At 62.8% G+C, this 57,671-nt stretch carries 50 protein-coding genes, 1 tRNA gene and 2 pseudogenes (1 of these 53 running past the window's edge); 29 read left to right on the top strand and 24 right to left on the bottom strand.

Annotated elements, in window-relative coordinates:
• The 15 genes from JI664_RS07865 to JI664_RS07795 all read left to right on the top strand — a co-directional run.
• Positions 1 to 1,840, top strand: partial view of a phage tail tape measure protein gene (locus JI664_RS07865; RefSeq protein WP_207013175.1) — the 3' portion only. It extends 611 nt beyond the left edge of the window; the window shows 1,840 of its 2,451 coding nt (coding positions 612-2,451); the start codon falls outside the window, past its left edge; its stop codon occupies positions 1,838 to 1,840.
• The gene (locus JI664_RS07860; RefSeq protein WP_207013174.1) at positions 1,833 to 3,032 is read left to right on the top strand and encodes a hypothetical protein; all 1,200 of its coding nucleotides are present in this window, start codon (positions 1,833 to 1,835) and stop codon (positions 3,030 to 3,032) included. The genes JI664_RS07865 and JI664_RS07860 overlap by 8 nt, the downstream gene beginning before the upstream one ends.
• Positions 3,033 to 3,652: 620 nt before the next feature.
• The gene (locus JI664_RS07855) at positions 3,653 to 4,489 is read left to right on the top strand and encodes a DUF305 domain-containing protein (protein WP_127110249.1); all 837 of its coding nucleotides are present in this window, start codon (positions 3,653 to 3,655) and stop codon (positions 4,487 to 4,489) included.
• A gap of 231 nt (positions 4,490 to 4,720) precedes the next feature.
• Positions 4,721 to 5,581 (top strand): phage BR0599 family protein, encoded by an 861-nt coding sequence (locus JI664_RS07850; RefSeq protein WP_207013173.1) that lies wholly within the window; start codon positions 4,721 to 4,723, stop codon positions 5,579 to 5,581.
• 39 nt (positions 5,582 to 5,620) lie between these two features.
• A complete protein-coding gene (locus tag JI664_RS07845) occupies positions 5,621 to 5,869 on the top strand; it encodes a hypothetical protein (RefSeq protein WP_207013172.1) in 249 nt (82 codons plus the stop codon).
• Entirely contained in the window at positions 5,866 to 6,144 is a 279-nt protein-coding gene (locus tag JI664_RS07840) for a hypothetical protein (RefSeq protein WP_207013171.1), read from the top strand. The genes JI664_RS07845 and JI664_RS07840 overlap by 4 nt, the downstream gene beginning before the upstream one ends.
• Entirely contained in the window at positions 6,137 to 9,265 is a 3,129-nt protein-coding gene (locus JI664_RS07835; RefSeq protein WP_207013170.1) for a phage tail protein, read from the top strand. Before JI664_RS07840 ends, JI664_RS07835 begins: the two co-directional genes overlap by 8 nt.
• A 141-nt stretch (positions 9,266 to 9,406) precedes the next feature.
• Positions 9,407 to 10,066 carry a DUF2793 domain-containing protein gene (locus tag JI664_RS07830; protein ID WP_207013169.1) on the top strand — a complete coding sequence of 220 codons (660 nt, stop codon included), beginning with the start codon at positions 9,407 to 9,409 and terminating at the stop codon, positions 10,064 to 10,066.
• Positions 10,063 to 10,347: a hypothetical protein gene (locus JI664_RS07825; protein ID WP_207013168.1), complete on the top strand. Its 285-nt coding sequence runs from the start codon at positions 10,063 to 10,065 to the stop codon at positions 10,345 to 10,347. Before JI664_RS07830 ends, JI664_RS07825 begins: the two co-directional genes overlap by 4 nt.
• A 4-nt stretch (positions 10,348 to 10,351) precedes the next feature.
• The gene (locus JI664_RS07820) at positions 10,352 to 11,218 is read left to right on the top strand and encodes a hypothetical protein (RefSeq protein WP_207013167.1); all 867 of its coding nucleotides are present in this window, start codon (positions 10,352 to 10,354) and stop codon (positions 11,216 to 11,218) included.
• 61 nt (positions 11,219 to 11,279) lie between these two features.
• Entirely contained in the window at positions 11,280 to 11,570 is a 291-nt protein-coding gene (locus JI664_RS07815; protein WP_286173953.1) for a DUF6127 family protein, read from the top strand.
• A 75-nt stretch (positions 11,571 to 11,645) separates the two neighbouring features.
• A complete protein-coding gene (locus JI664_RS07810; protein ID WP_207013166.1) occupies positions 11,646 to 12,320 on the top strand; it encodes a YcbK family protein in 675 nt (224 codons plus the stop codon).
• 50 nt (positions 12,321 to 12,370) lie between these two features.
• Positions 12,371 to 12,577 carry a hypothetical protein gene (locus JI664_RS07805; RefSeq protein ID WP_286173951.1) on the top strand — a complete coding sequence of 69 codons (207 nt, stop codon included), beginning with the start codon at positions 12,371 to 12,373 and terminating at the stop codon, positions 12,575 to 12,577.
• Positions 12,578 to 13,530: 953 nt separating this feature from the next.
• Positions 13,531 to 13,986: a c-type cytochrome gene (locus JI664_RS07800; protein ID WP_127110304.1), complete on the top strand. Its 456-nt coding sequence runs from the start codon at positions 13,531 to 13,533 to the stop codon at positions 13,984 to 13,986.
• Positions 13,987 to 14,035: 49 nt separating this feature from the next.
• Positions 14,036 to 14,482, top strand: a complete 447-nt coding sequence (locus JI664_RS07795) for a c-type cytochrome (protein WP_127110272.1) — start codon at positions 14,036 to 14,038, stop codon at positions 14,480 to 14,482.
• A 6-nt stretch (positions 14,483 to 14,488) separates the two neighbouring features.
• Here JI664_RS07795 and JI664_RS07790 read toward each other — a convergent pair whose 3' ends face one another.
• The 7 genes from JI664_RS07790 to JI664_RS07760 form a co-directional block, all read right to left on the bottom strand.
• Entirely contained in the window at positions 14,489 to 14,686 is a 198-nt protein-coding gene (locus tag JI664_RS07790; RefSeq protein WP_127110274.1) for a heavy-metal-associated domain-containing protein, read from the bottom strand.
• 23 nt (positions 14,687 to 14,709) lie between these two features.
• Positions 14,710 to 17,043 carry a heavy metal translocating P-type ATPase gene (locus JI664_RS07785; RefSeq protein WP_207013164.1) on the bottom strand — a complete coding sequence of 778 codons (2,334 nt, stop codon included), beginning with the start codon at positions 17,041 to 17,043 and terminating at the stop codon, positions 14,710 to 14,712.
• Positions 17,044 to 17,109: 66 nt separating this feature from the next.
• Positions 17,110 to 18,417 carry an APC family permease gene (locus tag JI664_RS07780; RefSeq protein ID WP_127110306.1) on the bottom strand — a complete coding sequence of 436 codons (1,308 nt, stop codon included), beginning with the start codon at positions 18,415 to 18,417 and terminating at the stop codon, positions 17,110 to 17,112.
• 22 nt (positions 18,418 to 18,439) lie between these two features.
• On the bottom strand, positions 18,440 to 19,087 hold the full coding sequence (locus tag JI664_RS07775) for a hypothetical protein (RefSeq protein WP_207013163.1): 648 nt from the start codon (positions 19,085 to 19,087) through the stop codon (positions 18,440 to 18,442).
• A gap of 104 nt (positions 19,088 to 19,191) precedes the next feature.
• Positions 19,192 to 19,863, bottom strand: coding sequence for a TVP38/TMEM64 family protein (locus JI664_RS07770; protein WP_127110280.1), 672 nt, complete (start codon positions 19,861 to 19,863; stop codon positions 19,192 to 19,194).
• Position 19,864: 1 nt separating this feature from the next.
• A complete protein-coding gene (locus JI664_RS07765; RefSeq protein WP_127110282.1) occupies positions 19,865 to 20,251 on the bottom strand; it encodes a DUF302 domain-containing protein in 387 nt (128 codons plus the stop codon).
• Positions 20,252 to 20,447: 196 nt separating this feature from the next.
• Complete coding sequence (locus JI664_RS07760; RefSeq protein ID WP_207013162.1) at positions 20,448 to 20,972, bottom strand: calcium-binding protein; 525 nt, start codon at positions 20,970 to 20,972, stop codon at positions 20,448 to 20,450.
• 180 nt (positions 20,973 to 21,152) lie between these two features.
• Between JI664_RS07760 and JI664_RS07755 the strand changes: the two genes are divergently transcribed.
• The 8 genes from JI664_RS07755 (at position 21,153) to JI664_RS07725 (ending at position 29,294) form a co-directional block, all read left to right on the top strand.
• On the top strand, positions 21,153 to 21,875 hold the full coding sequence (locus tag JI664_RS07755) for a response regulator (protein WP_127110286.1): 723 nt from the start codon (positions 21,153 to 21,155) through the stop codon (positions 21,873 to 21,875).
• Positions 21,872 to 23,275, top strand: coding sequence for an ATP-binding protein (locus JI664_RS07750; RefSeq protein ID WP_127110288.1), 1,404 nt, complete (start codon positions 21,872 to 21,874; stop codon positions 23,273 to 23,275). The genes JI664_RS07755 and JI664_RS07750 overlap by 4 nt, the downstream gene beginning before the upstream one ends.
• A gap of 537 nt (positions 23,276 to 23,812) precedes the next feature.
• Positions 23,813 to 24,043, top strand: coding sequence for a hypothetical protein (locus JI664_RS07745; protein WP_127110290.1), 231 nt, complete (start codon positions 23,813 to 23,815; stop codon positions 24,041 to 24,043).
• Positions 24,043 to 25,503: a TolC family protein gene (locus tag JI664_RS07740; RefSeq protein ID WP_286173949.1), complete on the top strand. Its 1,461-nt coding sequence runs from the start codon at positions 24,043 to 24,045 to the stop codon at positions 25,501 to 25,503. The genes JI664_RS07745 and JI664_RS07740 overlap by 1 nt, the downstream gene beginning before the upstream one ends.
• Before the next feature lie 16 nt (positions 25,504 to 25,519).
• A complete protein-coding gene (locus JI664_RS07735; protein WP_207013370.1) occupies positions 25,520 to 26,872 on the top strand; it encodes a multicopper oxidase family protein in 1,353 nt (450 codons plus the stop codon).
• 19 nt (positions 26,873 to 26,891) lie between these two features.
• Positions 26,892 to 27,371 carry a cupredoxin domain-containing protein gene (locus JI664_RS23935; protein WP_286173948.1) on the top strand — a complete coding sequence of 160 codons (480 nt, stop codon included), beginning with the start codon at positions 26,892 to 26,894 and terminating at the stop codon, positions 27,369 to 27,371.
• Positions 27,372 to 27,388: 17 nt separating this feature from the next.
• Positions 27,389 to 27,676, top strand: a complete 288-nt coding sequence (locus tag JI664_RS23930; protein ID WP_286173947.1) for a copper-binding protein — start codon at positions 27,389 to 27,391, stop codon at positions 27,674 to 27,676.
• 211 nt (positions 27,677 to 27,887) lie between these two features.
• The gene (locus JI664_RS07725; RefSeq protein ID WP_207013161.1) at positions 27,888 to 29,294 is read left to right on the top strand and encodes a multicopper oxidase family protein; all 1,407 of its coding nucleotides are present in this window, start codon (positions 27,888 to 27,890) and stop codon (positions 29,292 to 29,294) included.
• A gap of 347 nt (positions 29,295 to 29,641) precedes the next feature.
• Here JI664_RS07725 and JI664_RS07720 read toward each other — a convergent pair.
• A pseudogene (locus JI664_RS07720) lies at positions 29,642 to 30,517 on the bottom strand (IS5 family transposase).
• A 227-nt stretch (positions 30,518 to 30,744) separates the two neighbouring features.
• The gene (locus tag JI664_RS07715; protein ID WP_349768700.1) at positions 30,745 to 31,221 is read right to left on the bottom strand and encodes a RidA family protein; all 477 of its coding nucleotides are present in this window, start codon (positions 31,219 to 31,221) and stop codon (positions 30,745 to 30,747) included.
• Between the two features lie 356 nt (positions 31,222 to 31,577).
• On the opposite strand from JI664_RS07715, the gene JI664_RS07710 reads away from it, so the two are divergent.
• Genes JI664_RS07710 through JI664_RS07690 form a run of 5 tightly spaced genes read left to right on the top strand, consistent with a single transcriptional unit; the run spans position 31,578 to position 36,420 of the window.
• Entirely contained in the window at positions 31,578 to 32,369 is a 792-nt protein-coding gene (locus JI664_RS07710) for a creatininase family protein (protein WP_207013160.1), read from the top strand.
• Complete coding sequence (locus JI664_RS07705; protein ID WP_207013159.1) at positions 32,366 to 33,595, top strand: amidohydrolase family protein; 1,230 nt, start codon at positions 32,366 to 32,368, stop codon at positions 33,593 to 33,595. Before JI664_RS07710 ends, JI664_RS07705 begins: the two co-directional genes overlap by 4 nt.
• Positions 33,592 to 35,010, top strand: a complete 1,419-nt coding sequence (locus JI664_RS07700) for an FAD-binding oxidoreductase (RefSeq protein ID WP_207013158.1) — start codon at positions 33,592 to 33,594, stop codon at positions 35,008 to 35,010. The genes JI664_RS07705 and JI664_RS07700 overlap by 4 nt, the downstream gene beginning before the upstream one ends.
• A gap of 1 nt (position 35,011) precedes the next feature.
• A complete protein-coding gene (locus tag JI664_RS07695) occupies positions 35,012 to 35,923 on the top strand; it encodes a TauD/TfdA dioxygenase family protein (RefSeq protein WP_286173945.1) in 912 nt (303 codons plus the stop codon).
• An 11-nt stretch (positions 35,924 to 35,934) separates the two neighbouring features.
• Positions 35,935 to 36,420: a DUF2165 family protein gene (locus tag JI664_RS07690; RefSeq protein ID WP_207013157.1), complete on the top strand. Its 486-nt coding sequence runs from the start codon at positions 35,935 to 35,937 to the stop codon at positions 36,418 to 36,420.
• Between the two features lie 79 nt (positions 36,421 to 36,499).
• On the opposite strand, the gene JI664_RS07685 is transcribed toward JI664_RS07690, so the two are convergent.
• The 3 genes from JI664_RS07685 to JI664_RS07675 form a co-directional block, all read right to left on the bottom strand.
• The gene (locus tag JI664_RS07685) at positions 36,500 to 38,158 is read right to left on the bottom strand and encodes an ABC transporter substrate-binding protein (RefSeq protein ID WP_207013156.1); all 1,659 of its coding nucleotides are present in this window, start codon (positions 38,156 to 38,158) and stop codon (positions 36,500 to 36,502) included.
• A 230-nt stretch (positions 38,159 to 38,388) separates the two neighbouring features.
• The gene (locus JI664_RS07680; RefSeq protein WP_207013155.1) at positions 38,389 to 39,210 is read right to left on the bottom strand and encodes an alpha/beta fold hydrolase; all 822 of its coding nucleotides are present in this window, start codon (positions 39,208 to 39,210) and stop codon (positions 38,389 to 38,391) included.
• Between the two features lie 44 nt (positions 39,211 to 39,254).
• The gene (locus JI664_RS07675) at positions 39,255 to 40,043 is read right to left on the bottom strand and encodes a class II aldolase/adducin family protein (RefSeq protein ID WP_207013154.1); all 789 of its coding nucleotides are present in this window, start codon (positions 40,041 to 40,043) and stop codon (positions 39,255 to 39,257) included.
• A gap of 137 nt (positions 40,044 to 40,180) precedes the next feature.
• On the opposite strand from JI664_RS07675, the gene JI664_RS07670 reads away from it, so the two are divergent.
• On the top strand, positions 40,181 to 41,122 hold the full coding sequence (locus JI664_RS07670) for a GlxA family transcriptional regulator (RefSeq protein WP_286173944.1): 942 nt from the start codon (positions 40,181 to 40,183) through the stop codon (positions 41,120 to 41,122).
• 208 nt (positions 41,123 to 41,330) lie between these two features.
• Here the strand turns inward: JI664_RS07670 and JI664_RS07665 are convergent.
• The 12 genes and pseudogenes from JI664_RS07665 to JI664_RS07610 all read right to left on the bottom strand — a co-directional run.
• Positions 41,331 to 42,164: pseudogene (locus JI664_RS07665) on the bottom strand (IS5 family transposase); the annotation flags it as partial.
• 361 nt (positions 42,165 to 42,525) lie between these two features.
• On the bottom strand, positions 42,526 to 44,268 hold the full coding sequence (locus JI664_RS07660; RefSeq protein ID WP_207013152.1) for a metallophosphoesterase family protein: 1,743 nt from the start codon (positions 44,266 to 44,268) through the stop codon (positions 42,526 to 42,528).
• Positions 44,265 to 45,251, bottom strand: coding sequence for an acryloyl-CoA reductase (locus tag JI664_RS07655; protein WP_207013151.1), 987 nt, complete (start codon positions 45,249 to 45,251; stop codon positions 44,265 to 44,267). Before JI664_RS07655 ends, JI664_RS07660 begins: the two co-directional genes overlap by 4 nt.
• Positions 45,248 to 46,750: a tripartite tricarboxylate transporter permease gene (locus tag JI664_RS07650; protein ID WP_207013150.1), complete on the bottom strand. Its 1,503-nt coding sequence runs from the start codon at positions 46,748 to 46,750 to the stop codon at positions 45,248 to 45,250. The genes JI664_RS07655 and JI664_RS07650 overlap by 4 nt, the downstream gene beginning before the upstream one ends.
• Positions 46,750 to 47,235, bottom strand: a complete 486-nt coding sequence (locus JI664_RS07645) for a tripartite tricarboxylate transporter TctB family protein (protein ID WP_286173942.1) — start codon at positions 47,233 to 47,235, stop codon at positions 46,750 to 46,752. Before JI664_RS07645 ends, JI664_RS07650 begins: the two co-directional genes overlap by 1 nt.
• Before the next feature lie 3 nt (positions 47,236 to 47,238).
• On the bottom strand, positions 47,239 to 48,189 hold the full coding sequence (locus JI664_RS07640; RefSeq protein WP_207013148.1) for a tripartite tricarboxylate transporter substrate binding protein: 951 nt from the start codon (positions 48,187 to 48,189) through the stop codon (positions 47,239 to 47,241).
• Positions 48,190 to 48,216: 27 nt separating this feature from the next.
• Complete coding sequence (locus tag JI664_RS07635; RefSeq protein WP_207013147.1) at positions 48,217 to 50,328, bottom strand: acetate--CoA ligase family protein; 2,112 nt, start codon at positions 50,326 to 50,328, stop codon at positions 48,217 to 48,219.
• A 17-nt stretch (positions 50,329 to 50,345) separates the two neighbouring features.
• On the bottom strand, positions 50,346 to 51,512 hold the full coding sequence (locus JI664_RS07630; protein WP_207013146.1) for an acyl-CoA dehydrogenase family protein: 1,167 nt from the start codon (positions 51,510 to 51,512) through the stop codon (positions 50,346 to 50,348).
• A complete protein-coding gene (locus tag JI664_RS07625; protein ID WP_207013145.1) occupies positions 51,509 to 52,501 on the bottom strand; it encodes an IclR family transcriptional regulator in 993 nt (330 codons plus the stop codon). Before JI664_RS07625 ends, JI664_RS07630 begins: the two co-directional genes overlap by 4 nt.
• A gap of 1,293 nt (positions 52,502 to 53,794) precedes the next feature.
• Positions 53,795 to 56,578 carry a PAS domain-containing hybrid sensor histidine kinase/response regulator gene (locus JI664_RS07620; RefSeq protein ID WP_207013144.1) on the bottom strand — a complete coding sequence of 928 codons (2,784 nt, stop codon included), beginning with the start codon at positions 56,576 to 56,578 and terminating at the stop codon, positions 53,795 to 53,797.
• A gap of 246 nt (positions 56,579 to 56,824) precedes the next feature.
• Complete coding sequence (locus JI664_RS24230) at positions 56,825 to 57,118, bottom strand: transposase (RefSeq protein ID WP_414707729.1); 294 nt, start codon at positions 57,116 to 57,118, stop codon at positions 56,825 to 56,827.
• 375 nt (positions 57,119 to 57,493) lie between these two features.
• Positions 57,494 to 57,570 (bottom strand) — tRNA-Met (locus tag JI664_RS07610).
• Positions 57,571 to 57,671 lie beyond the last annotated feature (101 nt).

The raw sequence follows: 57,671 nt of genomic DNA, 5'->3' as shown, positions 1-57,671 counted from the left end.
TGTGCGAGACTTCGGCGTCGTGGTCTCCGAGCAGGATGCCGAGCAGATCGAGCGGACCAATGACGCGATCTCACGGCTGGGGCTGATCTGGCGGGGTCTGTCGAACCAGCTGGCCGTCGCTGCCGCCCCCGCGCTGGAAGCTGTGGCCAATGCCATGGCAACAGTGGCGCGGACCACCGGGCCGTTGGGCATCGCGATCCGGGGGCTTTTTGAGAACCTCGGACGGCTGAGCGCCTATGCGACGGGGATCGCCACCCTGATGGCTGGGCGGTTTGTCGCGGCGAAACTGGCCGCGGCGGTTTCGGTGCGCGGGCTGGCCATGGCACTGGTCGTGTTGCGCGGCGCGCTGCTGCGCCTGCCGATTGTCGGGCTGATCGTTGCCGCGGGCGAGCTGATCCTCTGGTTCGGGCGGTTGGTGCGCGGAGCGGGCGGCTTTGGGAATGCGCTCACGCTTCTCGGCGATTTGGCCTGGGAAGTGTGGGAGCGGATACAGCTTGGCGCCACCGCCATGGGTCTGCAGGTCATGGCAAGCTGGGCTGGGATCAAGGCCGCGATTGCCGAGGCGTTGCAGGCGTCTCTGGAAGCCGTGGTGAACTTCGGCAATGGCGTCCTCAACACGTTCGAGGGGGCGATCAGCGCGGTTCAGGTACTCTGGGGCGCCCTGCCCGGCGTCATTGGAGACTTTGCCTTCCAGGCAGCGAACGCGCTGATCGCGGGTGTCGAGGCGATGCTCAACGGTGTCGGTGAGCGGATCAACGGGTTCCTGGAGGGGATCAACACTGGTCTCGAGGCGCTGGGCATCGAGCGGCGGATCTCGCTGATTGGCACTCTGGAGCTCGGCCGTGTTGAGAACCCGTTTGCGGGCTCTGCCGCGGAGGCTGGCGCGCAGGCGCGTGAGGCGTTTCAGGCGGCCTTCTCTGCCGACCCAATTGCGCTGCCGGATCTGGGGCTTGGCGCCTCGGCGGAGGAAGCGCGCGGTCAGGCACAGGCGCTACGCGAAACGCTGGCCGGTGTGGTTGAGGCCGCAACCGCGCCGCTGGAATCCATCGCAGCCCTGCGCGAGGCCGTTGCCGTCTCTGGCGTCGAGGCCGAGGCCGGACTGAACGCGGCGCAGGTGGCAGCGGCAGGGTTGGAGGAGACGCTTGATTCTGCGGGCGAAGCCGCGGGGCGCGCGGGCGGGGCTGGTCGTGGGGCTGGCCAAGCCCTGCGCGAGGCCGCCGATACAGCGCGCAACGCCTGGGAGGCTACCGCCGACGCGGTGGGGGCAGCACAAGAGCGATCGCGCGAGATCGCTCAAGGTCTCGCGCAAGATATCCTTGGGCCAATCAAGGACGCGCTGAAGTCGGGTGAGTTCACCTGGGAGACCTTCGCCAGTGCCATCTCGCGCATCGCCCAGAACCTCGCCGCCCGGCTGATCGAGCTGGCCTTCCAGCCGATCGAGAACGCGCTGATGCGGGCGTTGTCCGGGGGCGGTGGCGGGGGTGGGTTCTTTGCCAGCCTCTTCGGGTTCGCGAGGGGCGGCGTTTTTGCCGGCGGTCAGCAACTCACCGCCTTCGCCCGAGGCGGCGTGGTCAACCGGCCGACGGTGTTTCCCTTCGCGCGCGGCATCGGGCTGATGGGCGAGGCCGGGCCCGAGGCCATTCTGCCCCTGCGGCGCGGCCGCGGCGGGCGGCTCGGGGTTGAGATGAACGGCGATGCCACGGCTCCAGCGGCGGCCCCGTCGACCCGGATCATCAATGTGCTCGACCCCTCGGTGGTCGGGGACTATCTCGCCACGCCCTCAGGCGAGCGGGCGATCCTCAATGTGATCCGCCGCAACAGGGGTGCGCTCAATGCCTGACGATGGTGGTCAGCCGCTGCTCTGGCCCTTCCCTGCAGCGCAGGAAATCAGCGAGGTGCTCGAATGGCGCACCGACGTGCTGCAGGCGCGCGCGGGCGAGCAGCGGATTGCGCTGAGGGCCTTGCCCCGCGAGATTATCACCGTCCGGCATCGGCTGGATGCGCTGGGCATGGCGCGCGTCGCGGAACTGGCGCGGGCTGGGTTTGCCGGGGAATGCAACGTGCCTCTCTGGCACATGGCGGTGCAGCCGGTGGTGGATATGGATCAAGGGGCGACGGAGATCCTGCTCGACACCTCTGTGTCTGACTTCCGCGGCGGGGGTTTGGTGGCCGTGGCGTTGGATGGGGGCGAGGTGGTTCCGGTGGCGATCGACACGGTTCAGTCGGATCGGTTGATGCTGGCGGAGCCGTTGATTTTGCCGCTGGCGGGCCTGCCGCTGCCCGGCCTGTCGATCGCTGCAGGACGGATCACGGTTGCACCGATCCGCGCGGGCGTGCTGACCTCGGCGGTCGAGATTGCTCGCCGCCGGCAGGGAGACGGAACCGTAACCGCGAGTTTCCTGCTGCGGGATGCGCCCGATCTGACCGCGCCGGTATTGCCGAGCTACCTCGGCCGCCCGGTGCAGACCGATCCGAGCCTTGTGCGGCGTCCGCTGACCGCCAGCCTGCGGCGCGCAGTCGAGTATGTCGACAACGGTTTTGGCCCCGTTGTGGTGGAGCCGCTCCGCGATGTCTTCGAGCGCGGTGAGGCCATCACGCTGAAGGCACAGGGCACGACGGCGCGCTGGGCGCTGCGCCGGTGGCTCTACAGTCTGCACGGCCGCCAGGCGAGTTTCTGGTTGCCGACTTGGGGCCACGAGTTGCAGCTTCGCGCCGCCATGACCTCGGGATCGGTCCTCATGCGCGTCGCACCGATCGCATCGGTCGCACCGGTTGCGCCGATCGCCTCGTATGTCGGGCGCAGGATAATGCTGGAGATGCCGGGGGGCCTGCGGTTTCGCTCGATCATCGCTGCGGCTGAAGACGGTGCCGAGCACAGGTTGACGCTCAGCTCGAACCTCGGCGAAGCGGTGCCGCATGGGACCAATGTGCATTTCCTGACCTGCGTGCGGCTGGACGCGGATCGGGTGGAGATCCAGCATGGGGCGGTGGCCAGCGAGCTGACCTTGCCAATGGTCGAGGTGGGGGAGTGACGGCGGGTGCGGCACTGTCTGCAGCCACGACGCGGAAATGCCTGCGATGTTCTACGAGGGTTCGGGGCACAAAGGGCTGCATTTCCGGATCGGAACATTTCTGCCAGAGGTCTCGGACGCTACCTTTATCCAACGCTTTTGACGGGATACACCTATGACCACGAGACGCGGTTTTTCGGTCAAGTTCAAAGCCACTGTAGCGCTCGCGGCGTTGCGTGAAGACAAGATGGTGCAAGTGCTTGCGCCAACCACAAGATCCACCCAACGCAGGTGACGGCATAGAATTGGCAGGCGATTGACGGCCCAACGGGTTTTTTTCTGACAAGGCAAAAAAGGTAGAAGTCAAAGAACTCCATGCCAAGATCGCGAAGTTGCCGGTCGAAACTATTTTTTGTCACTAGAGCTGAAGTGATGTGCTCGTCTGAACGCAAAGCTATGATCCGCAAGGATCATACGCAGGGACGATATCAACATGGTGCTGGATTGCTTCCGCTCGACTGGGCCCGAGCATAAACGGTCAGACCAACCCGAAGTCAGCCCTGAGAAGCGCAGAGTCGAATTTTTCCGGGAACCTTCCAGCGCTGGAATGTTGTTGTTTCGTAAGCAAACCGGAGGTTACCATGACATACAAACGCTTCACCTTGATGATCGTGGTCTCGACCCTTGTGATGTTCGGACTCATGTATCTCAACACTTTTGCGGTCGAACACGTCTTTTTCAGCGAGACGAGGGCGTGGATGTCCGTCGTCATGGGCGCCGCTATGGCCTTCGTTATGTTGGCCTTCATGGCGTCGATGTACCCAAGTCGTACCATCAACATCGCAATTTTCACGGGCTCGGTCGTGGTCTTTGCAGGTGCTTTGTGGCTGGTGCGCAGTCAGGCAACCGTGAATGGTCTCAGTTACTTAAGGGCAATGATTCCGCATCACTCGATCGCCATAATGACCTCTGGGCGCGCGCACATCGAAGATGCGCGCGTGCGGGCACTGGCCGATGGCATCATAGCCGCCCAGAACAAGGAGATCAGTGAGATGCGGGCAATGATCGCCGATCTTGAGTCAGGAAACATGGCAACCGACATCTATCGCGATCCGCCCCCGCGTGTCGGTGGCCTGCAGGACGCGCTGTCGAACACACTGCTGTCGACGCTCGACCCCGCGCCGCTGACCCAAGGTCAGGCCGAAGGTCTGCTGCCTGAGGGTGCGACCTGTGCGTTCCGGCGCACTCGCAGCGAAGAGCCTGTGCTCATTGCCGCGCGGGACGGCTCCGTTGCGGTCACCTTGCTGAACGGTGTCCTGCTGACGCTTCCCGCGGTGGCCGACGGGCGCTACGGGGTCGAAGGCATCGAGATGAGCGTCGCAACCATAGACGCCCTGCGGTCGGACAGCGAGTTGACCTTCCGTCTCGATCCCGGCCCCGAGGCACGGTTTCGCGGCTTCTGGACGTGTGACGCTTGACGGCATTTTCGAGAGTGGCGACCTTCCGGCATGGGAAGTCTTCTGCCGGGAGAAGCATCGTCCCCAAACCCTTCGCCAGCAGCTGATCCGCCCAATGCCACCGGTCACAATGCTTTCGGCATATTGCGGTATTTCAAACGCTTGATCGGCAGATTGGCGGAAAATAATAAGATTTCATCACGGTTCGACTGACATCGAGCATTATATCCCCGTGAACCCGTGAGTCCCCCCATGACCTACACCCTCATCGAATCTTCCCCCGCCGAGGGCCGCCCCTATTTCCTCTACCAATTCGCGGAAGGCACTCAGATCTGGCGCTTCACCAGCCGCGCTGCCGCCTGGACCAGCACGGATGGCGGTGCGACGCCGCTCACCTGGGAACCTGCTGCGGTGGCGCACGGCGAGGTCGTGCAGACGAGCGAGATCGAGCGCGGGCAATTAGAACTGACCTGGCCGCTGTCGCACCCCTTCGCGAGGAGGTTCCTGGCACCACTCGGAAACACCCCGGTGACGCTGACGCTGTTTCGCGGTCATGAGCAGGTTCTGGGTGAGACGGTCGCGCATTGGAAAGGCCGGGTGGTCGGCGCGTCGGTCGAGGGGCAGCGGATCCTGCTGACCTGCGAATCCGTGTTCAGCACACTGCGCCGGGCGGGCGTGCGGGCCAAGTACCAGCGGCTTTGCCGTCATGCGCTTTACGGGCGCGGCTGCGGGCTCGACATCGTGGATTATTGGCAGCCCGGAACCGTAACGAGTGCGAGTGGCAGTGCCGTAACCGTGCCGGAGGCGGCGGAACACGCAGACGGCTGGTACCGCGGCGGGGTGCTGCGGTTTGGCGCGCAGCTGGGTTTCATCATAGATCACGTCGGGGCTCAGATCAGCCTCTCGCGGCCAATCTCGGAGATCGGCGCGACCGTGGCGGCGCCAGACGTCGACCCCGAAACAGGCAACCCCCTCCCCGTGCTCATCGACATCGCTCCGGGTTGCGATCTGCGCGCGGCTACCTGCGCGGCAAAGTTCGGCAATCTGCTCAACTTCGGGGGCTTTCCCGAGATCCCGGGCCGCAATCCTTTCGGCGGCGGCTCCATCCTCTGACGCGCGCTCAACGCGCAATCCGGCAAACGGCACACTCCCATGGTCTGGACCTTCATCGCGCGGCTCGTTCTCGGGCTCGTGCTCTCCGCTATTTCCTATGCGCTGAACCCCCGCCCGAAGACTGAGCAGCCGCAAGCGGCGGCGCTGGACGACTTCTCGCTGCCCACGGCCGAGGAAGGCCGCCCGATCCCGGTCGTGTTCGGCACCGTGCTAATCACCGGACCCAATGTTGTCTGGGCCGGGGATCTGCTGGTTGACCCTATCAAGAAGAAAGGCGGCAAGAAGTGACGCGCGTAACCATCCAGGATCTGCGGACCGCGCGCTACTGCCTCCCCGGTGTGCGCCCGTGGTTTCGCCGCCACGGGTTCGATTGGCAGGAATTTTTGGAAACCGGCATCGAGGCAGAGCGGCTCTGCGCCACAGGCGACGCCTTGGTCGAACCCGTGATCGCGGTGGCCGTGACGCGCGAGACGAAAGCGCTGGCCTTGGAACCGGCAGCGACACTCAAACCAGCACCGTCATTGGCCTCGGTCTCTGCCACCCTGGAGGCCGACGATGGGTAGTAGCAAGTCCCAGACCGTCGGCTATCGCTATTCCCTGGGCGTGCACCTCGCCCTCTGCCACGGCCCGGTCGATGCCATTCGTGAGATCCTGGTCGATCGCCGAACCGCCTGGTCGGTGACAACCGGCAGTGATGCCGGCGGGGGCGGTGCCGCGGTAGAGAAGCGCCTCGGCTTCGTCGCGGACATGTCCGCCGCCTCTGCGCCCTTCGGCGATGGCGGTGCCACGATCACCTTTCCCGGCACGCTGGCAGGCGTGCGGGTTGGTCAGGCGTATCGTTTGCAATTCGCAAATGGCTCGAGCGAGACGATCACCCTGCAGAGCGTGGCCTTTGATGCGACGACAGAGACGACGTCCTGGACCGTGCTGCCCGCGACACTCGATTTCCCGGCGCAATCGGTCGAAACCCTGCTCGCGACAAACCCCGCCAGCAACGCGGGCGCGGGTGGCGGGCGCATCCGCATCGACGCGCCTGAGCTCTTTGGTGGCGAGACCCGCGAGGGCGGCATCGTCGGCGACATCGATGTGCTGATGGGCGCCCCCAACCAGGGACCGAACGAGTATCTTGCGGCACTCCAGGGTGCAGACGTCCCCGCCTATCGCGGGCTCTGCAGTCTCGTGCTGCGGCAGGTCTATCTCGGCATCAACCCCTACCTCAAGCCCTGGGCGATCCGCCTGACCCGTGTTCTGGCCGGTGAAGCGGGTGCCCAGCAATGGTATCCTGAGAAGGCAGCCATTGTTCCGGAGGCGAGCATCTCGGATGCGGCAATCTACATCGCGCTCGACACCTCGGGCTCAATGTCGGGCACGCGCATGGCCGCGCAGATAGCGGGCGTCGCTGCGCTGATCCGCGAGATTGGGGCCAGCGTCGATCCCGATCGGCCCAATGACATCCGCATCGTGCTCTGGAACGAGGCCGTGGCCGGAGGGATCGAGCGCCGCGATGTGACGCCCGAGGATTACGACGCGCTCAACGCCTGGCTGCTGGCGCTGCCGATCGCCAGTTTTGGCGGCACGCGGTTTGATACTGCCTTTGCCGAGGCTGCGGGTTTCTTCGCCGGCAGCGGTTCCAAGCGCCGGATTGCGATCTTTGTCACCGATGGGTTTCCTGAGCCGGCCTCGTCGGTTGATGCGGCGGAGGTCCTCATCAGCGGCCTGCCCCCGACCGATATCTTTGGCTTCAACATCGCGCTGACCGATACCAGCTGGACTGCGCGTATCGACAACACCCCCGTCGATGGCGTGCCGGTCATCCCGCCCGGCGACGCCCAGGCGCTGGTGACCTCCCTGCGCGGGGCCTTTGGCAGCGGGCCGGACATGAACCCTGCCCATATCATTCGCGAGTGCCTGACCAACCGCGATTGGGGGCTGGGCTATCCGTCGGTGGAGATCGGCGAGAGTTTTACCGCTGCTGCCGATACGCTCTACACCGAGGGTTTCGGGCTCTCGCTGATCTGGCAGCAGGACAGCTCGCTGGAAGAATTCGTCGCCAGCGTCCTCGATCACATCGATGCGACACTGTTCATTGACCGGCGCACCGGGCTTTGGGAGCTGACGCTGATCCGGGCGGATTATGTTTCTGCAACGCTGCCTCTCTTTGATGAGACCAACGTCGTTGATTGGGGCCGGTTGGGGCGCCGGGCGCCGACTGATTTGCTCAACAGCGTGACCGTGCGGTTCACCGATGCCAGTACCGATGAGTCCGGGGCGGTCAGCGTGACCGACACCGCACGGGTGCAGGCGATGGGCGAGGTGGTTGCGACCACGCTCGACTATCCCGGCATCCGCCATCAGAGCCTCGCGCTGCGGGTGGCGGAACGCGACCTGCGCGCATTGTCCGCCCCGCTCCTCAGTGGCGAGATCGTCGTGAACCGCGAAGGCTCAAACCTCGGGCCCGGTGATGTGATCCGGCTGCGCTCTGCGCGCCTTGGGCTGGACGACGTGGTCATGCGCCTGTCGGAGATCGGTCAGGGAGATGGGCGCGACAATGGCATCCGGCTCAAGATTGCAGAGGATTTGTTTGCGCTGGGCGCCAACGCCGTTGCCGGAGGAACTCTGCCACACCGCCCGGGCATCACCACCCCGCCGCGGGCGCTCGCACAGCGGATGGTTGAGGAAGCGCCCTATTGGCTTCTCGTGCGCGAGCTCGGGCATTCCGACGCCGACCGTCTTCTGGCCGAGGATCCCGATGCGGGCGCGCTGGTCGCCGCAGGCGAGCGACCGAGTGCCGACGCGCTGGCTGCTCAGCTCTGGATCGATCCGGGCACCGGACCGGAACAGGAGAGCGTGGTCGCCTTTGCGCCGACGGCGATATTGGATGCTGATCTGTCGGACAATGCGGAGGACCGGGCCTTCTCGGTTACCAGTTGGCGCGACATGACGGGGGTTGGCATTGGCACGCTCGCCAGCATCGACGGCGAGCTCGTGCGCATCGACGGGATCACGCAGTCCACGATCACCGTCGGCCGGGGGTGTCTTGATACCGTGCCGAGTGCGCATGCGGCGGGCACGCCGATCGTGTTCTTCGACGAGGCCGCGCGAATCACAGAAAGTTCCTGGGCCGCGGGCGAGACCCTGGCGGTGCGGCTCCTGCCCGAGACCGGGCGTGGCACGCTGGCTTACGCACTGGCGCCGGAAGACAGTGTCACGCTGGATCACCGCGCCATCCGGCCACTGCCGCCCGGTCGGGTGCAGGGCAATGGCAGCTATCTGCCGGACGCGGGCGCTCTGATCGCGGGCGAGCTGGCGCTGACCTGGGCGCATCGGGACCGCCTGACGCAGACCAGCCCGGTGATTGTCGATCACACCGCGGCTTCGATCGGGCCTGAGCCGGGGGTGGAATACCTGGTCGAGGTTCGCTGGATCGACCCCGATACAGGCGTGGCAAGGGAGCCGGCCGACATTCTGATCGGCGCAGGGACCGGCACCAGTTGGACCCTTTCCCCCGAGGATATCCCCGAAGGAGCAGCGCCGGAGCGCACGGCCGAGATCGCAGTCGCAGTCAGGGCGCGTCGGCTCGATGACAGCACGTGGCTCACCGACCGGGAGTCGCGGTGGTTTCGCCTTAGCGCGCCGTTCGCCGCTGGCTGGGATCGCGGCTGGGGATTTCTCTGGGGTAGCTGATTGCCGCGACCGGCGGGAACGTGACGGCGGACGCGGCGGACATGACCTCAGCGGTCGGCATGGCCAGCGCGGCCGACGCCAGAACCACCGCCCAGACCACAATGACCACAACATACGAGTACATGCATGCCGGAACGGATCATGCCGGGATTGAGGCTGCGCGCCTTCTACGACCCCGGCCAACGCGATTGGGGCACCAGCCTCAGTGAAGACCTGCGCTGCCTCTCGGTGATGGTGCAGGCAACTGTGCTCTCGCGGAGCACGCCGCTGCCGCTAGCAGGGAATGCGGGCGACATCACCATCGTCACGGCAGGGTCGCCCTCCAACGCCAACGCCATCGCTGTCTGGGACGGCGAACCGGGTGCGGAGGATTGGGTCTTCCTCACCCCGCAGGAGGGCTGGCAAGTCTGGGTCACCGACGAGGCACGCCGCTTGCGCTTCATCGGTGGCGCCTGGATCGACGTACCGCGCCCCGGCATCGTGCCGATCCGAACCCTTGCGGGCACGACGCATGTGCTGGAGCTGATCGACACTGGTACGATCATCGAGACAACTGGGGCTTCTCCCGTCACCGTGACCATCCCCGCGGAGGCCAGCGTGCCCTTCGAGATCGGCACGCTGATCAACGTGACGCAAACCGGCTCTGGCGTCGCGACGATCACCGCCGCCGCTGGCGTGTCCCTGAACGGCGTGATTGCCGGATCGGTTGACCTCGACGGGCCTTGGTCCGGCGCTGCCCTCACCAAACGCGGGTCCGATGCCTGGGTTGTTCAGGGTGCCCTCGCAGGGAGCGTGGCATGAGCCTGCTCCTGATGCGCGCGGCAGTTCTCGCTCAGCGCGGTGCTGCAGGACCGCCACCCCCGGACCGCTATGAGCCCCCCTCGGCAGACAGCATCCTCTTCGCCTTCAGCGGGGATCCTTTCAGCCCGCCAGACAGCGACGCAATTACCCTCACCTTCGGCGAGACCTCACCGCCTTCGCAGGGTCCCTACACGCCGCCCGAGGCGGGCAGCATCACCCTCACCATCCCCGACACCGCCTTCGCCCCACCGGCGAGTGACACCGTCATTCTGGAGTTTTGACACCATGGCACAATTCAAATGGCTGGCCCCGGCGCGCTGGGCCACGCCCGACAACGCCTTCTCGAACACCGAAGCCGATCTCGCCCTGCTGACCAGCGGCGGGTTCAAGAGCTTCTTTGGTCCCTGCGGTTTGCAATCGGTCTTTGGCCGCGCAGGCGGCGGCGGTGGCGGTTCGAGTTTCCGGATCACCGCCGATGACACGCCCAGCGAGACCAACGAGATCCTCGCCGTGTTTGCCAATCCCTTCAACAATCAGACCAGCGCGTGTTTCTGCCGCACCCCCGACGCCTGGACCCAGACCCCGAATGGCTCGATCTTCGCGGTTGCTCAAGTGTCGACGGTTGCGGTCCGCCGTCGGAGTAGCTCGGGCGGCGAAGGCGACCTTGGAACGATCAACCTCGCCGCACTAGGCCGCAATCGCTGGCCCATCACCGTGCGCCTGCGGGTCGAAGGCACCGGGACCGTCAGCGTCTTCGCCAAGGCCTGGCCGATCGGCGAGCCCGAGCCCGTCGCCTGGGATGTCTCTGCGTCCTATACCAGCACGAACGATACTGGCTTCTCGGTGATCGGTCGCACCGGGACAGGTTTCCCCGCGTACCTGTCGCATTTCTCGACAGGCACGGAGGGCGATAGCGCGCCACCCCTTTATGGCGCCCTTTCAGGCATCGTGCGCGCCGACGACGCGCCGGTCTCGCGACCCGTGGTCGCTGTCGCCCGGGGGGAGCAGAAGTACCTGTTCCACGGCCAGAGCGATGGCAGCGGGGAGTTCTCGCTGCCGGCCCTCATTGGTTTTGACTACACGGTCTTCGCCCTCGATCCGCTCGCGGGCCCCTATAACGCCGCCATCGTCGACAAGGTCGCCCTGACCTGACCTCGGATCAGTCAGTTCTCGCATCCTAACGCGACGAAACACCACTCAGGATTTTGCCACCATGACACCAAGCCGCTCCGGCGAGCACCATGTTCGCATGCCCGATGCCGAGTTCGAAGACCTGCTCGCGCGCGCCGCCGAGGCCGGTGCCCAGCGCGCCCTGGCCAATGTCGGCCTCGACGGCGAGGAGGCTGCCCTCGATATCCGCGATCTGCGATCCCTGCTCGACTGCATCCGGCTCGTGCGCCGCACCGCCATGCAGACGGCCGTCCGCATGATCACCACCGGCGTGATGCTCGGCCTGCTCGCCGGGATCGCCCTCAAGCTCAAGATCTTTGGTTCAAGCCCATAGCGCCGCACATCGCCCCTTTCCCATTGCCCACCGCAACCCGCCCCAGAGGCGGGTTTTGTCTTTCTGGAGGACATCATGACGACCCTGACCTATGCCCACTGGCGCGACGTGCCCGAAACCGTCTGGCATTGGCCCAGCTTCTCTCCGGCGGAAATTACCTGCCGCGGTACCGGTGCTATCAAGATCAACACCGAGGCGATGGACTCTCTGCAGCGCCTGCGCAACCGGCTCGCCAAGCCGCTCATCGTGCTCTCTGCCTATCGCAGCCCGGAGCATAACCGCGCCGTCGGCGGCGCGCCTGCGTCCAAGCACATGCAGGGAACCGCCTTCGATATCGCCATGACCAACCATGATCCGGTGGCATTCGAGGCCGCAGCGCGCGCGGTGGGGTTCCTTGGCTTCGGGTATTATCCGCGCTCCGGCTTCATGCACATCGATCTGGGCCCAGCGCGGTCCTGGGGAGAGCCGTTTGCGACCCGTGCAGTGCCGTTTGCCGCGGAGACCCCGCCCGCGCGTGAGGTGCTGGCCGACAGCCGGACCCTGCGTGGGGGTGGAGCGGCGGGCGTGGCCACCGTCGGGGCTGCCGGAGTGGAGGTGGTGCAGGAGGTTCTGGCTGAGGCGCAATCGTCGATCCAACCGCTGGTGCCCTATCTCGACACCCTGCGGTGGCTGTTTATCGCCGTGGCGCTGGGCGGGATCGCCGTCGCGATCCACGCACGGATCGATGACTGGAAGCGGGGGCGGCGGTGATGTGGGGCGGCTTGCTGGCCGGGATCCTCTCCCGGCCATGGACGCGGCGGATGGCGGCAATCGCTCTCGCCGCGCTCACAATCATCCTCTTCCTTCTCAATCTTCGCCGTGTGGGCGAGCGCACTGGCCGCGCCGCCGAGCGGATCAACATCCTGGAGCGCACCAATGAAATCCAACGCCGGATGCTTGACGCGGCCGCTCGCCGTCCTCGTGATCGCAATGAGCTTGTTGACCGGTTGCGCGACGGCGGATTCTGAAGCGATGGGCTTTGCGGCCTGTCCGCCGATCGTGGAATACAGCCGAGAGTTTCGGGCGCGGGCAGCAGAGGAATTGACGCTGTTGCCAAATGGATCAGCCATCGTCGAGATGGTGGCCGATTACGTTGTTTTGAGGGATCAGGCGAGATTGTGTTAACTATCGATCGAGATACGGTTGCACATGAAACTCCAATTCTGACGTTCTCGCCTGCTGAGCAGGAACGCGAGTTGCAGCCAGCACTTATCAAGCATAGAAAGGGCCTAGAACCCTTGCTTGCAACGAATGCCGACACCGATGCCGCGCAATATGCTTTTCATAGTCCTCATGATCGCCGCGGTTTTTCTTGGCGCTTTTCCGCATGGGTCCATGGCGAGTGGTGCAACCGAAGCTTCTGAGGCATGTTCCCACGACGAGCTCGGGACGGTGATGGATGGAAATCGCTCCCATCCGTGCGGAGATGGGGATCAGTCGATGAGTGGCGCTTGCGCTATCGGCTGTCAGGGACCAACCGCATTTTGGGCGCTGTCTGTTGGAATAGCGGCGATTGAGTTCAGCCAAGCCCCCCTTTGGATGCCGACACTTCTCGCATTGTCCGGTCGACCGATAGATCCTGCTGACCGACCTCCAAGAACCCTCTGAAGAGCTCGATATCTGAGCAGGACTGCAGTCTTTTCGCTGTGGCGTTGTGTCGACCTGTTGCCTATCTCCTTGGCTGCCTTCGTGCTTTCAAGACGGGTCATGCAGTAAACGTAATGCTGACGCAAACGGCCGCTTTTTCTGGTTCTGATGATATGCGAGTTCGCTTTGCCTGATTGTCAAACTGCTGCCGGAACGAAACCTATTTCCGGCGGCCAAATCAAGTGCTGGCGTTAACACCGCACCCGGTTCCGATGACTTGAAGATGATCGAGTATCGCGGCCGCAGGTTTCGCCGAAAAAAGAGACATGAAATCATGAACAAGAGACTTATTGGCGCGCTGGTGGTCATAGCTGTTGCTGGGGCCGGCTGGTATTGGACACAAACGCCCTCCATCGACAATCCGGCCCCCGTCTCAGTGGAGGCAGCCGCAGCTCAGGAACCGGGATCACCACTTGTGGAGGTCATTGTTCCCGCCACGCTTTCGGCACAGGCGCAAACCGGCGAGACCTATTTCAATGCCGTCTGCGCGGCCTGTCATGGCGCGAATGCTGCGGGACAGGACGGTGTCGCGCCACCGCTTGTGCACCGCATCTACGAGCCGTCGCACCACGGGGACATGGCCTTTGTTCTGGCGGCGCGCAATGGCGTCCGGGCGCATCATTGGCCGTTCGGCAACATGCCGCCAATCGAGCAACCTCTGACAGATGGCGAACTCGGCGCCATTGTTTCTTATGTGCGAGAATTGCAACGCGCAAACGGGATCAACTGATGTGGCATAAACCCAGCCGGACCCGTTGGTGCGACTCCGGTCTACAGAAATGAAGACCAGCATCCTTGTTCTCGCTGGCGCGGCCCTTGTGGGGATCATCGGGGCCGCCTTGCATATCTCCGCCCGCGACGGGGCCACATGGTCGCGCGGCCGGGCTTTGTACGATGCCAATTGCGCCGCATGCCATGGGGGAAACCTCGAAGGTCAGCCGAATTGGCAGAGCCCCGGGGCGGATGGGCAGTTGCCCGCGCCGCCCCATGATGCCACGGGCCATACGTGGCATCATTCCGACGCCGACCTGATCGCCTACATCACCTTGGGCGGCGCGGAGGCGCTGGCGCAGATGGGCGTAACCTATGACAGCGGCATGCCCGGTTACGGCAACCAACTGAATGCGGAAGAGATCGCCGATATTCTGGACTATATCAAATCGCGCTGGCCCGAGCGTGAGCGCCGCTACCAGGCTGAGCGGACTGCGTCCGACGGTGGACAATAGAGCAGATCACGGCAAGGCCGCGGGGTATCCGGCCTGTCCCAGCGCTGCCTGGATTTGAACAGCGTCAAGGGTGCTTTCGACCGAAATGCGCCGCGCCGCCATGTCAAAGTCGATCCGTGCCGCTGGGTCGAGGGCTTGGATGGTCGTCTCGATCGTCGCCTTGCAATGACCGCAGCTCATGTCGGGAATATGGTAGGTCGCCATTCTCAATCTCCTATTGAAGGTGTCTAAAGGTCAACGCGCCGCAACCGCAAGGCGTTGGAAATCACCGAAACCGAAGACAGGCTCATCGCCGCCGCCGCGATCATCGGCGACAACAGCAACCCGGTCACCGGGTACAGCAGCCCCGCCGCGATGGGCACGCCAAGCGCGTTGTAGGCGAAGGCGAAGAACAGGTTCTGTTTGATGTTGCGCAGGGTCGCCCGCGCCAGTTTGCGCGCCCGCACGATACCCATCAGATCACCGCCCAACAGCGTGATGCCTGCACTTTCCATGGCCACGTCGGCCCCGGTGCCCATGGCGATGCCGACATCGGCGGCGGCCAGCGCGGGGGCGTCGTTCACCCCATCGCCTGCCATGGCGATCTTGTGGCCGTCGCGGCGCAACTGGTCGATCAGGTCCTTCTTGGCCTCGGGCAGAACACCCGCGCGCACTTCGTCGATGCCGAGTTTACTCGCAACCGCTTGCGCCGTGCGTTCATTGTCGCCCGTCGCCATAATAACACGCAGCCCCTGCGCGTGCAGCTCCTTGATCGCCTGCGCGGTGCTGTCCTTGATAGGGTCGGCCACGGCCACGATGCCCGCCAGCGCCCCATCAACCGCGATGAACATCGCCGTCTTGCCCTCGGCGCGCAGGCTGTCGGCTTTTACCTCTGCCTGCGTCGTCTCCAGACCCAACTCCTTCATCATCGCCGTGTTGCCGAGCGCGACCGTGCGCCCGCCGACCTGACCGCGCACACCCTTGCCGGTGATGGCCTCGAAATCCTTGGCCTCTTGGCGGGCGGTGCCTGCCGCTTCTGCGCCTTCCACGATTGCTTCAGCCAGAGGATGCTCTGACCCGCGTTCAAGGGCCGCTGCCAATGACAGCAGGTCCGCCTCGGCCACATCCCCCAGTGTCACAGTGTCGGTCAGCTTCGGCTTGCCCATGGTCAGCGTGCCAGTCTTGTCGACGATCAGCGTATCAACGCCCGCCATACGTTCCAGCGCCTCGGCATCCTTGATCAGCACGCCCGCCTGCGCGCCGCGCCCCGCCGCCGTGGTGATCGAGATCGGCGTGGCGAGGCCCAGCGCGCACGGACAGGCGATGATCAGCACCGAGACGGCTGAAGCGATGGCAAAAACCAGTGCGGGTTCGGGCCCGAAGATCATCCACACGACGAAAGCAAAGACCGCGATACCAACGACCGTCGGCACAAATATGGCTGAGACCCGGTCCGCTAGTCCCTGGATTGGGGCCCGTGATCGCCGTGCGTTCGATACCATCGTCACGATTTGCGCCAGCACGGTATCCGCGCCAACCTTGCCCGCCTCGATCACCAAAGAGCCGTTTTTGTTGATCGTGGCGCCTGTCACAGTATCGCCGGGGCCCTTTTCCACTGGCATCGACTCGCCGGTCAGCATGCTCTCGTCCAGCGATGACCGCCCCTCGATCACCGTGCCGTCCACCGGCACCGCGTCGCCGGGACGCACCCGCAGGCGGTCGCCCTCCATGATGTTTTCCAAGGGCGCATCATATTCCGTGCCATCGGGCAGAATGCGCCGCGCTGTCTTGGGTGCCAGATCCAAAAGCGCGCGGATCGCGTCGCCGGTACGCTCGCGGGCGCGCAATTCCAGCACTTGGCCGACAAAGACCAGTGCGATGATCACCACCGCCGCCTCGAAATAGGTGCCGACGCCTTGACCCATGCGATACTGCTCAGGAAACACGCCCGGCAGGAACGTCGCGAAGATCGAATAGAGATACGCCGCCCCCACGCCGAGACTGATCAGCGTCCACATGTTGGGCGAGCGGTTTACCAGCGAGTCCCAGCCGCGCATGAAGAACGGCAATGCTGCCCACAGAACGATGGGCGTCGCCAGCACGAATTCGAGATAGATGGCTGTTTGGTGTCCGATCCAGTCGCGGACTGGCAGACCCACCAGTTCGCCCATTGTCAGAATGATCAGCGGCACAGCCGCCGCCGCAGAGATCCACATCCGCCGGGTGAAGTCGGTCAACTCATGGCTGGGTTCATCGGAGGGCACCATCGGCTCCAGCGCCATGCCGCAGAGTGGGCAGGCCCCCGGCGCATCGCGGACGATCTCGGGGTGCATTGGGCAGGTGTACTGAACGTTGGCCGGAGCGGCCGTCTTGTGCCTAGCGGCCCGCCCCGAGGCGTAGAACCAGGGATCACCCTTGAATTTTGTTTGGCATTTGTCTGAGCAGAATTGGAAGGTCTCGTCCCCGAACTCTGCGTGCCGTCCGTCGGGTTTGACCGCGACCGTCATCCCGCACACAGGGTCCTTTGCCGTCTCGGATCCTGCCGGGAGTTCGGTTGCTACTTGATGATGATCGTGGTCCATGAAGTACCAGCCTTTCAGTTGTTTTTCAGCCTAGTGCTTCCAGTCACTGGAAGCTCAAGTCCTTTCTCAAGGGTTGTCGTGAGCGCCTTCCGTTGCCGGGTTCCGCGCGAGAAAGATCCGCACGAATACAAACACCAGCGCCATGCCGACGAGGCCAATCACGACGATCATCGGGTCGGATTGTCCTTTCATCGCGGCGAAGGCGGCCAGCACCACAGCGTCGAGGGTGATAGCCGTCAGCAGCACCCATCCTTTCGCGCCGATCTCCTCGCGCAGATGCCGGAACACGCCCCAATGGATGATCATGTCCATGACCAGATAGAAGAAGGCGCCGAGCGAGGCGATCCGGCTGAGGTCAAAGAAGATCGTCAGGAAACCTGCGATCACAACGGTGTAGACGAGCGTATGGTCCTTGATCGTGCCCGGCATACCGAAATGGCTATGCGGGATCATCTTCATGTCGGTCAACATCGCCAGCATCCGAGACACCGCGAAAACGCTGGCGATCAGGCCCGACGCGGTGGCCACAAGTGCCAGCGCCACCGTCAGGTAGAAGCCTGTCTGCCCAAGGGAGGGCTCAGCGGCTTCGGCCAGCGCGTAATCCTTGGCCGCCACGATGCGGTCGAGCGGCAAGCTGGAGCCAACGGCGAAGGCGACCAGCAGATAGACGACCACGCAGATCGCGATGGACAAGATGATGGCCCGGCCGACGTTGCGGTGCGGGTCAGTGACCTCCGCGCCGCTGTTCGTGATTGTGGTAAAGCCCTTGAAAGCCAGGATCGAAAGTGCCACCGATGCCACGAAGCCGGTGGCACCCGCGTCGCCGCCGGTTGCCTCGAACGACAGACCACTGGCCCAAAGCGCAGAAACCCCAAACAGCGCGATGCCGCCCACCTTGAGAATGGCCATGACGACGGACAACAGCCCGACCGACCGGTTGCCCGAGACATTCACGAGATAGGCGAAAACGATCAGCCCGGCGCCGAGGACCGGCACAAGAACGCTGTCCGGATCGCCGCCGAATGCTCGGAGGGTGTAGGTTCCGAAGGTGCGCGCGACGAGGCTTTCGTTGATGACCATCGACAGCGCCATCAGGAGCGAGGCACCCGCCGCGACTGTCGTCGGTCCATAGGCCTTCTTCAGGATCATCCCAATGCCGCCCGCGGACGGGTATTCGTTCGACATCTTGATGTAGGTGTATGCGCTGAAGGCGGTCACCATGGCGCCCATAGCAAATGAGAGCGGGAAGAGCGGTCCGGCAAGCTCGGCGATCTGCCCGGTCAGCGCGAAGATGCCCGCACCGATCATTACGCCTGTCCCCATGGCGACTGCGCCCAAGAGGGTGATGCTGTTTTTCTTGTAACCGTCCACCATCGCCATGTTTCTCCTATACCTCTTAATGTCCGCGAGCGGCACAGCACATGTCGCACCGGGGATCGCCTGCCGACAGCGTCTGGCGCCGAACATAATGGCCACGCTGTCCATCATCGGCGATCAGATCGGCACCCGGCCAATCATACTTGCACCAGCTTTGCCGAAATGCCTCGAGATCACCACGATCCCCTTGGGTGGCGATGAGGGTGCGGACGAAGGTCTGCGGCGGGCAATGCGTGAAGTCGGTCAGGATGTCAGGACCTTCAGTGCGCACATTGACCGCGTAGCCGGGTGCTCCGGGTGCGCTGAACGGAAACCGAAGCAAAAGCCGGATCGTTCGTCGCAGGCGCCGCCCAGGATCGCGCGAGGTCAGCCGAAACGGAAGGGACGTCAGGCGCAGGAGCCGGGCGTAGTAGTCCCAACCCACATCTGCTACAAGAGCGCGAGCGCTGTCTGCCGGGACACCCTCATCGAGCAATACGCGATAGGCGGCGCTAGTGAAAATCGCCATTTCGACCATCAGCCTATTGCCAGCCTTTGGCAAAGCATCGAGATTTGCGACCGGGCGTAAATCCTCGGCCACAGCCGCGACTTTTGACAGGAACCGATCAACATCGGACGGCAACCAGCGGCGAGACGCTTGGCCGTTTTCCGAAATCTCACGGGTCAAGAGAACCCTGCTGGCAGACCGGCCGAGCGTTAACAGGATTATCCGGCGATTGACGGTCCATAGCCTGTCCCTCAGGCGTGCTCGTGGTGTCATGGTTTTCGCCATCAGGGTTCCTCTTTCTCCTGCCGCCGGGTCGCGATCCAGAGCAGCGGCAATCCGGTGACCAGGCCGAGGCCGAGGACCGCCCATGTCGCTTGCCCGAGGTCTCCGCTGACCGCTTCGCCGCCGAAATGGGCTAACAAGAAGCTTGCCGGAACGATCCCGGCCAGTGTCGCGAACGCGAAACGCCAGGCATGCAGGCGGCTGAGCCCCGCCGCATAACTGATCATGTCGAAGGACACGAAGGGCATCAGACGGCTGGCAAAGACCGTTGTCGTCAACGCGGTCTGCGACCCGAGCAGGCCGACGTCCACGCGGTCTCCGAATACCCGCCGCAAGACGTCATGCCCCAGAATGCGCGCCAGCGCGAAGGCGATCAAGGCGCCAAGCTCGGCGCCGATCACCACAAGCGCCGTTCCCCAGATATGTCCATAGGCAGCCCCGGCGGCCAGCGCGATCGGAGCGCTGGGGATCGGGCTCGCCACGACTGCAAGGGTCATGAGCGTAACGATTAGAACCGGCCCCCAAAGGCCTGCTCGGGCGACCAGCGTCCTCAGACGCTCTCCGTCCATCAATCCACGCGCCTCGGCGAACACCGAAGGGGCGAACTGCCAGACGCCGAGAAGGACGATCCCGAGGATCGCCAGCGCCACGAGGATGATGGCGCGCAGGGTCACCTCAGACCGCCGCGACAGCCTTGGCCAGTAGGTCGCGGACTTGACCCGCGACGGCCGTCAATTCGGGATTCTCAATCGCCTGCATCGATGCCACCGGGTCGATAGCGCTGACCTCTACTCCGCCCTCGACTTCGCGCAGGATGACGTTGCAGGGCAGCATCGCACCGACGCGCGGTTCCAGACCGATGGCCTGATGCGCCATCTTCGGGTTGCAAGCGCCAAGGATGCGATAGGCCGGCATCTCGACGTCCAGCTTCATTTTCATCGTCGCCTTGACGTCGATTTCGGTCAGGACGCCGAAGCCGTCCTTTGCCAATGCCGCACGGGTGCGAGCATCGACTGCGTCAAAATCCGCGTTCGCAATCAATCTGTTAATCGTATATGTCATTTTCTCATCCTCGTCTTATTTGCGCAGATACTTGATCAAAGCCGCGATCGACAGGCCGACAACGACCAAGAGCAAGATCATCCACAACCAGCCAAAGCCCATTCCGAACCCCATACCATACCCATCCATAACCCCGTCTCCTTGTGTGTGGTTCCTGACAAACGCCCGTGGGTGTTCATCAGGAACAGTGGGTTACTCAGTTGTCGTCCATCTGACCATGCCGTGACCGGGGCATGTCGCCTTGTGCCGCGTGGCCATGATCATACCCGCCAGCGGAACCCTGCCCATGGCCTTGCATCATATCAGCCAGCGCCATCATTTCGGCATCGGTCACTTGAGCGTCGCCATCGGCGTCATGCATCTGAAAGACGCGCACCATCATCGGGCGGATATGCGCGGCATGCATCGTGGCGAATTCGTCCAGCGACAAGGTGCCGTCAGCATTTGCGTCATAGCTGGTGATCTCGCCTGCGATCCCCGCGGCGCGTTCTTCGTCGCTGAGGGTGCCGTCACCGTCGGTATCATGCGCCGCCATCGTCGAGGTCATGCCGGCGCCCATCATGCCGCCCATCATGCCGTATTGACCGCCCATCATACCCATTCCGCCCTCCATCATTCCGCCATGCGGCATCTGGGATTGCTGGGCAATCACCGGCACAGCGGCGGCGGCAAGGCCAAGTGTGGCAACGGCTGCAAAGGCAAGTTTGGTTGAACGTTTCATTCTGTCTCTCCTAGACTTTATTTCGATGAGACCAATCTGGGGGGCAGGTGTCGCACAGGTTTGTCAGTCGAAGGGCTTTTTGTATCAATCTGTCGCAAGACCCGCCCTCGCGACATCTTGCGACACGAATTCTTTCGGCTCGCCGCGGTTGTCGGCTATGAACAGCGCAAGGAGCCGTCCATGACAAACACCCCGCATATCCTGATCGTTGATGACAACCGCGAAATCCGCGATGCGCTGGCGCGCTATCTGGACAAGAACGGAATGCGGGCTTCGGTCGCCAAGGATGCGGTTGCCATGGATGTAATGCTCAAAACCGGGCGCTATGACCTTGTCGTGCTGGACGTCATGATGCCGGGTGAAGACGGGTTGTCGGTTTGCCGTCGCCTTCGCGCCAAGGGCGAGATGCCGATTCTGATGCTTACGGCCCTCGGCGAAGACACCGATCGGATCGTCGGGCTTGAGGTTGGCGCCGATGATTACCTGTGCAAACCCTTCAATCCGCGCGAACTTCTGGCCCGGATCAAAGCGATACTGCGTCGCTCGGAGCGCACTCAAACACTTGGTGGGACGCTTGTTGGCCGCAAGCTTGCCTTCGACCGATGGGTCCTGAATGTTGACCAGAAAACGCTTGCTGACGACGATGGCCACGAAGTTGCGCTTACCACCGCCGAGTTTCGCCTTTTGTCAGTTCTTCTGGAACGCCCGCGATTTGTCCTCAGCCGCGATCAATTGCTGGATCTGACCTCCGGCCGCTCTGCGCAGGTTTTTGATCGCACGATCGACAACCAGATCAGCCGACTGCGCCGCAAGATCGAGGCCGATCCGGCAAACCCGGTCCTGATCACCACGATTTGGGGCGGCGGCTATAGCTTTTCTTCCGATGTGAGGGAACTGACATGACCAGAATGGGCCGCTTCATGCCACGATCCCTTGGCGGGCAGTTACTGGCCCTGCTGCTTCTTGCTTTGGTCGTGACGCAGACGCTCAGTTTGATCTTGCTAGCCGACGAACGCAACCGCGCCGTACGCGCCGCTTTGGGGCTCGAAGCGGCCGGGCGCGCGGCGAATGTTGTATTGCTGCTCGACGAGGCTCCAGCCGACCTGCGGTCTTCGATCTTGCGGGCCGCCAACTCGCCGCTCGTCCGATTTTCAATCGCTCCTGAGCCCGAAGCCACGCATGATAGCGACGACTCGCGCGGCGTTCGGGATCAGATCACCCAAATTCTTGGGCGGGATGACCGAACGATCCACGTCGATATCCATGCCCTGACTTTTCCAGCACCGCAGTCCCTGATCGACGTTCCCCCTGACATGCGTGCGATGCACGAGGCGATGATGGCAAGTCAGCCCGAGGCGGTGGAAATGACGCTGTCAATCGCACTGCCGGGCGGGGAGTGGCTGAATGTCCGAACGATGTTTCAGCGCCCCGGTCCGCAGCTTTCACCCCAGGCTTTGTTGCCGGTCTTTCTCATGATCTTGTCGCTGGGTCTGATCACGACGTGGACGGTGGGCCGCGTCGTCCGCCCGATCCGCGCCTTAGCAGAGAGTGCTGATCGGCTGGGGCGTGGTCTGACAACAAATCCACTGGATGAGGCTGGCCCAAGCGAAATTCGTGCGACGATGAGGGCGTTCAACCGGATGCAGGACCGCGTGACCCGGCATTCGAGTGAGCGCGCGCAAATGCTGGCAGCCCTGAGCCATGACTTGCGCTCGCCGCTCACGGCCATGCGCTTGCGCATTGCGCTCTTGGATGAAACCGAGGACAGCCTGCGTTTGGGAGCACTGGTCGACGACATGCAAACGATGGTCGAAGGAACGCTCGACTATGCGCGCGGGGTCGCGCAGGCTGAGCCCCTTGTCGCGATCGACCTTGCAAAGCTCCTTGCGGATCTGGTCAGTGACGTCGGCCCTGGCAAGGCGGTTCTGTCGGCTCAAGGCCCGATCCTTGCAACGGTTCGTGCCAACAGTATCACCCGCGCGCTTCGCAATCTGATCGACAACGCGGTGTCCTATGGGTCACAGGCACGCGTCACGCTGCGGGCCGAACCCGATGCCCTTGTCATCGACATCGCGGATGCGGGTCCGGGTCTGCCCGAGGATCAGTTGGAAACCGTGTTCGAACCATTCACGCGCGCAGAAACCTCGCGAAACCGCGAAACCGGGGGATCGGGGCTGGGCCTTGCGATCACCCGCGCCATTATCCAAGCGCATGACGGGACCGTCACATTGAGCAATGGAGTCGATGGCGGGCTGGTCGCCAAGGTCCGGCTACCTCGTGACGATATGTCAGGGTCGGCATGATCTATCGACGTCAACACGGTGGCTCACGAACGCGTCAGACCCGTCACGGGCGCGCCGATTCTGCATTGCAGGGAAAAATTTCGTCCGTTAGGTTCAGACAATGCATATGCGTGTGATACATCTTTTTGCGATTGTTTTGATTGCCTTTGCCTTGATTGGCTCAGGCGCAAACGCTGTCACGATGTCGCACGGCATGCCGTCGGTCGCGCAGTCAGATCACATGTCCGGTGACGACGTTACGCTGGTGCAACAACACTGTGCCGAGACCGGCACCTCGTCGCAGCCAATGTCTGATCACCATGACAGCGGGAGTTCTTGCTGTCAGGCCATGTGTGCAGCAGTCGTTCTGTTGCCGGTTTTTGCTGACCACGCAAACGCGCTTTCATTGTCACGCGCTCCTCGCGCTGACCTTCAAGATCTGCACCTGCCATCGCATGATGACGGGTCACTGCGTCGACCACCCAAAGCCTGATCTGTCTCGTCGCGCGGACTAGCTGATGCTGGTCCGTATCGGTTTGATACGATTCAGGACATTCCATGAAAATTCACCTACTGGCGGCATTGCCGCTGGCGCTGGCTGCCTGTGCAGCACCAGCCGCACTGCCTGATGGCGCTGCGCTGACCACAGCCGCCGATCCCGCTATCTCGCGTAGTGCGGCCACGATGCCCGCGCTTTTGACCAACTTCACGCCGCGTCCGGTTGTCAGACCCGGCGATTGGCAACGGCTGAACGACCTTCAGGCACCGGGCGGGGCGCAGAGCCGATGATGCGCCCGATTGTGATGAGTTTGAGCGCGGCACTGACTTTGTCTGCCTGCGCCAATCCAGACCTGACCGCGGCGTTGTCCGCCCGTGAACCCGGCTTTGAAGAGGTAAGAAGTGTCACCGAGACAGTCATGCGCCAAGACACCGTTTGGCTGCAGGATGCCGATCAGATCCGCCAGACTGCCGAACGCGTTCATGGAATGGTGCATGAACGCACCATTACGGCAGACCAAGCGGTGCAAGTTGCGCTTCTGAACAATCGGGGCCTGCAAGCGTCTTACGCCGAACTGGGCATGACCTCGGCCGAGATCTGGCAGTCCACATTGCAGCCAAACCCGGTGGTCTCGCTCGGCGTTCTAGGCATCGGGGCTGAGGGCGTCGGGGCGTGGCGCGCAATTGAAGGGATTATCGCCAACAACATCTTGTCGCTGGCCACTTCCGGGCGTCGCGACCGGGTTGCAGACGTTCGGTTTCGCCAAGCGCAATTGCGCGCCGCTGAAGCGACCTTGGCTGTCGGTCTTGAAGCGCGCACGGCCTGGATTGACGCCGTCGCCGCGTTTGAGACCGCCGGGCTGTTGCGCGATGCAGAATCCACCGCCGATGCTGCGTCAGAGTTGGCAGCGCGGCTGGGCGAAACTGGGTTCTTGAACCGGTCGGATCAGGCCCGCGAACAAGCCTTGCACGCAGAGTTGGCGGGGCAGCGCGCCCGGGCGCGGTTGGACGCACAACTGGCCAAGGAACGGCTGACACGTGCCCTGGGACTTTGGGGCACCGAGGTCGATTACTTTGTGCCCAACGCCTTGCCCGCCTTGCCACGCGCACCCAGCGCGCAGCGCGGTGTTGAAGCCGAAGCTTTGGCGGGCCGGGTAGATCTGGCAATTGCGCGGCTTGAACTGGAAGCTGTCGCGCGTGAACACAACTTGACCCAAGCCACCCGGATCGTCAGTGATCTGGAGATCATCGCCGGGTTCGAAACCGAGCGCGAAAATGCCGGAGGTGTGATTGAGACTTCCACCACCCCGCAGCTTGAAATCGAGTTCGCCATTCCGATCTTTGACAGCGGCGAAGCCCGGATGCGGCGTGCCGAAACGGCATACCTCCGCGCCGCGCACCAACTGGCGGAGCGCGCCGTCACGGTACGCTCGGAAGCACGCGCGGCCCACGCGGAATACGTCGGCGCGCACCGCATCGCGACTCACTACCGCGATACCTTGCTGCCGCTGCGCCGCACGATCGAGGCCGAGGCACTGCTCAGTTACAACGGCATGATCACAACAACATTCGAACTGCTTGCCGACACGCGTGAGGCGCTGAACGCCGGCCTGATGGAATCCGGTGCGCGCGCCGATTTCTGGCGCGCCGAAGCGGCCATGATGGGGGCGATTTATGGCGGTGGCGACGGCGGCTCTGGTGGCGGAGGCAGCGCGACTGCTTCGGTTGCTGGCGGCGGCGGTGGACATTGATAGGAAGGATAGGCCGATGAATAGACGTCAAATTCTGGGTGCCGGGGCCTCGCTTGTTGCGACAGGTGCCTGGGCACAAACCTCGAACCAACAGATCCCCGAGGCCCCGCTGGCCGTCAGCAGCCATACGCAGGTGCCACCGCGCCCCAATCAAGGCCGTGACTATAACCCCGTGGTCACGCTGAACGGCTGGTCCTTGCCATTTCGCATGAAGGACAATGTCAAAGAGTTCCATTTGATCGCCGAACCTGTCGAGCGCGAACTCTCTGAGGACACCGTCGCCCGGCTTTGGGGGTATAACGGCTCGTCAACTGGCCCCACGATTGAGGCCGTCGAAGGCGACAGAGTGCGCATCTTTGTCACCAACCGCTTGCCCGAACACACCTCGGTGCATTGGCACGGGTTGATCCTGCCGTCTGGCATGGACGGCGTCAGCGGATTGTCGCACCCCGGCATTCCGCCCGGCAAAACCTTTGTCTACGAGTTCGACCTGACCAAGTCCGGCACCTTCATGTATCACCCGCACGCCGATGAGATGGTGCAAATGGCGATGGGCATGATGGGGCTGTTCATCGTGCACCCGCGCGATCCGGCATTCATGCCCGTAGATCGCGATTTCGCGTTCCTGCTCAACGCCTTCGACCTGAACCCCGGCGCGCATGTGCCGCGCGTCATGACGATGACAGACTTCAATATATGGTGCTGGAACAGTCGCATTTTCCCCGACATTGACCCTTTGGTCGTGCGCCAGGGCGACCGGGTGCGCGTGCGGGTCGGCAACCTGACCATGACCAACCATCCAATCCACATGCATGGCTATGACTTTGAAGTCACGGGCACTGATGGTGGCTGGGTTCCCCCCGCAGCGCGCTGGCCCGAGGTCTCCATCGACATCCCGGTCGGTGCAATGCGGGCCTATGAATTCGACGCCATCCATCCCGGTGACTGGGCGATCCATTGCCACAAGTCGCACCACACGATGAACGCGATGGGGCACGACATTCCAACGCTGATCGGCGCGGATCAATCGCGCGCCACGCAACTCATCCGTCGCCACCAACGCAGCTTCATGCCGATGGGCTCGGATGGCATGGCCGAGATGGGTGAGATGGAGATGCCCCTGCCTGCCAACACCACGCCGATGATGACCGGCTGGGGACCGCATGGTGCGATTGAGATGGGTGGCATGTTCTCGGTGGTCAAAGTGCGTCCGGACATTGAGCCCGACGACTACAGCGACCCCGGTTGGTATGAAAACCCGCCCGGAACGCAGGCCGCCGAATGGACTGGCGATATGCCAGACGTCACCCGCAACACCGACCCAAGAACGACCCTCACGCCGCGCCCGACACGCGCGACCAATCTCTGACGTCAACAAAGGAAAAACCATGACACAGAAACTCACCACAGCCATCTGCGCCCTGCTGCTCTCGGCAAGCACGGCGTTCGCCTCGGGTACGCACTCAGATTCCCATGACAATGACATGGAAATCGGTCGGCCCGGTCAGGCGGCCGATGTCACGCGCACCATCGAGATTTCGATGATCGAACCGGAAGCCGGCGGCATGGCCTATGACCCCAGCGAACTGAGCTTTGCGCGCGGCGAAACCGTGCGCTTTGTTGTCACCAATACCGGCTATCTGGACCATGAAATCGTGTTCGACACGACCGAGGAAATCATGGACCACGCCGAACTGATGATGAACCAGCCAGACATGCGCCATTCCGACCCGAACGCGCTGACCCTCGCGCCCGGTGAAACCGGCGAGCTGATCTGGACCTTCAGCCAGGCGGGCACGTTTCAATATGCCTGCCTGATCCCCGGCCACATGGATGCAGGCATGCACGGCCCGCTGACCGTCAACTGAACCTTGGAGAAAAGCACATGACACTGACCAAAACCCTGACCCTCGCCGTCGCTTTTGCAGCATTCGCAATGCCCAGCTTTGCCGAGACCTTTGTAAATGGCGTAATCGAGGCCATCGACACCGACCGCGGGCGCCTAACCATCGCTCATGATCCCCTGGTGGACCTCGATATGGAGGCCATGACCATGGTGTTCCGCCTTGCTGAACCGACGATGATTGACGGCCTGACCGTTGGCCAAGCCATCCAGTTTGTCCCCGGCCGCGTCAACGGTCGTCTGACTGTTGTGCAATTGCGCAACGAGTAATTTTCAGAACAACGACCACCGCCAGTTGTGAATGCGCAACTGGCGGTGCCAAGGTGCCTGCATCGGTTTGGCCCAAAAACATAGCTTCCCTTTGATTATGAACAAACAAAACGAACTCATATGCCGCATACTAGTCTCGGCGGCCTAAGTGCTTGCTCTCGCTTGCCAGAACCGAGGCAAAGCGCGCAAGAATGCTCTAGGAAAGATCAAAATGAACCGACGCCAATTCCTGACTTCATCTGCTTCAATCCTGGCCGGGGCTGGGATCCTGCCTCTGGCATCCGCTCGCAATGCCTTTGCGCAAACCGGCACGTCAGCGCAGCGGCTCGCAATACCACCGATACTCGACACGCGCGCGACGGGTCGGCTGGCGTTGCAAGCACAGCCCGGCCGGACCAGTTTTGGCGACGGTCCTGCGGTGGTCACCGCAGGCTTCAATCAGTCCTATCTTGGACCAACCATTGTGATGCAAAATGGCGAACTGGCCACCGAAGTGACCAATGCCATCGCAGAACCCGTCAGCACTCATTGGCACGGCTTGCTCGCGCCCGGCTCACATGACGGCGGCCCGCACCAGCCCATTGACCCAGGCGCGACGTGGCGGCCCCCTCTGAACATCGCACAAGACCCAGCAACACTCTGGTATCACTCGCATATCCATGAGCGGACAGCCGAGCAGGTGTATTTCGGGCTGGCCGGGGTAATCCACGTGACTGACGGGCAAGACGATGCGCGCGGCCTGCCGTCAGGCTACGGTGTGGATGATCTGACGCTGGTTCTACAAGATCGCCGCTTCGACCGCGCTGGGCGCATGGTCTATGAACCGTCGATGATGGACGTGATGCACGGCTTTCTTGGCAACCGAATGCTGATCAATGGTCAGTCCGGGGCAACGGCAGTCGTGCCAGAGGGAATCGTCCGGCTTCGACTGCTCAACGGGTCGAACGCGCGCATCTACACGCTGTTCTTCGACGACACACGGCCAATGCATCTGGTGGCAACCGATGCTGGCTTCTTGCCCGCGCCAATAGCAATTGAGACCCTGCGGCTTGCGCCCGGCGAGCGGGCAGAGATCCTGGTCGATTTCTCGGCTGGCCCGGCGCCCGTGTTGATGAGCGATCCGGGGCAAGCGTATGGCGTCCTGCAATTCGCCACAGATGGCACCCTGCCCTCGCGCATCACACGCCTGCCCGAACGCCTGGACGGAATTCTAGAAGACCTTATCGGAGCCGAAGTCACAACACGACAAGTCTCGCTCGACATGGGCATGGGCGGCATGATGATGGGCGGCGGATTTGCCATCAACGGGCGCCCCTACGACATGCGCCGGATCGATTTTGAGGTCGCCCTCGGATCGGTTGAACGCTGGCACATCCGCAGTTCCATGGTCGCGCACCCGTTCCATGTCCACGGTGTCCGCTTCCAGGTGGTCACCGAGAACGGCGGCCCCCCGCTCCCTGAAAACACCGGCTGGAAAGATACTTTGTTGGTTCCCGGCGAGGCAGAGATCCTCGCCCGCTTTGACCAACCGGCCAGCGCCGAGACGCCATTCATGTTTCACTGCCATATCCTGGAACATGAAGACGCCGGTATGATGGGGCAATTCACAGTAACCTAGATGCAAAGCAATAAGCGGGCATCGCGGTCACTGGGTCTGGGCAACTTCGGGTCACGCTTTTTTGTACGTGGCTGCATGTCGCTGCCCGCTTATGCGCGCTGGTGCGGTTTTTATGCGTCAGTGTTGATGTGGCGTTGATGTAAACCGGAACGCCAAAATCCCGACGGTTTGCGTCGGGTTCTAACGTTCTGATATATTTGATGATTTTGGTTGCGGGGACAGGATTTGAACCTGTGACCTTCAGGTTATGAGCCGCACTGCGGCGAATTCCAATACTATTTCTTTTCAGTTACTTACAGAACAAGCCTTTGAAAGCGCAAAGATTTCGCCACGATTAAGCTCAGGACTCATAGCCAATAGATGACGATAGCGGCGAGAGCGATGGCTGAGAGGAAGACCTTCGGGCATCGGTCGTATCTGGTTGCAACACGCCTCCAGTCCTTGAGCCTGCCGAACATGATCTCGTATCGCTGCCCGGCAGTGCATTGCGTAGCAGTGTCACGAGAGGGGCGGTTGCGCCGTTTGTAGCGGCGCTTGTCGTATTTGATCGGGGAGTTGCGTTGCGTCCGGCCAGGAATGCAGGCGCGTATACCTTTGTCTTGCAAGGCTTCTCGAAACCAGTCAGCGTCGTAGCCCCGGTCGCCGAGCAGCCAATCGACGTTCGGCAGGCTGCTGAGCAGTGCCCGCGCGCCGATGTAATCGCTAACCTGCCCTGCGGAGACGAAGAAGGTGATCGGGCGGCCTTTGCTGTCGCAGATGGCGTGCCGTTTCGTGTTCATGCCGCCCTTGGTTCGCCCCCTCTCGGGACATTGCTGCGCAATGCCCTGCCGGGCAAGGGATCAGGCGACCGCGCCCCCCTTTTTGACGCCCAGACTGGACGCCGTTCGGTGGGCCTTCAAATACTTGCGCAAGCTCACTCGAACGCAAGGCGTTCGCCTGCTCACTTCGATCATCACCGTCTTCTTCTCGCCGTGCCCTGCCGCCAGCCCGGCCAACATCTGTGCGCAGATGCCTTTATCACTCCAACGCTTCCATCGGTTGTAGAGTGTCTTGTGCGGACCATACGTCTTCGGTGCATCCCGCCACCGCAACCCATTGCGGTTTATGAAGATAATCCCGCTCAGAACTCGCCGGTCGTCAACACGCGGCTTGCCGTGGGACTTTGGGAAGTCGGGCTCCAGCCGCGCCATCTGCGCATCGCTCAGCCAGAAGAGATCAGACATATCACCGCTCAGTTTCTACGCGGTGAATCATGCCCTTCCCCTGAAATCAATGGGTCCTGAGCCTAGACTTCAAAGCGCATATCCAGACAGTGCCAGATCGTTTTCACATGATCGGCTTTTCTCAGGCATCCATCTCGCTGCGCCGATGCCAGAACCCCGAGACTTGGTGCGCGCACATCAAAAATTCAGCTTGAAAAAGGGATGCTCGGTGCAGCGACAGTCAAGGTCTACGCCTCATTCTTCCCAAAACGATCAGGGGGTGCCGCCCCCCAAACCTCAACCTCTACCTTGAATTCCGGACGTGTGAAGCCCGAGACAATCAAAAGCGTAGAGCTCGGGAGTCGTCCGCTGCCTGCGGCGAATTCATCGCGCGCGCGCATGTAGCCCGCCATGTGCTCGCGGTCCGTAACATAGGCCGAAACATGGGCGACATCGGACGGGCCCATGTCAGCGGCGCGAAGGATCTCGACGATATTGCCGAAGCAGATCCGTGCCTGCTCATAGGCGCTTTCGGGGATCGAATCATCAACCGAAATACCCAGCTGCCCCGACGTCCGCACCAGACGCCAGCCCGCCGGGATCTCTGTCCCATGGGCATAGGCGGCGAAAGGCGGCCGCAAGCTTTCGGGGGTTAATTCCTTCATTTCGTGTCCCTTCTCACAAAGCGCCAAAAACACCTTGTCATAGACCGGAAGTTTTGACACCCTTTCGTCATTCTCTGGCACAGATCGATTGAGGGCCGCTGACACACCGTAAGAGGACGGGGTATGGCGGACGTATTGCTATGTGTGCGTTGCGGCGAAAACAGGTCGAATCCCTGTTGTGACGGCTGGTCGGATACAGTCGCCTTCGTGCATCATTTTTCCCAACCGCTTGAGACCAAGCCGTTTTTGACCACGCCCGCAAAGGCTTGGATGGTCGCTGAACTGCGTGGTCAACCCGCACCCGCTGTCATCGATACCCTCGTTGCCTATTCTGAAGTCATCTACGCGAACGGTGATGGTCATGCCGTAGCCCTTGGGCGTGCACGGGATCCATCTGACCGTTCAGGAGACTCGGCATGAGCACACAAGGATATTGGGCCAAGATGCCCGCCCCCACCTTTCTGGATTTGCCCGAGGACACCATTGCGGTGCTGCCGCTGGGCGCCACGGAACAGCACGGCCCCCACCTGCCCCTCTCGGTGGATACTGACATTATCGGGGCTGTCACGGCGCGCATGCTCACCCATCTGATGCCAGAGCAATCCGTGCTCGTCTTGCCAACGCTGAGCATTACGAAAAGCGATGAGCATCTGGACTTTCCGGGCACGCTTTCTCTGTCCGGCGACAGCCTTCTGTCGGCTCTCAAGGATATCGGGTCGTGCGTTGCGCGCGCCGGGGTCAACAGGCTGGTGCTTTTCAACGGTCATGGCGGCAACGCTGCCTTGCTGCAGGTGGCGGCGCGGGCGCTGCGCCGCGACCACAACCTGATCGTCGTGCTGGGCAGCTGGAGCGGGCTGGCCGACTGGACGGGGTGGGACGCCGACGCGCTGGCGCATGACATACACGCCGGTGAAAGCGAAACATCCGTCATGCTGGCCATCGCGCCTGACGATGTTGCGATGGACCGCGCACGGAATTTCCGGTCGGCGCTGGACGCGTGGCAAGTTGCCTTCCCGCAGATCGGTCTTGCCGGAAAACCGATGCAACCGGGTTGGCTGGCGCAGGATCTGCACCCCGATGGGGCCTGCGGCAATGCCGCGGCTGCCAGCGCAACGGCCGGTGGGGCTTTGGTGGACAGTTCAGCCCGTGGCTTTGCGCGGTTCCTTGCGGCATTCGCCACGTTCGATCATCGAAGGCCGCCGGCATGATACCGCGCAATGCCCTGAACTGCCGCCTGCCGGGTGTCCGCGTGCCGCGCAGCCTGATCGCGGAACCGCAGCGCTTTGGCGGACTGGTGGATGCTGACTGTCTGACGGGCGATCTGCTGGTTGAGCGTGGACGCGCGGTTGAATTGGTCGCGTCTGAAGCGCCCGTCCAGTCGATGATCTTGCCTCGATTCTGCGATCCGCATGTGCATCTGGACAAGTGTCATACCATAGACCGGCTGGGGACTGTCGGTGGCGATCTGGCCGCCGCAATTGAAGCCCAGCGCCACGACAAGGCACACTGGACCGAGGCGGATCTGCGCACCCGAGCCGCGCGCGGGTTGATGGAATTGCGCAATGCTGGCTGCGGCACCGTGCGAAGCCATGTCGACTGGGGCGACAGCCTGGACCCCGGCGCGGTTCCGCTGGCCTGGGAGGTTCTCGGCGATCTGACCAAGGATTGCGGTCTGGTCGTGCAGCGTTCGGCCCTGTGCGGGATCAGCCAGATGGCCGAGCCGGGCTACGCGGCGGCCTGCGCAAGGCGCATTGCGCGCGACGGCGGCGTGATGGGTGCCTTTGTATTCGACCAGCCGGATCGCGATGCCGGGATTCGCAACATGTTTCGTGAAGCCGGCAAACTCGGCATCGCCCTCGATTTTCACGTCGACGAGGGCCTTGCACCGGGTCTTGACGGCTTGGAACGGATTGCCGATGCGGCACTGCACATAGGTTTCGAAGGGCCGGTTCTGTGCGGCCATGCCTGCGCCTTGGCCAATTTGCCCAGCCACGACGTGGCCCGCATCGCCGACAAGCTGGCGCGCGCCGGCATAGCTGTGGTGACGCTGCCGCAGACCAATCTTTACCTTCAGGGACGCACTGCAGGCACGCCGGACCGGCGGGGCTTGACCCGGGTCCACGAGCTTCGCGCAGCGGGTGTAAACGTCGTGCTGGGCGCGGACAATGTGCGGGATGCCTTTTCCCCGATCGGTCGCCACGACCCCCGGCATAGTCTGTCGCTGGCCGTCCTTGCCGCCCATCTTGACCCACCCTTCGGGGACCATCTGCCGATGATCACCTCGCAGGCCCTGTCGGCCTTGGGCCTCGCCCCTGTTCATGTCGACGGGACTGCGCTGCAGGACCTTGTCCTTTTCCAGGCCAGCTCAACGTCCGAGCTGCTGTCGGGCGCCCCGATGCGGCCTGTCACCGATGTATTGGAGCCGATTTCATGACCCAGGCCCACGCCACCGACGCCGCCTGGTCGGCAATCGCAGCGCAACTCGCACCGGTCGAGGTCATCGACCAGCCGGTTCTGGTGAAAAAGCGCAGCCGCGATTTCTTCTGGTATTCCCCCATTCTCAACGCTCAGCTGCGGACGCGCTTCGGCGACCTCGTCGCCAAGCCCGCGACACGCAAGGAGATGGCGCAGTGCCTGGCCGTCGCCTATCGAAACGATGTGCCGGTCGTGCTGCGCGGCGGTGGCACGGGCAACTACGGTCAGGCCGTCCCGCTGAACGGCGGGCTGATCGTCGAAACCACGGCGATGAACCGGATTCTGGAGATTGGCGAGGGCTTTGTCCGCGTCGAGGCCGGCGCGCTGATGGCCGACATCAACGCGGCGCTGGTCCCCCACGGTTGGGAGATGGCGATGTTTCCGTCGACGCAGGATATCGCCACGGTCGGCGGTTTCGTCGCCGGGGGCTCGGCCGGGATCGGCTCGATCGCCAACGGGCCCTTGCGCGAAAAGGGCAACATCATCCAGATCAAGGCCCTGTCCGTCGAAGCCACGCCGCACGAACATGTCTTTGACGCCGAGGAAAGCCTGAGCATCCATCACGCCTGGGGCCTGAACGGCGCGATCACCGAGGTCACCTTGCGAACCGTGCCGACGCGCAACTGGGTTGGCTGCATGGCAGGGTTTGCGTCCTATGCCGATGCCTACGCCGCCGGTTATGCGCTGGCCTCTGCGCCGGATGTGCAGATCGCGCGCAAGCTGTGCTCGGTCGTGGATGCCCGCATCGCCGGATACTTTCCGCGCCTCGACCATCATGTGCCCAAGGGCCAACACCTGTTGGTCTCGCTTGTGCCGCGTGAACAGCTTGACGCCTTTCGCGACCTGATGGCCGAGCATGGCGGCACCGTTCACCTCGCCATGGACGAAACCGAACGTCAGGCGGCCAAGCTGCCGCATGTCTTCGAATTTGCTTACAACCACACCACGTTGCAGGTGCTCAAAAGCGACCGGTCCGCAACCTACCAGCAGATCGGCGTGCCCGATCCTGCCGACACCGGCGCGATCACAGCCATTCGCGCAGCACTGGGCGATGACGTCTGGTCGCATCACGAGTTCACGCGCGCGGGTGGCCAGATCTATTGCGCTGATCTGCCGATCATCTGGTTCAGGAGCGCCGAACGCCTCGCCGAGATCAACACGACCTACGAGGCCTATGGCTTCACGGTCTATGACGCGCACGTCAACGTGATCGAGGGTAACCACATGCAGCCCGACTATCGCCATCTAGCCTGGAAAAAGCGACTTGATCCCAAGGGTCTCCTGAACCCCGGAAAGTCGCTGGTCTGGGAAAAGGTGCGCCACCTTTCCGCCGACAAGATCGAGGCCTTGCAGCGCTCGACCAACCCTGAATGACTTGTCTGGAGAAACGCCAATGACACAGTTTGACCTGGTCCCGCTGAATCCGACCTTCGGCGTGGAAGTGACGGGCCTGAACCTGACGACCGTGAGCGCGGGGTCGCTTTTTCCCGAACTCCGGGCGCTTTTCGAAGAGCACTCGGCACTGCTGTTCCGCGGTCAGGACCTGACACCCGAAAAGCATCTCGAGCTTGCGCAGCTGTTCGGTCCGGTCGAGGACCGCGAAGCCGATGCGCGCAAACCGGGCGAGGCTTTCAAGATCCCTGAGGTTTCAAACGTGTTGGAAGACGGGTCGACCAGTGGGGAAATGGATCTCAAGACCCTGAATTTGAAGTCGAACTTTCTCTGGCACGCGGACAGCACGTTCATGCCGGTTCCATCGCTGGTGAATATCCTCGTCGGCCGCATTGTCACCACGACTGGCGGTGCGACGGAACTGGCCTCGACCCGCGCCGCTTGGGCGGAAATGCCGGCCGATCTGAAGGCGCGTGTCCAGGGGCGGGGCATCTGGCATCGCTTCAGTCATTCGCGCAAAAAGATTTCCGAGGAGCTGGCAAAGCTGCCGATGTTCAACAAATGGCCGGATACGCATTGGAACGCGGTGTGGAAAAATCCCGTGAACAGGCGCGAAGCGCTCTATATTGCCAGCCATTCCTTCCTGATCGACGGCTATGACGAGGCCGAAAGCGCCGTCCTGCTGGACGAGCTGACGGCGTTCTGCACCCAGCCTCGCTACGTCTATGCGCATCACTGGTCAGCGGGAGATGTGTTGCTGTGGGATCAGCGTGCAGTCCTGCACCGAGGGACGCCCTGGCCCTACGAGCAGCCGCGCAAGCTGTCCAGCATCTGTTCCAGCGTCAAGCCAAGCGACGGGTTGCCGAGTTTGCGCATCACAACCGAACCCGCCTGAAGGAGAGCAGCATGCAGAGCTTGTTGCTCTTGGTCGATGCGGCGCTGGTCGCAAGCCTTGGGGTCTGGATGGCGGTCGCGGTGGCCGATAACTGGCGTCGGCCAAAGCTGAATGAGGACTCGGTGGCAATGGTCGTCCGTTTCGACCTTATGGCGCAGGAATATCCCGAAGACTATGCCCTGCTTGCGGATCGCAGAATCGACGACCCGCGTCTGATACATATCATGTTCCACGCAATCCGGCTGGCCGAAACAGTCGCCGCGATTGCGCTGCTGGTGTCGGCGGGCTTGTTGGTCCTGGCCGCGGTCGGTGCAGTGGACGCTGGACTGGCAACCGGAATCGCGATTGTGTCGGCGACTGTGTTCACGCTGATCTGGGGCAGCTTCGTGACCGGCGGTAACTATTTCGCCTATTGGTATTGCCATCAATGGGCGCAATCCAACCACTTCATGCTGATGTATTGGGGCTTTTTTGTTCTGCTCGTCCTGATGCAGTGACGCGCGGACCCCCAGACCGCCAAATGAAAAACGGGGCCGCGCTGGCGGCCCTGTCTGCTCTCTCAACTCGTCAGCGCGGTCAGGCTTCCCAGTACAGCACGCGCGGGTCGATGACCTGGGCGACATGGATCTCACCGCCCCGCAGCCCGGTCTTTTGCGCGTTGTAGAGCGAGCGCCAGTATGGCTGGATGATGATGCCTTCGTCTTGCATGATCTGCTGAGCACGCAACATCAGTGCGCGGCGTTCCTCGACGCCGGGCGTGGTCAGCGCCTCGGCGATGATCGCATCCATTTCTTCGTTGTGGATACCCGTCTCGTTCCACACCCCGCCCGAAACATAAGCAACCGCAAAGGTCTGTACCGCCAGCGGCCGATGGTTCCAGATCGTCGTCGAGAACGGGTAGCTGCTCCAGTTGTTCCAGAAGGTCGATGACGGGATAACCGTCCTGCTCACCGGAATTCCGGCATCGCGCAACTGTGCCGCGCACGCATTCGCACTGTCGTTCATAAAGCCGACGTCCAGAGAGATCAGCTCGTGCTCGAAATCAGCCATGCCGGCTTCTTCCAGCAGCGCCCGCGCGGCTGCGGGATCTCGAACGGGTGCGGGCATCGGCGTGTATTCGGGATGGGCGGGCGCAACATGGGTGTTCACCGCAGCGACCCCCTGCCCCGCCATGCCCAATTCGAGGATGATACCGTTGTCCACCGCCATCGCCAGCGCGCGCCGAACCCGCGCGTCGGCATAGGGGCGGATGCCGTTCACCTCGGCCAACTGGTTGGGGCGAATGACGATCGTCCCCGCAGTTGCAACCGTCTCGACCCGCCAGCCTGCAAACGCGCCGAACACGTCGACAAAGTCGCTTTCCAACGCATAGACATAATCGATTTCATCGGATTCCGCAGCGGCAACCCAGGTGACCGGTTCCTCGCCCAGGTCGATGAACTCGATCCGGTCAAGCCAGGCGCCGTTGCCCTCGTTCCACCAGGTGTGATCGGTGTTGCGCACCAGTTCGCCCCGTACGCCGACATCGTAGACCGACGGCAGGTAAGGACCGGTTCCTATCGGATCTTCAAGCATGGTCGCGGCGTCGAAACTGGGATGCACGATCGCGGCCTGATAGTCAGACAAATTGGCGATCAGCGCGATATCCGGTGCCGAGAGGTTAAGCACTACGGTCAGGTCATCGACAACCTCGACGGCGCCGTCACGCACCTGACCATCAGCGGACAGCGCACTCAGGCGTGGCGCCAGCGAATTGCCTTCGATCGAACTGTCGCACATGCGGCGGATGTTGAAGGCCACATCCTGCGCGGTGAAGGGGTCACCGTTGTTCCAGGTTACGCCGGGACGCACCCGAAGGGTGTATTGCGAGGCGTCGTCGGTGACATCCCACCCTTCAAGAAGCATTGGCGTGAACGTGCCGTCGCTGTTGTAGAACACAAGGTATTCCAGCCAGCCGCGCGCGAAATTCGCCAGCATATTGAAATCAAAGGTCAGCGGATCCCGCATGCCGCGCAGAACCCCCTGCACACGGGCCGTCCCGCCCATCTGGGGCGTGGCCTGAGCGCGCGCAGGCGCTGCGAGTCCAAGCATCCCGTAAGCCGTGGCGGCGGTCGCGCCGAAAACGCTGGCCGTTGCCAGGAATTCACGGCGGCTCATGGCATCGCCTGATCGCTTCGCTGCGATGGCAGAGGCGCGAACGTGTTCGGGCAGTTCATCTTTGGTATGATAGGTCATGGGCGCGAAAACCCTCCCTGGCTTGAGCGCAGTGCGATTGCGCTCGGTGTCAAATGCAAGCATTCGCTCCCGCTGGTGGGAACAGCTTGGCCCTTTGAGACTGTGCCAGAGTCATTCACAGTATGGGTCAAATCGGCCGTGTTTGGAACCGAAAAGCAGGGCGTCTTTGGCGCAGCGATGGCGCGGGGCGGTGCGCGTCTATTCTCTGGGCACGCGTGCTGCCCTGGCGCTCATCGGAGAAAGTTCAGGGTATGACGCGCCACAACTTCTGCGGCCTCTTCGCCCAGATCATGCCCCATCCCGTCGATTTCCACGAGTCGCGCGCCACGGACACGGGCGGCGATATCGCGGCCGTGCTCAATTGGGACAAGAGCGTCCTGCGTGCCGTGAACGACAAGGAGCGGGATACGAATCCCCTCGATCCGCTTCAGCGCCGATTCTGACGCAACCATGGCGCGGTATTGCCGTGCCGCACCTTCCGGGCAATAGCATCGGTCCCATAGTCGCCCGATCAGGGCCGCACGCTGGCCCTCGTCGAAGGGCCAGCGCGGGCTTTGCCACAAGCGGTCGACCGCCAAACCATGGGCGATCACATCCTGACGGCGCGCACTCGGCGGTTCAGACCGCAGGGCCACAAGAACCTCGGGGCTGGCCTGCGGCAGGTGAGCGGCGCGGCTGGATGACATGACCACCGTCGCGCTCAAGATCCGGTCGGGATACCGCAGGGACAGGATCAGCGTGATTGAGCCGCCCATCGACATGCCCAGCACATGCGCCTGGCTCAGACCGAGGGCATCCATCAGGCCGATGGTATCCTGCGCCATGTCCACCAGAGTATAGTCCGTCGGATCGTCGCATTTCTGCGACAGGCCCGCATCGCGGTTGTCGAACGCGACCACCTGAAACCCAGCCGCCACGAATTTCGCGATCATCGGCGCCGGCCATTGGATCAGCTGCGAGCCCAACCCGCGGATCAGGATCAGGGCCGGTGCGTCGGACGTTCCGTGCCGCTCGACCTCGAAGGTGATCCCATTCGCCTTTACTTGCGACACGGTGGTTGCGCCTTACCTGAGGCTGGGCACTCTCGCCTGCCGGCTCACACGCGATATCCGGGCATTTCGGCATCCAGCCGACGGCGAATTGCGTGCCATTCCAGTTCGCCCTCATAGCCGTACCACTCGCTCGCGTCCATGTCGGCCAGGTGGCGGCGCTGCTCTGCCTCGGGGATCGTGCGGATCGTCACGCCAGCCATTGCCGCCTTCTGAACCTCAAGTTGGACCGCGCAAGCCTGATCCAGGTAGAACGAGCGAAAGAACGCCTCACCTGCCGAGCGGCCGAACACGAAAGCCCCGTGCCAGGCCTCGACAATCATCTTCTTGCCCATTCCAGCGCGAAGCAGGCCCGAAAGGAAATCATCGGTGCATTCAAACTCGTAATCGGTATAGCCGATCACATCACCACCACCGATCATGAGATAGGCTTGGCTGTAAGGGCCAACGCCTTCGGCCTGCGCGCTCACCCCCATGATTGCCTTGGTGTGAATGTGCATGATGCAGTTGATGTCAGGGTTGGCCTGAAAGAACAGCTTGCCGATTTCGGTGGCCGACGGGTTGGGTTCCCCGTTCTGAGGTGTCAGGTTGGTCCGGTCGAAACCGACCTTGATCAGGTTCGACGCTGTCACCTCTTCATGCATCCACCCGTAGTGGTGTGTCAGCAGGGCATCCTCACCAGGGACCCGCATGGCGTGCCACTGGTTGGTCAGATCGGTCAGCCGATACTTCACCAAGGCCGCGTAGATCGCGGCCAGTTCCTGCCGCGCCTCCCACTCTGCATCGCTGCAATTCGCCGGACGACCGGTCAGGGGGTTGGGGGTCAGAACGGTCATGGGCGGGGCTCCTCAGGGCTGAATTCCCCGACATATTGCGACCGGGTGTTCAGGAATGATATTCACTGAATTACCAAAACTGTTCATGAAACGACCAGATGCCGCACACCTGCTTTATTCTACACCCGCGGTTCCAGATGCTGGCCTATGTGCTGGCAAGCGAAACGCTGCGCATCGCGAACCGCCGTGCTGGTCGGCATCTTTTTACCTGGGAGACCCGATCCGCCGTGTCAGGGCCCGTCGCGGCCTCGAACGGCCGCGAGGTCCTGCCGGACGTTTCCGGCTGGGCCGACACCGTCGATGCGGACCTGGTGGTGGTAATGGCAGGCTACGAACCGCTGGCCGTCCGCCCTCAGGGCCTGCGCAGCTATCTCTCCCGCGCGGCGCGCCGCGGCGCGATTCTGGGCGGGGTCGATACAGGCGCGCTTCTTCTCGCATCGCTCGGGCTACTGCCCGAAGGGACCCGTGTGGTTCTTCACCGCGATGCCCACGCCGAACTGCGCGCCGCGTTCCCAGAGATCGCGGTCGATGACGGTATCTACGCGCTGGACGGGCGGATTCTGTCGGCGGCGGGCGGAACGGCAACGGGCGACGCAATGCTGGCCTGGATCTCGGGGCAAGTGTCGCCCGCTTTCGCCGAGGCGGTGGCCGAGGATATGGCGCATGGGTCAATCCGGCCCTCTGCCGATCCGCAAAGCGTAAGAGGTAATGACGATCCGGTTTTGCGGGCAATGCGCCACTTGATGCTGGCCCACCTCGATCATCCGCTCGGCATCGGCGCTATCGCGGACAGCCTTGGCCTCAGCGGCAAAGCCCTGCGCGGTCGCTGCCTTCGCCTGACAGGTCAAACACCGTCAGCCCTGTATTTGCGGACCAGACTGTCGCACGCGCGCGACCTTCTGCACTCGACGGCCCTGACGGTAACCGAGATCGCATTTGCCACGGGCTTTGGCACGCATGCCAGCTTCAGTCGGTCCTTTCGAGCTGCATACGGCGAGACACCGAGTTCAGTTCGCAAAGAGGCCTTTGGGGCCGTCGGTCCCGCGCTATTACCGGCGAGCAGACCCCCGCTTGCCTAAACGACCGCGTCAAACCAAATGTTCCGCACGCTCGTCGCCATCGATTGCGATTCCATCGCGGACGCGTTCAGGCGCAGAATTTAGTTGGCCATAAGCCCCGATCAAAAGCCATGCACACAACGGGCGGGCGGCGACCGGTCCTGGCTTCGCAGAAGCCGAAGCTCGCCCACCGTGCCATTGGTTGGTTCCTCCCTAGGGTCAGGATTCCTAACCAGTAGATGACGACCGCTGCGAGGGCGATGGTGGAGAGGAACACCATGGGACAGCGATCGTAGCGTGTCGCCACCCGCCGCCAGTCCTTGAGCCTGCCGAACATGATTTCGCATCGCTGCCCGGCAGGGTATTGCGCAGCAATGTCCCGAGAGGGGCGTTGCGCCGCTTGTATCGGCGCTTGTCGTATGTGACCGGGGTCTTGCGTTGCTTTCCGCCGGGGATGCAGGCGCGTATCCCTTTGTCTTTCAACGCGTCTCTGAACCAGTCGGCGTCGTAGCCGCGATCCCCGAGCAGCCAGTCGACCTTTGGTAGGGTGCCGAGCAGCGCCCGCGTGCCGATGTAATCGCTAACCGGCCCTGCGGTGACGAACAGGTTGAGCGGCCGACCCTTGCTGTCGCAGATGGCGTGCAACTTGGTGTTCATGCCGCCTTTGGTGCGACCTATCAGACGGCCACGCCCCCCCCTTTTTCGCGGCCATGCTGGTCGCTGTGCGGTGCGCCTTCAGATACTTGCGCAGGCTCACTCGAACGCATGGCGTTCGCTTGCTCACGTCGATCATCACGGTCTTCTGCTCGCCGTGTTCGGCCGCCAACCCAGCCATCATCCTGGCGGAGATGCCTTTCTCACCCCAACGCTTCCACCGGCTGCACAGCGTCTTGCGAGGTCCGTAGGCTTCGGGCGCGTCGCGCCAGCGCAAGCCATTGCGATTGAGGAGGATAATCCCGCTCAAGACGCGTCTGTCATCGACCCGAGGCTTGCCGTGGGACTTGGGGAAGAAAGGGGCAAGCTTAGCCATCTGCTCGCTGGTCAGCCAGTACAGGTCGCTCATATCACCGCTCCGTTTTCCAAGCCGTGAATCACGCAGCGCGTTGAAAATCAATGCATCCTGACCCTAGCACGTGGGAAACGGCACACTCGTGCGTCTTGGCTGAGCATAGACTCTCTGCTTCACCTACGGGCGGACGTTCGACGCGCTTTGCGTCACTGCCCGCATACTGGCCACTGTCTGAGAGAGTTTTCCGACCTTTGCTGATTATGCGAGACAGCGGCGCGCACTTCTTCGGCGTCGACATGCCCGAGGCCAACGACTTGACCTTCGGAATCATGGCCCTCGTCGGCGAAGCCGCGCGCGACGCTATCTCGCAGCGAACCGAATACGCGTTGGCACTGCCTTCAAGGCCAAGAGGATATCAGTCGCTCAATTCGGTCTGTGAAAGGCAGAGTGCTAGTGCCCGAGGGTTAAAGCGGGTGTCATAGAGACCGACGCGCGGAAAGTATCCGCGATCGTGATCTTCGAGCATGTCAAGCATCAGGGTCGCGCCCTTTGGCAATGCGCCCAACGCGTCCATCACGCGGGCGGCCTGGGCAGTGCCATCAGAACGCAACCTTGCAGGGTTGGGGTCGGTGAGCGTCAGATATACCATCAAAGCGCTTGGAAGGTCAGGCAAGTCGGCCAGCGCCCGTGCAGGTTCGACCTCCGGTCCAATATACAAGGTCAGCCCATCGGCCAGCAGAGCGGCCTCGGCCATCAGCGCATGTTCATGGGGATGGAACCCGTGGCCGATGGCATGAGAGAAGCTTACTGCCTCGGCCGGCAGGTCCGACGATGTCCACATGCGCGCGGCGAAGAGCGGCAACTCTGGCATGGCGGCGCGCCAGCTGCGCAGCAGGCCAGAAAGACGTTCGGGCCGACCGATTACCTCAAGCGAGGCGAACACGCCTTCGGCTTGCCTGAGCGTGCTGACCACCGACTCCGAGGGTGCATCGATCGTGAACAGCCGAAAGCGATGCCCCAATGCCGCAAAATCACGCATCCGTTCTCGCGTGAGGGGATCTAGCCAATCGTCGATCGGCACGCGCAGGTTGCGCAGACCTGCTTCCTGCAGTGCCACGAGCAGGTAGTCGTTGTGCACATATTTACGGCGGAATTCGTCCACCACGCCGGAATAGGGAATCGCCACCGTTTGCGCCCAGCCTTGCCGTAGATCAACACCGATCGGCCGCTCGAACAGCGGCTGTCGATAGGCACGATGCGGCTCGGGCTCGAATTCCAGCCGGGGGTCGCCCAACTCTGCGCCATCAGAGCGTCGAAAGCGCAGCCGGTACCCGTGCTCGAAAACCTCGCACAGGTAATAGCCAAGTTTCTGTGCGTCGTTGCGACCGAATTCATGCTCTGGCAACTGCGGTGCCTTGAACAGGTAGCTGTAGTCGGGCCGCAAGGCCGAGAGCGTGGGGACAACATGCTGGAACGGGCCACCCGCCGCCAGGCGCGTATGGAAGATGGTATGCACATGCGCGGCAAAAACCGCCTCGACCTTGTGATCGAGCAACAGGCGGCGCAACCGCTCGCGCGCCGGGTTGGCGAGGTTGTCGTAGTGCTCGGGTTCCTCGAGGTCCGTCAGGAACAGCGGGTAATGCGTGGCAAAGAACACGCGTTTTCCCGCCGAAGCACTCAGCGTCTCGTCCAGCCATTGCCATTGCGCCTCGTCCTCGGGCAGGCCTGAGCCAAGCAACGGGTTGCAATGCAGAACGAAGCGGCAGTCCTGATGGTCAACGATCTGCCAGAGCGGCCCGAATGTCTCTTGCCAGGTTGCCAGCGCCTCGGAGGTCACGGTGTGGGCGGGCATCCAGTCGCCGGGCTTGTCGCCGATATCGTGGTTCCCGGGCAAACAATGGAGCGGTACCTTCAACCCTCCGAAGATCGCATGAAACTGCGCCGCCGCATCGGAAAACCCGGCCTGCGCCGGAATCGGATGCACGAGATCGCCCAGATGCAGAACGAAATCCGGCTTGTCCCCGTTGAGTGCTGCCACTGCCCAACGCGCGCGGGCGTTGGCCGCGGCGTTGGTGCGCCACGGTGAACCGCTTTCACCGTCGCGCGGGTTCAGGTGGGTGTCGGCGATGATGGCGAAAGTGAAGAGCGGCTCGGTCATATCGATGCGACCGCCGCGGGCAGAGCGACAATGGTGCGCCCAGTGGCTTGGTTGTCGAGCATGCGCTGCATGGCGGGCAGAATTTCGTCAAGAGTGATGGTTGTGGCCCAATCGTCCAGCCCGACGGGCATCAAGTCGCCTGCCATGCGCGCCCAGATACGCCGCCGCGTCTCCATGCTGTTGTCGGCGTTGATACCGCTCAGCGTGACACCGCGCAGAATGAAAGGCAAAACCGTGGTCTCCAACTCGACCCCGGCGGCATTGCCCATGTTGGCGATGACACCGTCCTTGTCGCAGGCTGCCAGCATCTTTGCCAGCACCGGCCCGCCTGCCGCATCAATCCCACCGCACCAGCGCGCGCGCGACAGCGGCTTGTCGTCCAGATCGCCCGGCGCACAGACATCCGTCGCACCCAAGGCGGTGAGCCATGTCTCGGCCCCGGGCTTTGAACTGATCGCAGTGACCTTGAAGCCGAGACCGGCCAGCATCGCAACGCTGAAGGCCCCAACACCGCCGGTCGCGCCGCTCACGGCGACCGGCAGCTCGCCGGGTTTGACTCCCAGCGCCTGCAGCCGGTCCACGGCAAGAGCGGCGGAATAGCCCGCGACGCCGAGCGTCGCGGCGGCCTTCGGCGACAGCGGTGCGGCCAGCGGCAGCAGCCAGTCCCCCGGAACGCGTAGAAGCTCGGCCAGCCCACCGTCGTGGCTGACGCCGATCCCGCGCCCATGGCAGACCACGCGATCGCCCGGCGCATAGCGCGGATCCTCCGACGCTTCGACCACGCCTGCCGCGTCGATGCCGCCGTTGCAGGGATAGCGGCGCACAATGGGCGCGCCCGCCAGCCCTGCCAGCGCGTCCTTGTAATTGATGCCCGCGTAATGCACCCGGATCAGCACCGAGCCGGGGTCCAGCGCGTCAAGTGGCATGTCGACCACGGCGCCGCGTCCCAGCTTGCCTTCAGCCTCGATACGGAAAGCTTTCATGCGTCTGTCTCTTCGGTTCTGGTATCGCGGCGTTCATTCCAGTGGCGCCAGCCCGACCAAAGCAGGAACAGCGCAGAAGCCACAAAGAAGAACAGCGCGATCGGTTTACTGAAGAACACCACCGGATCCCCGCGCGAGATCAACAGGCCTTGCCGCAGGCTTTGTTCAATCATCGGACCCAGGACAAAGCCGATCACCACCGGGGCAAGCGGGAACCTGAGCAGACGCATGCCAAACCCGACGAGCCCCGCCAAAAGCATCACCATCAGATCAAAGCCGTTGTTGTTGACCGAGAAGGTGCCAATCGCCAACAACACCAGGATCAGCCCCATCAAGACCGGCTCGGGCGCGCGGATCGCGCGGGCAAAGAGCACGCACATGATCGCCCCCAGACCCAGAAGCAACAGGTTCACGATCAGCAGGGCCAGGAAGATGAACGCCATCAGGTCGCCGTTCTCGACAAACAGGCGCGGCCCCGGGGTGATGCCCTGGATGATGAGCGCGCCCAGCATGACCGCCGTAATCGGATCGCCCGGAATGCCCAGCGCCAAGGTTGGCACCAGCGCGCCGCCGGTGACCGCGTTGTTGGCGGTTTCCGAGGCGATGACGCCGTCTGGCTCGCCCTTGCCGAAATTCGCGCGGTTGGGCGACGAGCGGCGCGCTTCGGCATAGCTGACCATGGACGAGGCCGTCGCGCCAACGCCCGGCAGGGTCCCGATCAAGGTTCCGATCGTTGCCGACTTTCCGAACACGCGCCAGCGGCTCAGCATGTCGCGCAGCGGCGGCAAACGAAAGCCGGTCTTGCCAATCGGGCGATCATCCGGGTGGACATCCTCGCCCACGCGCCAGAACACCTCGGACAACGCAAAGAGGCCAACAAGGAAGGGCACCAACGCGATCCCCGCCATCAGGTTGAAGTTTCCGAAATGCAGCCGAACGTCACCGGTCAGCGGGTCTTGCCCGATGGTTGCGGCCAGAAGGCCCAGCAAACAGGCCAGAAGCCCCTTCGCCAGGTCGTCGCGCGACACGCTGACAACGCAGGTCAGCGCAAAGATGCCCAGGGCGAAATACTCGACCGGCCCGAATTCCAGCCCCAGCCGCGCCAGCATGGGGGCGGCAACGATCAGCACAGCGACCGAAAACACGCCGCCCACAGTCGAGGCCACGGTGGCCCAGCCCAAGGCAACGTCGCCCTTGCCCTGGCGCATCATCGGATAGCCGTCGAGCACGGTTGCAGCGGCCTGCGGGGTGCCGGGAGTGTTGATCAGGATGGCCGAAAGCGAGCCGCCATAGACCGAACCCGCATATAGCCCCAGAAGCAGTGCGATTGATGGCTCGGGGCCCATGACGAAGGTCAGCGGCAGCGCCAGCGTAATCGCCAGCACGGAGCCAAGCCCGGGCATGGCGCCAATCAGGATACCCGCAGCGGTGCCACCCAAGAGGATCAGCAGAATGAGCGGATCAGCCAGTGCTCCGAGCGCGTGCAGAAAGGCGTCCATTACATCCCCCCCAGCGCACGCAGAAGGTCATCCATGCCAAAGCCGGGCGGGCGGATCGAAAAGCCCTCGGCAAAGACATACCAAAGAAGCGGTGCGGTGATCAGCGTCACCGCGGCGATGACCAAAGGGTTGCGATAGCCCAACGACAGAAAGGCGAGCGGCAGCAACACCAGTGTCGCAGGGATGAAGCCAATCGGATCGAACGCCCAGAAATAGGCGGCCGCCAGCACAGCGATGGCCAGGACCTTGCGCCAGGCAACCGCGGGCCATGTGGTTCCGGCGCGCGACACAAGTCCGCGCACCAGCAGGTAAGCCCCGCCCAGAGCGAAAAGCGCCAGCAGAAAGCGCGGGACCGTCATCGGATTGCGCGCCAGCGCAACCCCGTCGAATTGTCCCGGCATCACCTGGGAATACAAAAGGGCGGAGAGGCCGAGAACGGCCACTCCCCCAATGATGCTTTCATGGTCTCTCTGCACGGCACCCATCGCTCAGTTCAGAACGCGCTCAAGGATCGCGCCGTTGGTTTCCGAACCCTGCATCACCGCTTCGTGGACAGCTTCCGAGCTCAGGAAGCGCGGGAACGAGCCCAGATTGCCAAGGATTTCGGTGAACTCGGGGCTTTCGGCGGTCTGCTGGCAGGCGTCTTCCAGTGTGGCGCGTACGTCCTCGGGCATGTTGGCCGGGCCGAACAATCCGCCCCACCAGCTTGCCGTTGTGGTGAAGCCTTCCTCGATTGAGGTCGGAACGTCCGGCGCGGCGGCGACGCGTTCATCAGCAAAGATCGCCACTGCGTTCAACTCGTAGCGCGGCACGTTCGAAAAGATCGCCATATACATGTCGATATGGCCGCCCATCAGCGCCGTGACGCCGGGTCCGTCGCCCTGGAACGGCACATGCGAGATCTCGACACCGACTTCATCAAGGAACTGCTCCATCGCGAGATGCGGCAGCGAGCCGGGGCCGGGCGAGCCATAAGTCAGTTGGCCGGGATTGGCGCGCGCGTAGTCAACGACCTCGGCGAGGCTCGAAAACGGCGAGTCAGGGGCCAGCGCCAGGGCCTGCGGCGAGTGAAAAAGCCCGCAGATATAGGTGAAATCTTCCAGCCCGTAGGGCGTCTCGCGCATGTGCGGCTGGTTGATGAGCGGCGCGGCCGGGATCACGCCGATCGTGTAGCCATCCGCACGCGCACGGGCGATCTGCGCGGTTCCCACGGTGCCTGCGCCGCCGCCGACATTGGTGACCGCGATGTCAGTCCCAAGGATTCCCGACATCACCTCGGCCGCGGCGCGGCCCATCGTATCGGTTGATCCGCCGGCCGGGAACGGCACGATAGCGGTGACGGCGCGTTCGGGATATTCGGCCCAAGCCGCTCCGGCCACCAGTGAAAGCCCGAGAGCCAGCGCGGTGGCGGTCTTGGTGGTTGTCTTGAAGAATGGCATGTATTCCTCCCTGAAATTGATGCCGGATCAGTGTGTGGACTTCGCTCCTTCCGCCACGCGGGTGACGCAGTCACCTGCGATGACGCCTCCACCCGGCTCCATGACGAAAACCGGGTTTATCTCTATTTCCTGCAGGATGCCGTCAGGTTCCGCGATGCGGCGCGACAGGCCCGCGATGGCGCGGGCCAGCGCGTCGATGTCGTGCGGCTCCTTCCCCCGGATCCCTCTGAGGATGCGCGCAATGCGGGTCTCGTTGATCATCTCGCGGGCCTCGGCCTCGGTCACCGGGGCCAGCCGCAGGGCGACATCCTCGAAGACCTCGGCGAAGATGCCGCCACCGCCGACCATGATGATCGGCCCGAACGACGGATCGACGCGCGCCCCGAGGATCATCTCGACGCCGCCAGAGATCATGCGCTGCACCAAAGCTCCCTCGAAGGGCAGGTCCAACGGGCCAGGGATCGCGCGCAGTGCGTCAAAGGCCTCGGCCACGGCGGCGGCGTCGATCAGGTTTACCTTGACCCCGCCAAGGTCGGACTTGTGATCCAACTGGCCCGAGAGCAACTTGGCCACCACCGGATAGCCGATCTCGCCGGCGGCCGTGACCGCCTCGTCGCGGCTTTGCGCGACGGATTCGGCCGGGGCCGAGACGCCCGTGCCAGTCAGCCAGCGCTTCGAGTCAACCTCGTTGAGCAGTCGGGCGGGTTGCGCGGAGGGCCTCGGGCCCGGGGCCGCCAGAGCGCGCGATTGCCGCGCGGTCCAGATCGCCGCCAGCCCGCGTATCGCGCGGGCCGGTGTGGCGTAGACGGGCACGCCGACCTCCTCAAGCCGGGCATAGGCCTCGGCGTTGCGGTCGCGCGGAGCGTTCCAGGAGATCACGATCGGCAGGTCCGTGGCGGCATGGATGGCCGAAACAGCCTCGGCGATCGAGGCCCCGGCCCTGCCCGACGCGCCCGCGAAGGTCAGCGCCAACATGTCGACGCCCGGATCGGCGGCGACAAGTTCCAGCGTGCGCGCCAGCGCGGCAGGATCCATCACGGCATTGGCCGTGACGTCCAGCGGATTGGCGAAACTTGCAAATTTGGGCAGCACCGCACGCAGGGCCGTGACCGTCTCGGGCGTGAACTGACCCAGCTCAAGCCCCAAGGCTTCGGCGCGGTCGGCCATGGCCACCCCGGCCCCGCCCGACACCGTGACAACACCGACGCGCGGTCCCTTGGCGGCACGTCCCGTGGTCAGCGCGCGCACGCAGTCGGCCATCTCACCGATGTCGTCGACATCCACGATGCCGTATTGCCGGAATGCGGCGCGATAGAGCGTGTCGTCGCCCGCAAGCGAGGCGGTATGCGAGGCGGCGGCCTTGGCACCGGCCTTTGAGCGCCCGACCTTCCACAGGACCAGCGGCTTGCCCAGTTCCTGCGCGCGAACCGCGACCTCAGGCAGGCGGCCGGCATCGCGCAGTCCCTCGATATACCCGGCGATGACCGTCGTTTCGGGGTCTTCAAGCATCGCCTCGGCCATGTCGAGCGCCGTTGTTCCGACCTCGTTCCCGGTCGAGATATAGCCGCTCACACCGACCTTCTCGCTCGACAGGCCCATCAGCAACGAGTTGCCGAAAGCCCCCGATTGCGACACGACACCTACAGAGCCTTTGACGTAGTCCAGCTTGTAGGGCGGCCCAAAGCCGATATGGATACCCTCGGCTATGTTCATCAGCCCCTGACAGTTGGGGCCGATCACCCGCAGCCCGGTCTCGCGCACGGCGGCGGCCAGATCGTCCTGCAGGGCCGTCCCCTCAGGGCCCGCCTCGGCAAAGCCAGACGCGTAGATGATGGCGTTGGGAATACCAAGGTGCCCAGCCTGACGCAGGACTGCGGCCGTGGCCGGAGCCGGCACCGCGATAGCCACCAGATCCGCCTGTCCGGGCAGCGCCTCCAGGCTCGGATAGGTCTTTAGCCCCATCAGCGTATCGAGCCGCGGATTCACCGGATAGATCGCGCCGTCATAGCCCTTTTCGAGCAAGTTTTCGACCACGTCACGCCCAACCGAACCGGGCTTGTCCGACGCGCCCACAATGGCGATGGCGCGCGGATGGAAAAGGGTATCAATGGCCCGCGCATCGCGCCTGTCGTCCGGCATTTTGCTTGCTGGCGTGGTCATGCAGCACCTGCCGCGCGCAACCGCTGTGTCTGCTTGGTGATATTCAACTGATGGATCTGGCTGGTCCCCTCGTACAGGCGGAACAGCCGCACGTCGCGATAGTAGCGTTCGATCGACGAGTGGTTCGCGACAAAGCCAGCGCCGCCAAAGACCTGCACGGCACGGTCGGCCACGCGCCCGCACATCTCAGAGGCAAAGTACTTGCAGATCGAGGCTTGCAGCGCGATGTCCTCGCCCCGGTCACGGGCGCGCGCCGTTTCCTGAACCAGGGCGCGGGCTGCGTGGATCTCGGTCTGGCAATCGGCCAAGAGCGCGGCAACCAGCTGAAAGTCGACGATCGGCTTGCCGAACTGGCGGCGCGTCTCGGCATGCTCGAAGGCCATATCGAACATCCGCATCGCCGGACCCGTACACAGCGCAGCCAGGTGGATGCGCTGCTTGTTGAGCACGCGCATCGTGGTGCGGAACCCCTGCCCCTCTTGCCCGCCGATCAAGTTGGCGGCAGGCACCCGACAGTCTTCCAGAATAACCTCGCCAACCGGGGATCCGGCCTGTCCCATCATCGTGTAGGGATCGCTGGTGCGCAGACCCTTCATGCCGCGTTCGACGATAAAGGCGCTGAGCCCACGGGCGCCGGGTGTGTCGGGATCGGTGCGCGCGATCACGGTGAACAGATCCGCGATCGGCGCGTTGGTGATATAGCACTTCAGCCCATTGAGGACATAGTCGCTGCCGTCCTTGCGCGCGCTTGTGGTGACGGCGGTCGCCTCGGACCCGGCCTCGGGCTCGGTCAGGGCAAAGCATCCGGTCGCCCGTCCGCTTGCGAGTTCCGGCAAAAAGCGGCGCTTTTGCTCTTCGGTGCCATCCGCAACCAACGCCTCGGACCCGATTCCGGTGTTGGTGCCGACGCGCGCCCGGAAGGCCACGGCGCATTGCGACAGCTCGAAGGCCATCATGACCAATTCCTCGGTCGTGAGGCCAAGACCGCCATATTCCTGCGGGATCGACCATCCAAAATAGCCACGGGCGGCCATGTCCGACACGATATCCGCGGGGACTTCGTTCAAGTCGGCAACGCGATCCTCATTGGGATGAGCCACCGCGCGCACCCATGCGCGCACGTCAGCAATGAGGGTCGACAAGGCATCGGCATCACGTATCACTGCGTATGTTCCTGCAAGCGGGCGAGGGTTGGATCGCCAGTTTCAAAAAGTGCCGCTGCGCGCGCAGCAAGCGTTTCCCCCATGACGCGCATATCCGTCGCCGAGGTTCTGAATTTCGGCATCATGATGCTGATGACGCCCAAGGGCCGCTGGTTCGCGTCACAAACCGCAATCGCCACCGAGACCGCGCCTTCGACACGCTCGCTGTCTGATATGGCATAACCGCGTGAGCGGATCCTTTTCAGCTCGTCGAGCAAGGCAGGCTTGTCCAATTCGAACCGCGTCAGTTGCACAGGCTGCAACGTCGCCAGAAACTCCTCGGCGACCTCGGCATCCAGGCTGGCCATATGCGCCTTGCCTGCCGCACCAAGGTAAACGGGTTGGCGCGCACCGGTTTCGAGCACGTACCGGATTGGCTGCGTGCTTGGCAGCACTTCGACGACGACCTGCTCAAAACCATGGGGCACAAACCAACTGACGGTTTCGCCGAAGGTTTTGTTGAGGTCCTGCATCACCGGGCGGATGAACCGGGCGAGAAGCTGATCGTTCAAGAGCGGCCGGAAAAAGCGCATCATGCCGGTCGACAGGCGCCAATGTCCTGTCTCTGGATCGTTCTCGACCAGCGAGGCGGCGGACAATTTCGCCAGCGCGCGCTCGACTTGCGGCACGTCGACGGACAGACAGGCCGCAAGATCCGATCCGGACATCTCATGGCTGGGCGACGCCGCGATCAGGTCGATGATCTCGATGCCGCGCGTCAGGCCGATCTCCCGGCCGCCGCCCTGGATGGCGGAATACCGCTTCTGCGCATCGCGCACGACATGGCCGCTTTTCTCCAACGTCTTCAAAAATCGAAAGGCGTTGGACGTGTTGATCCCAGCCTGTGTTGCAACGTCTGACAAGCTCAACGGCGCCGGGGCATCCGCGACGATCCGCAGCAGGGAAAAAGCGCGATCGACGGTTTTCAAACTGTACGATTGATCTGACATTTTTTCACATATTGAAAATTTCCTATTTTCAAAAAAAGCACGCCACCGAGCCCCGTGTCAATCAAATTTCCGCTTGCTGCACCGTCCCTGAAACGTTGCTTTAGGCATCTTCGTTTTGGCCCAGTCCCCGAGAGGACTTGGCGATGCTTTCGACCCGGCGATTGAGGCTGAGAACGACAGCGCAAGATTATTTCATGGTTGCGTCGGGATAGATCCACCCGACCAACACGATGGGGCGAATTTTACTTTGCCAGTCGAAGGGCCGCTTTGGGCCAGAACTGTCATCAAGACCGCGTCCCAAATCATCTGACGACGGACAGCATCGATCGCGTCAAGGGGGCCAACCAACCACTCGAAGGCGCGACCGCGGCATGTTTGTTGAACAGCTCGCTTGGATCAGGAACCGGCACAGGCGTACAGCGATTGGCGGCAAGTGGACCCATCTGCGCTGCGCGTCAGCGGTGTCTTTTGCCTTTTCGGCGAGGCTTCGCAGGCCGATTGACACCCTGACTGCGATCTCAACGAGCTTGGCACCTGACGGGTTGATCCTAGGTGACGACTGCTGGACCAATCGTGACTCTAAGCACTTCGGGGTATTTCGCGCGGTGCAGCACATCTGCAGGATTGAGCCGTTCGAGATCATTCGGATCGATCATGACGGTCAGTGCGCCCTAATCAGGGGGAGAAGGTAGCGATCGCGAACGTGCCGCAGCGCGCCTGCTGCAAGTTTCCGTGTCAAGCTCTGCAAGGATTTCGTGGCGCGCTACGATGTGCGTTGACAACAATGCTTGCAGAAAAGCGGAACAGGTAGGAACAGCCGGTCAGAGATAGTTTGCGTAAGGAATTACAGAGGTTTGCCACTAGTCCGCGAAGCTTGAACCCCGACCGGCAAACTTGCAGAAACTCCTCGGCAAACCCATTTTTCGCTGCTCGCTGCACTCGGCCCACAACGCCCTCCAAGAGAACGAGCCGCCCGAGCACTCTGCAAGTTGAATGGCCTCTCTGCGGACACCTGTCTTTGCCACACCGCCATCATCCCGATCCGCGTCAGCCTCATCAACCGCTTCAATGCCATTAGAACCGCCGAGATCGTTCTCGTGGCCTGAGCCCAATGGGGAAAGGGGATGTCACGCTTCCCGCCTCAGTTACGCAACAATGCCTTCCAGATGGCACCGCACCCGGCGCGCTTGCCACGCCCGAAACCGACGATTATCGACCCAAAGACCCGCGTTTCAACTGATGGATGACCCGGGGCGCAGGCAAGGCGCCTTGAATCCATTGTCGATCCTGTTGTCACCCGCGCTTCAGCACAGAAGTAATGGCCGCGAGCAGATCGGGACGACGGAACGGCTTCGACACGTGCGCGGCGAAACCCGCGGTCAGGTATTCCTGGACCTGGTGGGCCATCGCATTGGCGGTAACCGCAACGGCAGGAACGCAAAGTCCGGCGCCACCCGTCGCGCGGATCGCCGCCAGGGCATCGATTCCGTCCATTACCGGCATGGAGATATCTAACAGCAGCAGATCGGCGGGAATATCGGCCTCTACCATCCGTCGCCATTCTTTCACAGCCTCGACGCCGTCGGTCACCATCACGACCATCGCGCCGCTGGCCTTGAGCATCTCGCTCAGCACTATCCGGTTGGTGATGGAATCATCAGCAACGAGAAGCCTGAACCCCACCAACGAGTTCGACGTGATCGCGTCAGCCACGCGGACATGCGCTGCCGGCGCTTCCTCGGCCAGCGGCAGCGGGAGAGAAATCTCCACACGCGTTCCGGCGTCGGGCTTGCTTGAGATCGCGATCTGGCCGCCCATGAGGCTGATCAGACTACGCACGATGGTCATGCCCAGCCCGGTGCCACCGAAGCGCCGCATGGTGCCGCTCTCGGCCTGCTCAAAATTCTCGAAGACGCGGCCGACCTGCTCAGGTGTCATGCCGATCCCGGTGTCCAGGACCTCGATCGTCAGCGGCGTATCGTCCGAGCCAGAAATTGACAGCGCCACCGAGCCGCGTTCTGTGAATTTGACGGCATTGCTGAGCAGGTTGTTCAATATCTGCTGGATGCGGAACGGATCACCCAGACGGGCACGTTCTGCCCCCGGGCTGGTCGAGACCTCCAGGAGCAAACCCTTTTCCTGCGCGCGCAGGCTGTGCATCGGTTCAATCTGGCGGGCAATATCCGCGGGGACAAAGGCAATGGCCTCGACAGTCATCTTGCCTGCCTCGATCTTCGACATGTCGAGGATCTCGTTGAGCACGTTCAGCAAGAGCTCGCCCGACTGACGGATGGTGCCGATCATGCTTTTCTCGGGCGGCGTCGTGATCCTCTCGTCCAGCAGCTCGGCCATGCCGAGGACGCCGTTCAGCGGGGTGCGGATCTCATGGCTCATGTTGGCCAGAAAGGTCGATTTCGACCGGTTTGCCGCCTGCGCCTGCTCAAGGGCCTGCTCCAGCCGCACCGCTTTGGCGAGGTCGTCGGTTATGTCGGCAAAGGACATGATGAAACGGGCCGGAGCATCCGCCGCCGGTGCAGTGCTGTGCGGCGCCACATTCACCGACAAGGTGCATCGGGATCCGTCCGCCCGGATGATCCCGATGCGTATGCCACGCACGGTTTCACCCTTGGTCAGGGCACGGCGCAGCGGATACGAGGAGACCGGCATCGGCGAGCCGTCAGGCTCGGTCAGTTCCCAGGAAATGGCATCAGCCCCCTCAAGATCGCGGTGGTCGACGCCCAGAATGCGCCCGGCTTCGGCATTTGCGTAGGTGATCAGCCCGTCGCGGTCGGTCACCACGATGGCCGACATCGAGGCATCCATCACCCCGTTCAGAAACGTTCGGCTGGCGGCGACTTCGTCTTCCAGTTGCTTGCGCCGCGTCACGTCGATGTGAATGCCGACCAACCGTCGGAACCGGCCGTCCGGAAAGCGTTCGGTGACCGAAGCGCGCGACAGGATCCAGGCCCAGCTTCCGTCCTTGCGCCGCATGCGCACGTAATGTTCGCGCATCTTCTCGATGCCATCCGCGGGCGGCGCCAAATCTCTTTCCTCGGTGGCGATGATCCGGGCCAGATCGTCGGGATGCGCCAGTTCCGTGAACGCGCTTGTCAGGGTTTGGCTAAGTTCATCGGGCGCGTACCCCAGCATCTGCGCATAGCGCCCGCCGGTGCGCTCGATGCCATCGTCGACGCTCCAGTCCCAGGTGCCGACATCGGTGCTTTCGATGATCTGGTTCAGCGTTTGGCGCGCCTCTGCCAGGTCCCGGTTGGCTGCGTCCAGCGCGTCCAGATGCCGGTGACGTTCCGTGGTTTCGATGCGCACCGTGATGCAACCGCCATCGGCGGTGCGCAGATCCAGTCGCCGTATCCAGCGTCCGTCGGCAAGGCGCACTTCGCCCACGTTACCCTTGATGAAAAGCGCGTGCTGTTCCGCCAGCCACGCTTGTTCGCGACCGCTGGCATTGGGATAGACGTTCCTCTCCACGCCTATGGCCAGCACGTGACCGAAGGCGACGCCGGGCACCAGCACATCGGCCAGAAGCGGATACATGCGCCGGTAAGCGGAATTGGCCATCACCAGCCGGTTGCGATCATCCCACACCAGCACCCCGTCGGGCAGCGCTTCTATGGCATTGGCCAGCTGCGCCCGGGCCCGCTCGGCCTCGTTCAGAAGGTGCTCGGCGTGAGCCGGGTGATCCGTCCGCGCCGGGATGTCGGTGTCGAGCACGGCAAAGCCCGATACCGCGCCGTTGTCACCCTGTAGCGGTACAAGTCTGACTTCGACCGGGTGCCGCTCTCCGGTTGCGTCACGGCTGAGTGTCTCGCACTGACAGGCCTCTCCGCGGGCCATGGCGGCAGTGATCGTCGCGATCTCTTCGGCCTGCGCGTCCCAGACAAGACGCACCAACTCCCGACCCCGTGCTTTTCCGAGCGACCAGCCGGTCCGCTCCTCCCATGCGCGGTTAGCCCAGGTGATGCGAAGCGCCGCATCAACAATGACGACCCTGCCGGCCATCGCTTCCACAATCTGGCGAAGATGCCGAGGAAGCGGGGAGTGTTGCGTGTCGCTGGTCATATGTCGCCTGTGAGAACCGCCTGTTGGTTTCTACCCCGACGTGTGCCGGTTTTTTTGTCGGGATGACATACATATGATTAATGCTGAGCGGGCCATCGCCGGGTCGAGGCATTGCTGGCTTACTTTTTTTCGCGAGTGCCGGATCAGCTGCTGGCCTTGAAGCGGACGCATTCGTTGCCGGTTTCCAGAACGAGGCAGCGCTGCGAGGCCGCTTCACGGTCAGTGGACACATTGGTATTGTACGCACTAATCGCAGGCGAAGAACGGGATCATCTCCTGCCAAGCCCGGCGCCGGCCCGGGGCGATGGACCGATATCTACCAGCGCATTTTACCTGGAACGCATCGAGCCGCCCAGCGGGCTGTTCGGCAGCGAGAGACCTGTAGATCGGGTGCAGATCAACAGGCACGAACTTGCAGTCCTTCCAAGCGTAGAATCTCGCATTATGACGAACAAGATGGACGGTACCGGTCCGGACAGCGGCACGAGGAAACGCCGCAGTGATTGTCTCGGGTAAGCCCTTGAGGCAATCAACTGGCATTCCCGTAAAGACCATCTCACCGTCGCTCTACCGCCGTCGTCTGCTGACAGATCGACGGCTACTCTTCATCCGTCCACAGCCACCTCGTCCGCCGCGCAACGCGTGCACCTTCGTGTCCACTAACCTTGCTGGACACTAACCGGCACCATCCCGCGGCAGCGCGGTCACACCGGACGCTTACTCCGATACCGATCGGTTAGGTAATTTCGCGGCAACTGGTTCTGGTGCCCTGTGATCCACGCGTCCTCGCACGCGGTTGCCTGTCGCTGCCCGCGTATGCGTAAGGGTGCAGTTTTCTGGTTTGGTGTTGATGTATGGGTGTGAATGCAAAAAGCGCCCCAGGGGGCGCTTTGCAAACATTTGATATATTTTTTTTGGTTGCGGGGGTAGGATTTGAACCTACGACCTTCAGGTTATGAGCCTGACGAGCTACCGGGCTGCTCCACCCCGCGCCAAGGTGTGTCCGCTCGTTGTCATCGTATATTAGAATGAGGTTTATCTGTTTCTTATCAGGTTTGGCGGTGACCTACTCTCCCACGACTTAGGTCGCAGT

Source organism: Rhodobacter sp. NTK016B (assembly GCF_017303295.1).
Classification (GTDB): Bacteria; Pseudomonadota; Alphaproteobacteria; order Rhodobacterales; family Rhodobacteraceae; genus Pararhodobacter.
This window is presented reverse-complemented; position numbering and strand designations above follow the sequence as displayed.

Bases quoted from the DNA above. Each gene is read 5' to 3' on its own strand.
- JI664_RS07860 (WP_207013174.1), top strand. From the start codon at position 1,833: ATGCCTGACGATGGTGGTCAGCCGCTGCTCTGGCCCTTCCCTGCAGCG.
- JI664_RS07855 (WP_127110249.1), top strand. From the start codon at position 3,653: ATGACATACAAACGCTTCACCTTGATGATCGTGGTCTCGACCCTTGTG.
- JI664_RS07850 (WP_207013173.1), top strand. From the start codon at position 4,721: ATGACCTACACCCTCATCGAATCTTCCCCCGCCGAGGGCCGCCCCTAT.
- JI664_RS07845 (WP_207013172.1), top strand. From the start codon at position 5,621: ATGGTCTGGACCTTCATCGCGCGGCTCGTTCTCGGGCTCGTGCTCTCC.
- JI664_RS07835 (WP_207013170.1), top strand. From the start codon at position 6,137: ATGGGTAGTAGCAAGTCCCAGACCGTCGGCTATCGCTATTCCCTGGGC.
- JI664_RS07830 (WP_207013169.1), top strand. From the start codon at position 9,407: ATGCCGGGATTGAGGCTGCGCGCCTTCTACGACCCCGGCCAACGCGAT.
- JI664_RS07825 (WP_207013168.1), top strand. From the start codon at position 10,063: ATGAGCCTGCTCCTGATGCGCGCGGCAGTTCTCGCTCAGCGCGGTGCT.
- JI664_RS07820 (WP_207013167.1), top strand. From the start codon at position 10,352: ATGGCACAATTCAAATGGCTGGCCCCGGCGCGCTGGGCCACGCCCGAC.
- JI664_RS07815 (WP_286173953.1), top strand. From the start codon at position 11,280: ATGACACCAAGCCGCTCCGGCGAGCACCATGTTCGCATGCCCGATGCC.
- JI664_RS07810 (WP_207013166.1), top strand. From the start codon at position 11,646: ATGACGACCCTGACCTATGCCCACTGGCGCGACGTGCCCGAAACCGTC.
- JI664_RS07805 (WP_286173951.1), top strand. From the start codon at position 12,371: ATGGCGGCAATCGCTCTCGCCGCGCTCACAATCATCCTCTTCCTTCTC.
- JI664_RS07800 (WP_127110304.1), top strand. From the start codon at position 13,531: ATGAACAAGAGACTTATTGGCGCGCTGGTGGTCATAGCTGTTGCTGGG.
- JI664_RS07795 (WP_127110272.1), top strand. From the start codon at position 14,036: ATGAAGACCAGCATCCTTGTTCTCGCTGGCGCGGCCCTTGTGGGGATC.
- JI664_RS07790 (WP_127110274.1), bottom strand. From the start codon at position 14,686: ATGGCGACCTACCATATTCCCGACATGAGCTGCGGTCATTGCAAGGCG.
- JI664_RS07785 (WP_207013164.1), bottom strand. From the start codon at position 17,043: ATGGACCACGATCATCATCAAGTAGCAACCGAACTCCCGGCAGGATCC.
- JI664_RS07780 (WP_127110306.1), bottom strand. From the start codon at position 18,417: ATGGTGGACGGTTACAAGAAAAACAGCATCACCCTCTTGGGCGCAGTC.
- JI664_RS07765 (WP_127110282.1), bottom strand. From the start codon at position 20,251: ATGACATATACGATTAACAGATTGATTGCGAACGCGGATTTTGACGCA.
- JI664_RS07760 (WP_207013162.1), bottom strand. From the start codon at position 20,972: ATGAAACGTTCAACCAAACTTGCCTTTGCAGCCGTTGCCACACTTGGC.
- JI664_RS07755 (WP_127110286.1), top strand. From the start codon at position 21,153: ATGACAAACACCCCGCATATCCTGATCGTTGATGACAACCGCGAAATC.
- JI664_RS07750 (WP_127110288.1), top strand. From the start codon at position 21,872: ATGACCAGAATGGGCCGCTTCATGCCACGATCCCTTGGCGGGCAGTTA.
- JI664_RS07745 (WP_127110290.1), top strand. From the start codon at position 23,813: ATGAAAATTCACCTACTGGCGGCATTGCCGCTGGCGCTGGCTGCCTGT.
- JI664_RS07740 (WP_286173949.1), top strand. From the start codon at position 24,043: ATGCGCCCGATTGTGATGAGTTTGAGCGCGGCACTGACTTTGTCTGCC.
- JI664_RS07735 (WP_207013370.1), top strand. From the start codon at position 25,520: ATGAATAGACGTCAAATTCTGGGTGCCGGGGCCTCGCTTGTTGCGACA.
- JI664_RS23935 (WP_286173948.1), top strand. From the start codon at position 26,892: ATGACACAGAAACTCACCACAGCCATCTGCGCCCTGCTGCTCTCGGCA.
- JI664_RS23930 (WP_286173947.1), top strand. From the start codon at position 27,389: ATGACACTGACCAAAACCCTGACCCTCGCCGTCGCTTTTGCAGCATTC.
- JI664_RS07725 (WP_207013161.1), top strand. From the start codon at position 27,888: ATGAACCGACGCCAATTCCTGACTTCATCTGCTTCAATCCTGGCCGGG.
- JI664_RS07710 (WP_207013160.1), top strand. From the start codon at position 31,578: ATGAGCACACAAGGATATTGGGCCAAGATGCCCGCCCCCACCTTTCTG.
- JI664_RS07705 (WP_207013159.1), top strand. From the start codon at position 32,366: ATGATACCGCGCAATGCCCTGAACTGCCGCCTGCCGGGTGTCCGCGTG.
- JI664_RS07700 (WP_207013158.1), top strand. From the start codon at position 33,592: ATGACCCAGGCCCACGCCACCGACGCCGCCTGGTCGGCAATCGCAGCG.
- JI664_RS07690 (WP_207013157.1), top strand. From the start codon at position 35,935: ATGCAGAGCTTGTTGCTCTTGGTCGATGCGGCGCTGGTCGCAAGCCTT.
- JI664_RS07685 (WP_207013156.1), bottom strand. From the start codon at position 38,158: ATGACCTATCATACCAAAGATGAACTGCCCGAACACGTTCGCGCCTCT.
- JI664_RS07675 (WP_207013154.1), bottom strand. From the start codon at position 40,043: ATGACCGTTCTGACCCCCAACCCCCTGACCGGTCGTCCGGCGAATTGC.
- JI664_RS07670 (WP_286173944.1), top strand. From the start codon at position 40,181: ATGCTGGCCTATGTGCTGGCAAGCGAAACGCTGCGCATCGCGAACCGC.
- JI664_RS07660 (WP_207013152.1), bottom strand. From the start codon at position 44,268: ATGACCGAGCCGCTCTTCACTTTCGCCATCATCGCCGACACCCACCTG.
- JI664_RS07655 (WP_207013151.1), bottom strand. From the start codon at position 45,251: ATGAAAGCTTTCCGTATCGAGGCTGAAGGCAAGCTGGGACGCGGCGCC.
- JI664_RS07650 (WP_207013150.1), bottom strand. From the start codon at position 46,750: ATGGACGCCTTTCTGCACGCGCTCGGAGCACTGGCTGATCCGCTCATT.
- JI664_RS07645 (WP_286173942.1), bottom strand. From the start codon at position 47,235: ATGGGTGCCGTGCAGAGAGACCATGAAAGCATCATTGGGGGAGTGGCC.
- JI664_RS07640 (WP_207013148.1), bottom strand. From the start codon at position 48,189: ATGCCATTCTTCAAGACAACCACCAAGACCGCCACCGCGCTGGCTCTC.
- JI664_RS07635 (WP_207013147.1), bottom strand. From the start codon at position 50,328: ATGCCGGACGACAGGCGCGATGCGCGGGCCATTGATACCCTTTTCCAT.
- JI664_RS07625 (WP_207013145.1), bottom strand. From the start codon at position 52,501: ATGTCAGATCAATCGTACAGTTTGAAAACCGTCGATCGCGCTTTTTCC.
- JI664_RS07620 (WP_207013144.1), bottom strand. From the start codon at position 56,578: ATGACCAGCGACACGCAACACTCCCCGCTTCCTCGGCATCTTCGCCAG.
- JI664_RS24230 (WP_414707729.1), bottom strand. From the start codon at position 57,118: ATGCCAGTTGATTGCCTCAAGGGCTTACCCGAGACAATCACTGCGGCG.